Source organism: Streptomyces sp. YS415 (assembly GCF_023544665.1).
In the GTDB taxonomy this organism is placed as follows: Bacteria; Actinomycetota; Actinomycetes; order Streptomycetales; family Streptomycetaceae; genus Streptomyces.
Genome location: NZ_JAMJFL010000004.1, coordinates 226424 through 282959 on the forward strand (window position 1 = coordinate 226424; position 56536 = coordinate 282959).

Consider the following 56536-nt stretch of genomic DNA (forward strand, 5'->3'; position numbering starts at 1 on the left):
ATCGCGAGGTAGTCGACCGACAGGGCCAGGGAGAAGTAGTCCGGTACCACGCGGCGGAAGGCGAGGGCGAGCATCACCCCGGCCAGGCCCGCGTACATGGAGGAGACCACGAAGGCCGCCGAGCGGTAGCGGGCGACGTTCACGCCCATCACCGCGGCCGCGGTCTCGCTGTCGCGCAGCGCCACCAGGGCCCGGCCCGGCCGCCCGAGGCGCAGGCCGCGGGCGGTGAACCAGGTGAGCGTGAACAGCGCGAGCCCCAGGTACCACAGCCGTTCCTCGGCGCCGAACGGCACCCCCATCACCGTCAGGTCGGGGTCGGAGCCGGTGAAGGAGAAGCCGCCGACCTCCAGCGGCGGCACCGAGCTGCCGTTGAAGCCGCCGGTGACGGAGTCCGCGGTGAGCAGCACATGGTGGCCGAGGAAGACCAGGGCGAGGGTGGCCACGCCCAGGTAGATGCCGCGCACCCGGCCCGCCACGGGGCTGAACAGGCCGCCCGCGGCGCCGGCGAGCAGTACCGCGAGGACGACGGCGACGGCGGGCGGCAGTCCGGGGCCGGGCTCGCCGGCCAGCCAGACGTAGCCGTAGGCGCCGACGGCGAGGAAGAAGGCGTGGCCCAGGGAGAGCTGGCCCGCGGTACCGGCCAGCAGGCCGAGGCCCACGGCGCCGACGGCGGCGGCCATCGAGAACAGGCCGATGCGCAGCCAGAAGGCGTCCAGGTAGAAGGGCAGCACGCACAGCAGGACGACCAGCAGGACGGTCCAGACGCGGTAGCGGCGCAGCAGCTCAGACACGGGCCGCTCCCTTCGCGCCGAACAGCCCGTTGGGCCGCACCAGGAGGACGAGGATCATCACGGCGTACGGCGCGACATCGCCGAACCCTTCGCCGAGGACGTGCAGATCTGACTGGTAACCGGCGACCAGGGCCTCGGTCAGGCCGATCAGCATGCTGCCGGCGAGGGCGCCGGGCGGGGAGGCCATACCGCCGAGGATGGCGGCCGGGAAGGCCTTCAGGGCGATCTGCCCGGTCGTACGCTCCAGGCCGGGGGCCGGGAACGCGGCGAGGAACACCGCGGCCAGCGCGGCGAGGGCGCCCGCCAGGCACCAGGCGAGAGTACGCATCCGCACCAGGCGTACGCCCATCAGCGCCGCCGCTTCCATGTCCTCCGCCGAAGCCCGCAGCGCCAGGCCCCAGTTGGTGTACCGGAAGAGCGCGAAGACGCCGCCGATGACGACGCTGGAGACCACGATCGCGGCGAGCCGGCTGTCGGCCACCGTGATGGGGCCGAGGCCGCTGATCGAATCGCCCCAGGGGTCGCCGAGGGAGAGCAGGTCGCCGCCGATGCGGCGGGACAGGTCGGTCAGGATGACGATGTCGACGCCGATGGTGACGATCGTCTGCACGCTGGCGGAGTGCGCGTCCTGCCCGCCGACCTGGAGCAGGAACCGGTCCATGAGCCCGGCCACGCCCGCCGTGACCAGCACGGCCACCGCGAGGGCGCCGGCGAAGCCGAGGTCGTCGTGGAGTACGGCGGTGAGGTAGCCGCCGAGCAGAAGGAGGGAGCCGTGGGCGAAGTTGATGACGCCGGAGGCCTTGAAGATGATGACGAAGCCGAGGGCGACCAGGGCGTAGACGGAGCCCAGGGCGAGGCCGTTGAGGACGTTGTCCAGGAAGCCGGTCATGCCGCGTCCTCCCCGGTGGCCTCGGTGGCCTCGGTGCCGAGGTAGGCGCGCAGTACCTCGGGGTCACGGCGGACCTCGTCGGGGGTGCCGTGGGCGATGACCCGGCCGAAGTCGAGGACGGTGACCTCGTCGGCGAGCCGCATCACCATCCCCATGTCGTGCTCCACGAGCACCACGGACAGGCCGAGTTCGGCGCGCACGGCGCGGATCGTCTCGGCGGTACGGGCCCGTTCGGCGGCGTTCATGCCGGCCACGGGCTCGTCGAGCAGTAGCACACTGGGCTCCAGACAGAGGGCGCGGGCGAACTCCACGCGTTTGCGGTCGCCGTAGGACAGCAGTGCGACCGGGGAGTCGAAATGCGGTCCCAGACCGGTGAGTTCGGCGATCTCACGGGCTTTGGCCAGGTGTTCGCGTTGTTCGCGTACGGCACTGGGCAGGCGCAGGGCACTGGCGGTGAAGCCCGCGCGGGACAGGATGTGCCGGCCGAGCATCAGGTTGTCGGCGACGGTTCCTTCGGTGGTGACGATGTTCTGGAAGGTGCGGGCCACGCCCAGGGCGGCGATGCGGTGCGGGGCGAGGCGGGTCAGGTCGGTGTCGCCGAGGCTGACCGTGCCGGATGCGGGGCGGTACAGGCCCGACAGCACGTTGAAGCAGGTGGACTTGCCGGCGCCGTTGGGCCCGATGATGGCGTGCACGGTTCCCGGGGTGACCGTGAAGGACACGTCGTCCAGGGCGGTGAGTCCGGCGAACCGGACGGTGACGTCCCGTACGGCGAGCACGGGCGGTGCGGTGGTGCGGTCGTTCACGCGGCCCCCTGACCGTCGGCGGTCTCGCCCAGGTACAGCCTGCGTACGGCGTCGGTGCGGGCGAGTTCGTCGGCCGGCCCGGACAGCCGGATCTCGCCGACCTCCAGGACGTAGGCGCTGTCCGCGAGGGCGAGCGCCATACCGGCGTTCTGTTCGACCAGGAGCACGGCGGTGCCCTGGGTGTTGATCTCCTTCACGACGTCCGCGATCCGGGCCACCATCTGCGGGGCGAGTCCCAGGGAGGGCTCGTCGAGCAGGAGCAGGCGCGGGGCGGCCATGAGGGCGCGGCCGATGGCGAGCATCTGCTGCTCGCCGCCGGAGAGGAGCCCGGCGGCCTGCTGGGTGCGTTCGGCGAGCCGCGGGAACAGGGTGAACACGCGGTCCCGGGACTCGCGCACCAGGGCGGGGCTGCGGCGGCCGAGGCCGAGGCCGCCGGTGCGGAGGTTCTCGTCGACCGTGAGCCCGGCGAACACCCGCCTGCCCTCCGGGACCTGTACGACGCCGGCGCGCACCGCGGCGACCGGGTCGCGGCCGTCGAGTTCCGTGGCGCCGTAGCGGATGCGGCCGGCGGTGACCGCGCCGCGGTGCAGGCGCAGGGTGCCCGACACCGCCCGCAACAGGGTCGTCTTGCCCGCGCCGTTGGCGCCGAGCAGGGCGACGACGCCGCCGTGCGGGACGGTCAGCGACACGGAGCGAAGGGCGGACAGGGCACGGCCGTAGGTCACGTCGAGTGCTTCGACGTGCAGGGCCGGCTCCGCGTCCGGTGGTGCTTCGGGCATCACGGCTCCTCGGATCCGTGCCGGAACTGGCACGGGGCTTTCGGGGAAGGGGAGCTCACGACAGCACGGGCGCGGGCGCGCGGAACAGGCCTTCGGGCGTGCTCGCTGCGTGGTCCCAACCAGGGCGGTCAGGGGTTGTGCGGGTGCCCAGGGAGAAGGCGGTGGGGGTTCCGGGGCGGGGGGCCGGGTAGGCACGGCCGGTGAGAACGGATGAGGCGGCGCCGAGCGGATCGGCCGGCCGGTGCCGGCGGCCGCCCAAGGTCAACGGGCACCGGGCGCCGGCCGGCCGGCGCCTGTCCAACTGGCCGGGAAGGGTGCGCGGGAAGGGGTTCGGCCGGCGGGCGGAGGTCTTCTCCGGGTGCCGCACTCACCGGGCCAGGACAGAGATCAGCTCCGGCTACCGGATTCACCGGGCCGGAGCAGATGTCTTCTTTGGATGCGCGTCTCACCAGCCCGGAACGGAGGTCTCCTTCTGCTGGCGGAGTTACCGGGCCAGGGCAGCTGTGTGTCTGCTTGGGCGGGCCGGACTTGCCGGGCCGGGGCGGATCAGCTCGGGTTGCCCGATGCATCAGGCCGGGGCAGGCGTCTGCTTGGGCGGCCGGACTCACCGGGCCGGAAGGTCAGCTCCGGCTGCGGATTCACCGGGCCAGGGCAGAGATCAGCTCCGGCTGCGGATTCACCGGGCCCGCTGGCGGATTACCGGGCCCGGGCAGAAGTCTTCTTCGGATGCCCGTCTCACCAGGCCGGAGCAGACGTCCCCCTCAGCCGCCACACCCGGCCGGCCACGGAACAGGCGCCTCCCGGCTGCCGGACGCACAGGCCGGAGCGGACAACTTCTTCGGTCGCCAGACCTGCCGACCCCCGAGGAGACGCCTTGCGGCTGCTGGACCCACCACCCCGGGCAGACGTCCCCTCGGCCGCCAGACCAGCCGACCCCCGGAGATACACCTCCCGGCCGCTGGACTCACCGGTCCCGAACAGACGCCCCCTCAGCCGCCAGACCAGCCGGCCCCCGAGGAGACGCTCCCGGCCGCTGGACCGGCCCGGAGCAGACGTTCCCCTCGGAGTTCGGCTCAGCGGTCCGGAGCAAGCGGGTTCCTGTCGACGGACGTGGTTGGGGCGTGGTGCGGTCAGCGGAGGAGGCGGCGGGCCGTCAGGGCGAGGCTGATCTCCACCACGTCCAGGGGGCGGGCCAGGGAGCGGCCCGTGAGCTGTTCGCAGCGGCGCAGGCGGTTGAGGACGGTGTTGCGGTGGCAGTAGAGGCGTTCACCGGCGCGCTGGGCGGAGCCGTCGCAGGTCAGCCAGGCGGCCAGGGTGTCCAGCAGGACGTCCCGGTCGGCGGGCTCCAGGCGCAGTACCGGGCCGAGGACCTGGTCGGCGAGGGTCGCTCCGAGTTCGGGGCAGGAGACGACGAGGGCCTCGGGCAGGTGTTCCGTCAGCCGGACGGTGCCGCCCTGCTGCGGGCAGATGCTCAGCGCGAGATCGGCGAGGCGCCGGGCGTCCCCCACCGCGGCCAGGCCGTTGACCACGCTGCCGACGCCGGCCTTGCTGCCCGGGGCCAGCTCCAGGCCCTCCAGCGGGTCGTCGTCGCCCTCCGGATCCTCGTCGCCGACCAGGACGATGCCGTAGTCCACTTCCACTCCTGTGTGCCAGTGCACGCGCGTGCTAGGCGGGACGGCGGCGGCGCGGGCGCCCGAGAGGCCCGTGGGCCGTCCGCCGGCGACCGCGACGACCAGGTACCGGCCATGTTCCGGCAGGTCAAGGCCCTCGGCGGTCTCGGGCAGATCGGCGATGCGGCTGGTGCCGTCGAGGAGGGCGGCCGCGAGCAGCCGTACCCGGTTCTCGCGCCGCCAGGCCAGTTGCCGCTCGGCCTGCCGGTAGGCGTCCGCGACGAGGGTGCAGTGCTCGTCGACGAAGTTCCACATGTCGGTCGCGACATGCACGAGCAGCCGCACGTCCTCGGGTGCCGACCGGGAGGTCTCCTCCACCAGCCGCTGCCACACCAGGGACCCGCCCAGCCGGAACGCGTGCAGCAGGGCGTCCAGGGGCACGCCCTGCTCGGCCCGGCGCACGCCGATCTTCCACGAGCAGCGGCGGGCGGCGTCCCGGTTGCCGCGCGGGTCGAGCAGCGACAGCACACTGTGCCGCAGCGAGCGGTGCACCTCCTGCCAGGTGCCCGCGTAGTCGGTCTCCAGCGCCGTCCGGTAGGCGGTCTCCTGCTCCTGGATCAGACCCACCAGCCGTTCGGTGAGGTCCGGCAGCTCGTCGAGCAGGACGCGCGCGGCCCGGTGCAGGACACGCAACGCGTCGGCGTCGATCAATGACCGGCCGCGCCGCCCGATCCGCGGCTGCGGAACAGGCACCGGCCCGGTCCTGATCATCGCGCGTGTCCGTACGGCAGGATGCATCGCGGTCCTCCCACAAACCTCGGACTCCCGGCGCTGCGCCCGTGCCGGGAGACTCTGCGGTGTCCGGTCGCCCGCGTCGCCCGTACGGCGGCGGCGGCCGCCCGACTCGTCCTGCCGTGAAGGATGACATACCGTCCGGTCGGTCCCTAGGGTTGTGCACGTCTCTTTTTCCTCTCATCTCTCACAGATCCGCACGTCGGCCCTCACCGGCCTGTTGATCGATCATGCGGGCGAGCTCCATCCGGGACCGCACGCCGAGCGTGGCGAAGACGTTGCGCAGGTGGTAGTCGACCGTGCGGGTGCTCACCGCGAGCCGGAGCGCCACCTCCCGGTTGGTGGCGCCCTCGGCGACATGCCGGGCGATCCGCAGCTGCTGCGGCGTCAGCCGCGCCAGCCCGCCGCCGCCCGCTCCCTCGCAGCCGGCGGCCCCGTTGGCCCGCAGTTCCCCGCGCGTCTGCTCCGCCCAGGCCTGCGCCCCGCACCGCTCGAAGCCCACCAGCGCTCCCCCGAGCCGCAGCCGCGCCTCCCGCAACCGCCGTCGGCGCCGCAGCCATCTGCCGTGCAGCAATTCGGTTCTGGCCCGCTCGAAATCGCCACCTGTCCCGTCGTGCAGGGCCAGCGCCAGCAGATACAGCTCGTCGGCGTCGTCCCCGGGCGCCAGCAGCGCACGGCAGCGGGCGAGCTGAGCGGGCGCGTGCGGATCGGCGCCCAGCGCGGCCCACGTGGCGAAGTCCGCCACGACCGCCCGCGCGTCATCGGGCCGTCCGGCCAGCACCGCGGCCTCCACGAAACAGGGCACGGCGAGCATCCAGACGGCGAAGTGACCGCGCCGCACCCCGGGCAGCACCAGCGGCCCGAGCCGGTCGGCGGCATCGAGGGGGCGGCCGCAGCCCAGGTCGTTGCGGGCCACCGCCCACTCCGCCAGGGTCGCCGCCTGGACGAGGCCGTGCCGGCGGGCGGTGGCCAGCGCGGCCGTGGCATGGCCCGCGACGGTGGCCGTCTCGCCGACGATCGACGCGGCCAGCGCGAGCATGGCCTGGTGGTGCGCGGCCGTGTTGCGCCGCCCGGCCCGGTAGGCGGTCCGCACGCCTTCCTCCGCGTGGGCGCGCGCCTGGGCGTGCCGTCCGGCGCGCAGTTCGGCGTAGGCGAGGTATTCCAGGGCCCGGGCCCGCAGGGACGGGGAGTCCCGGGCCACGGCGAGGGCGCGGGCACCGGCCCGGCGGGCCGCGACGACGTCCCCGAGCAGCAGGGCGGCCGTCGCGGAGCGCAGTTGGTGCTCGGGCCGGTCGTCCTCGCGGTCGACCACGCGCCGCAGTGGTCCCACCGCCAGGTCGGGACGCAGCTCCAGCAGGGCCCTCATGCCCGCGCGGTAGTCCCCGAGGACCGAGCCGGCCGCGGCCGGCTCCCCCAGGGCCTGCAGACAGGCGGCCACGTCGCCTCCCACCCAGGCCGCGTCCGCGGCGGAGAGCCGCGCGGCCTCCGCCTGCTCCGGCTCCTCGGCCGCCAGCAAGGACGCGGCCAGCAGCAGGGTCTCCCGGGCGTCGTCGACCAGGCCGTCGGCCAACTGTGCCCTGCCAAGGGCGAGTTCGGTTCGTCCGCGCTCCGTCGCCCGCACGCTCGTGTCACCGATCATTCACGCGACGTTACTTGCGCGTAACGCAAGGCGGAAGCCGTCCGTAGATTCCGCTTTCTGCCCGGATCGGGGGTGTGACCTGCACTTCAGTGCGAGAGGGCTGATGAACGGACTGTGCCGCCGCCCAGAGTTTCCGGGCGGCGGCCGTGCGGGGGCACAAGGTCAGCCGGTGTGCGGGCAGTTGCCCCGGTACTCCTCGATGGTCAGGCTCGGCCGGGGCAGCGGGCAGAGGAACTGCTCGTAGCGGGTGTCGTTGTCGATGAACCGCTTGAGCCAGGAAATGCTGTACTTCGCGATCGTCGTGTTCGACGAGTTGGGCGTGAAGTGGGTGGCGTTGTTCAGCTCCAGGTAGGCGCGGTCCAGGCTGGAGGACAGGCTGTTGTAGAACGGCTCGGCGTGGCTGGAGACCGAGGCGACCGTGTCGCCGTCGGCGCCGACGATGAGGGTGGGTGTGGTCAGCTCGGGCCAGGTCTTGTCGACGTTCCACGGCGTCAGCGGGATCGCCGCCTGCAGTGAGGGACGGGACTTGGCGGCCTCCAGGCTGCCGCCGCCGCCCATGGAGTGGCCCATGACACCGAGCCGGGTGCTGTCGACGCGGGCGCGCACCGAGCTGCGCTGCGTCAGGTAGTCGAGCGCGGCGAGGAGCTGGCGGCCCCGGGAGTCGGGCTGGTCGACGGTGCTGTTGGTGTCGATGGTGAACACCACGAAGCCCTGCGAGGCGAGCCGCGGGCCCAGCCAGGCGATCGAGGACTCGTAGGCGGTGAAGCCCGGCGAGATCGCCACGGCGCCGAAGGTGCCGTCGCTGGTGCTGGTCGGGTAGTAGATCGTGCCGCCGCCGAAGCCGGTGACGCTGAGGGAGGAGACGGACGTCTGCGAGACGGAGTAAGGGCCGCGCGACGCCTCGATGCTGGAGGTGGTCGGCGCGGGGCCGCGCTCGTAGGGGTTGTCCGCCGCCTGGGCGCCCGGTGTGGCGAGGGTGCCGAGGCCGAGGACCGCGGCGAGTGCCGTGGCGGCCGCGGCGAGTCTTCCGGTCCTGCGGGGCTTGACGTGGGGGTGGACCTGCACGAGGGGTGGTCCTCTCTGTCGTGGCGGACGGCCGGCAGGGGAGTAGCCGGGGACCGCCGTTGGGCTGGCGGTGCCACTGTGGGCGCCCGGCCCGGCGCCGGGGACCGGCAAAGTCACCGGTCTCGTGCGCCCGGTTCCGGCCGTGCCGGGCGCGGGTCGGCTTGCTCGGGGCCCGGGCCGGTGTGAAACCCTCGATCGTCGACCGTGACGGCAGCGTGGAGAGGCGACGGTATGCGCATCGGACTGCTCGGCACCGGACCGTGGGCGCAGATGGCCCACGCCCCGGCGCTCGGTGAGCACACGGGAGTGGACTTCGTCGGGGTGTGGGGCCGCCGCCCGGACGCGGCGAAGGACCTGGCCGCCCGCCATGACATCCGGGCCTACGACGACGTCGACGCGCTGCTCGCCGACGTGGACGCGGTCGCCGTGGCCCTGCCGCCGGCCGTGCAGGCGGAGCTGGCGGTGCGGGCCGCGCGGGCGGCGTGTCACCTGCTGCTGGACAAGCCGCTGGCGACGACGGCCGAGCAGGGGCGGGCTGTGGTCGAGGCAGCCGGGGAGGCGGGGGTCGCGTCGGTGGTGTTCTTCACCACCCGGTTCCAGCCGGAGACCGAGGAGTGGATCACCCAACAGGCCGCGGCGCAGGGCTGGTTCACCGCGCACGCGCAGTGGCTGGGCGCGGTCTTCAGCGACGGCGACAGCCCGTTCGCCGACTCGCCGTGGCGTCGGGAGAAGGGCGCCCTGTGGGACGTGGGACCGCATGCCCTGTCCGTGCTGCTGCCGGTCCTGGGCAAGGTGCGGCAGGTGGCGGCGGCCGCGCAGGGGCCCGGGGACACCGTGCATCTGGTGCTCGCCCACGCCGGGGGCGCGTCGAGCACGCTGACGCTGAGCCTGACGGCGCCGTCGGCGGCCTCCGGTGCCGCGGTGGAACTGCGCGGCGAGGCCGGGGTGACGCGCCTTCCGGCGAGCACGCAAGGGGTGGTGCCGGCCTTCGTCCGGGCGACCGACGCCCTGCTGGCCTCCGCCCGCACGGGGCGCCCGCATCCGTGCGACGCGGCGTTCGGCCTGCGCGTGACCGAGATCCTCACGCAGGCCGACGCCCTGCTGAACCGCGGCGGATGAGACCGGCCGCTCACTCCTCGAACGGCTCCTCGCTCCACCGGAACCAGGCCCGGTCCCCCTCGATGTGCAGCAGGAACTCGGCCACGGGTCCGTCCGGCGAGAAGAGGGAGACGCGTCTTCGGATCTCGTCGTAGGCCGCCTCCCACTCCTCCACGTCCTCGTCGACCCGCTCCACCAGGGCGAGTTCGCGGGCGAAGAGGTCACGCACGGAGGCATAGCCGGGGCCGGGGGTGAAGCGGCCCGACAGCCAGGGGAAGTCGGCCTCGTCGATCGCGATCTCACCGACCGGCTCGTCACCGCTGCGGAGGTGCCACACCGCGCCGTCGAATCCCACCCGTGCCTCCGTACGCCGTCACTGTCAGTGCTGGATCAGCATGTCATCCGGCACTGACAGTCAGCCCTCCTGGGCGCTCGCGGAGGGGAGGTGGAAGTCGATCCGCTCGCGCACCACCGGGTGGCCGGCCTTGGCGAAGTTCGCGGCCATGGGGAAGTTCCCCTGGTCGGTGGCTCCGCTGATGAACTCGGCGCCCTGCTCGACCAGGAAGTGCGTGCACTCCACGAGCAGGTCGTAGGCGTAGCCGTGGCCGCGGTGTTCCGGCAGGACGCCGATGAAGCCGATGATGGGCGCGGTCTGGTTGCGGGCCGGGATGTGGATGCCCACGGGCTCGCCCTGCTGCGTGCGCGCGACCTGCCACCACTCGCGCGGCGAGGGGCACCAGCGGAAGAAGTCCAGTTCCTCCTGGGCGGCTTGATCGAGGCCGCCCTCCTTGATCGCCTTGAGGGCGTGGGCGTCCAGCGTCGCCGAGTGGATGCGGCGCAGCGCGTCGAAGAACACGGCGTCGTCGGGCTCGGGGGTGAAGACGAGCCGACCGGGCCGCTCGGGCAGCCCGCACTCCGGCGTCCACCGGTACATGTACCGCTCGACGAGGAGGTCGTAGCCGGCCGCGCGGGCGGCGGCGAAGGCGGTGTCGGCCGCGGGGCGCACGGCCGGGTTCTCCCGCCAGCCGGCGGGCAGGTTGAATTCCAGCTCGACCTGCCACGGGGCGGAGCGCAGGAGTTCGGCCCCCGCCTCCTCCTCGCCCTCGGCCACGTCGAACCAGTTGACGAGCATCGGCTCCGCGTCGTCGGGGCCGCCCCACCAGGCGCCGCGTGCGACGACCCGGCCGTCACGCAGGGCCACCCGCTTCCAGTCGGGCCGGTGCACGGTGGTGCGGTGTGCCTCGCTCGCGCCCAGCGGGTCGGGCAGGGCGTCGAAAAGGTGGGCGTCGCTCGCGTCGAGCGTACGGATGACCAGATCGGTCATGGGAATTCCTCCGGGAAACAGGCTGCGAAGAGCGCTCCCGGTCAGGTCACACGAAGCACGCCGGGACAGCGGTGAGGGGAGCGCTGGAGTAGGTGAACTGCACGGCACTCGCCTCCTTCCGTCGTCTCAAGGCGTGATGATCACACCGTAGGGGATCTTCCGCGGGCGCGTCCACACCTTTTCTGTGCGGGTGCGTCCCCGCCGTGACGGGAACCGGGCGCGATTAGGGTCTGCCGCATGACCGACAACTCCCTGCGCTCCGTCACCGTCGAACGGACCGCCACCGGCCGCTTCACCGCCGTCAACGCCCGCGGCGGCACGATCGAGTTCGGCACCGAGGACGCCGCCTTCACGCCGGTGGAGCTGCTGCTCGCCGCGATCGGCGGCTGCACCATGGCCGATGTCGACGTCGCCACCACCCGGCACGCCGAGCCCGACCGGTTCACGGTCACGGTGACCGGTCACAAGGTCAGCGACGACCAGGGCAACCGGATGACCGACCTGGAGGTCACCTTCTCCGTCGCCTTCCCCGTCGGCGAGGGCGGCGACCGCGCCCGCGCGATCCTCCCCCGGGCGGTGAAGTCCTCCCACGACCGGCTCTGCACGGTCAGCCGCACCATCGAGGCGGGTACGCCGGTCAGGGCCACGGTCGAGGACGCCTGAGCGGGAAAATCCCGTTGCGGTCGCCCGACCCGGCCCGGACCCTTGCCGCATGCCCTATGTTGTACGACCGGCCGGCCTCACCGACGCGCCCGCCATCACCGAGCTGCTGAACCAGGTCGACCTGATCGAGATCGGCCGCCCGGAGACCGACCTGCACACCGTCGAGGCGGATCTCCGGCACCCCGAGGCCGATCTCGCCCGGAACTCCTGGCTGGCCTTCCACGAGGGCCGGTTGGTGGCCTACGGGCTGCTGTGGGACGAGTCGGGGGGCGACCGCATCGACATCGACCACTATGTGCTGCCCGACCACCAGGAGGCCGGGCAGCAGCTGTTCGAGGCGATGGAGGCCAGGTCGCTGGCCAAGGCCCGGGAGAACGGGGCGGAGCGGGCCGTGGTCCACCTCCACCTCAACATCGAGCCCACCCTGGACACCGCGCTGATCGAGAAGCGCGGCTGGTCCGTCGTACGGCGCTACCACGTGCTGCGACGCCCGGTGGATCCCGTCGGGGACCCCGCCCCGCAGCCGCCGTCCGGCGTACGGCTGCGGGCCTGCGCCGACGAGGCGGACCGCCGACGCGTCCACGCCCTCTACCAGGCCACCTTCGCCTCGCACTTCGACTTCCACCCCCGCACCTACGAGCAGTGGCTGCACGACGTGGACGCAGAGGGGCTCGACTGGTCCCTGGTGTGGATCGCGAGCACCGAGACCCATGGCGACGCCGGTTTCCTGCTCGCCCGCGACGACCGTGAGGCCATGGGCTGGATCCGCAGCATCGGCGTCCTGCCCGAGGCCCGCACCCTCGGCCTCGGCGGCCTGCTCCTGCGGCACGCCTTCGCCGCGTTCGCCGCCCGCGGCCGGGACACGGTGGGCCTCGGTGTCGACACCGGCAACACCACGGGAGCGCCGGGTCTGTACGCCCGCCATGGCATGACGGTGCACTACGCGGTGGACACGTGGGAGGCGGTGCTGGCTCCTCAGCAGGCGCAGCTGACGTCTCAGTAGGAGCGGACGGGATAGTGCGGGTCCTCCCAGCGAGCGGGACCGGTGAGCCCCAGCAGCCGTACGCGGTGCTGGAGTTCGTCGGTTCCGTCCAGGGCTCGCAGGCGGTCCGGGGCGTACCGCACCAGCCAGGCGGTGAGTTCGGCGCGCAGCGCGTCCTCGTCGTCCCAAGTGCCCCAGGGCAGCGCGTCCCCCATCAGTTCGTACTCCCACTCCGCCACGGCCGCGGCCAAGTGCCGGTCGGCGACCGGGTGATCGAACGCCTCCCAGGTGTCGAGCCACGGGGTGAGCGTCCCGGAGGCCTCGGCGCACAGGGCGAGGAGTTGGTGCACGGGCACGGCGGGATCCGGGTCGTTGAGGCCGTGGGTCCACCAGGCGTCGAGGAACTCCCGCACCGCCGCGCTCTGCCGGGTGGGCCACTGCTGCCAGTGGCCGCGTGCGAAGGAGCGGCCGACCTCGTGCATGCCGAACAGCGCCTCGATCCGGCCGGCGACCAGCTCCCTGGCGAACTGCGGCAGGATGCGGCGCAGGACCGCCCCGTGGTCGGTGAAGTCGGTGGCGTCCCAGGTGCGGCGGAGCAGGTCCGGGTCGAGGTCCCCGCCGGGGGTCTTCAGGAGGGCGAGTTCGTCGTCGCTTCCCCAGTGGCAGACGCATTGCGTCTCGTCACTCCGGGCGGTCATGCCGCGGAACGTGCGGGTCACGTCGGCCAGGGCCCGGTCGAGTCGGAGCCGTGTGTCGTCGAAGGTCATGGTCGTCGCCAGCCTCAGGGGGACTCCGGTGGCTTCCGCCAGCCGAAGATCGCGACGTTACCCCTTAAGCGACCCTTAGTACAGGGTTAAAGGACCCGCCGGTTTCCGCCGGACTCTCGAATTCCGTGACGGCACCGATCATCCTGAGAGCGCTCTCAGGCGGCGTGCGCACCCCCCGCGCAGGCCGCCGCCCCCCACACGCACTCCGGGAGACCCCCACATGGCACCCCGTCACCAGCGTCCCCTCGGCCGCCGCAAGCTCCTCTTCGCGCTCGGCGGCGCAGTCGTCGCGGCCCCCGCCCTCGCCGCCATCGCCCCGCACGCGCTCGCGGGCCCCACCGCCGCCGGTCTGCCGCTGACGATCGTCAACGACAGCGGTTCCTTCTCCAACGCGAGCGTCCACGTCTACATCGTCGGCAACCAGGACGGCCGTCAGGTCCGCGTCACCCCCGACGGCACGCTCGCGCCGATCTCCCTCTCGGACAACGGGCCCGACGGCTTCACCGACTACGCGATCAGCCTCACCGGCAGCGGCGAGACGCGATTGTCGCTGCCCCCCATGTCCGGACGCATCTACGTGGCGCTCGGCCGGAAGCTCAAGCTCAAGGCCGTGGCCGACGGCAACGGCAACGCGGCGCTCCAGTACCCGGCGGGCTGGGTGACGTCGGATCCCAATTACGAAGTCCTGCACGACTGCGCCGAGTTCACCTACAACTCCGCGGGCATGTTCTGCAACACCACGATGGTCGACATGTTCAGCGTGCCGCTGAGCATCCGGCTGACCGGCGCGAAGGACCAGACGACGGGCACGCTGCGCCCCGGCGGGCGGGCGTCCGTCTTCGCGGCCGTACGGCAGAACGCCGATTTCGCGCGGCTCGTGGTGGACGACACGCGGGTGCTGGCGCCCGGGCACGGGCTGGACGCCGGACTGTTCCCGAAGGACTACCTCGCCCCGTACATCGACGAGGTGTGGAGCACCTACACCGGGCGCGATCTCCTCGTGACGACCAATGCCGGGGCGTTCACCGGGCGGGTGCGCGGTGACCGGCTCACCTTCGACGGGCCCGCCCAGGTGTCCTTCGCCCGGCCCTCGACGCGGGACGTGCTGTTCTGCGACGGCACCCTCGCCGCGCCCAACGACGGGACGACCGGCCCCGTCGCGGCGGTGCTGGGTGCCGGCTTCAACCGCTCGACCCTGCTGTCCCACCCCTCCCAGCCGACGGCCGACCCCGCCGCCTTCTACCGGGGCCCCCTCACCAACCACTACTCCGCGGCCCTGCACGCGGCCACCGAGGACGGCCGGGCCTACGGCTTCGCCTTCGACGACGTCGCCGACTTCGCGTCGTACATCCAGGACACGGCCCCCACCGGAATCCGGCTGACGCTCACACCGTTCGAGAGCTGAGGTCAGCGCCGCGCGGCTGTGCCCCCATAGCACGCCGGCCCCGTCACCGCGTCCTGTCCGGATCAACCGCTCCTCCGGATGCACGGCGCGCCAAGGCGTTGAATGGTGATAGCGGACCCCCTTGCGCGCGAGCGCCGGGAACCGCACCGAGTGATCCGGACCCGAGGAGCAGAACATGCCGACGTCACAGCCCGCGTCCGGGCCGTCCGAGGACCGCACCACCCCGGACGCCCTGCTCCACACCCGCACCGGCACCGAAGTGTCGCCGGAGGACCTGGTCCTTGCCTCGGGCAAGGACATCACCCCGCAGAACCTGGAATGGGCCAAGCGGAAGCTGGAGGCGGAGGGACCCGCCGCCCTCGACAAGATGCTCCCCTGACCGGACGCAGGTCCCCTCAGGGAAATTCTGACGGGTCCGGGCCCACCACCCGGACCCGCTGGACGGGTGTGCCTCTGGGCGCCCGTGACCCGTGCGCCAAGAATGTGCTCGCCCCGCGTCACGGGCCCCCGGCCGGACCGGGCCCGGCCCTCCAGCGTCGTCGACGGGCGTTGCCGCAGGTCGCCACGCGTGTCACGAGGGAGTGCGACGGGAACGCGCCCGTTCGTCCCGGCCGGTCGCCCCGTCGGGCCCGGCCGACCGGGGCTGCGCGCTCGCGGCACCGGGTCGCGCACCCATGGAGCCCTTGTCCCGTCGCCGCAGCGCCCTGGCTCGCCGGGGCCCGCCGGGGCCCGCCGGGGTTCCAACTGCCCGGCACTTGCGGCGTGTTCGCCGCCCGCCCTTTCGGAAACGGTCTTGCGGCTGCCAGACTCCCAAGGGTGCCCGACTTCGACATGCTCGTCCTCGGATCCGGTCCGGGCGGCCAGAAGGCCGCCATCGCCGCGGCCAAGCTGGGCCGCCGGGTGGCCGTCCTCGACCGCCCCGACATGGTCGGCGGGGTCTCCATCCACACCGGCACCATCCCCTCCAAGACCCTGCGCGAGGCGGTGCTGTACCTCACCGGTCTCACCCAGCGCGATCTGTACGGCCAGAGTTACCGCCTGAAGGAGGACATCACCGTCTCCGACCTGATCTCACGCACCCAGCACGTGGTGGGCCGCGAGGTCGACGTCATCCGCAGTCAGCTCTCCCGCAACCACGTCACCCTGTTCGCCGGCACGGGCCGGTTCGTCGACGACCACACCGTCGCCCTGCGCGAGGTCACCGGCCAGGAACGCCTGCTCAGCGCCGAGCACATCGTGATCGCCACCGGCACCCGGCCCGCCCGGCCCTCGAGCGTCGAGTTCGACGGGCGGACAATCATGGACTCGGACAACGTCCTCGCCCTGGAGCGGGTGCCGCGGTCGATGGTCATCGTCGGCGCGGGGGTCATCGGCATGGAGTACGCCTCCATGTTCGCCGCCCTCGGCAGCAAGATCACCGTGGTGGAGAAGCGCGCCGGGATGCTCGACATGTGCGACCTCGAGATCGTGGAGTCGCTCAAGTACCACCTGCGGGACCTGGCGGTGACGTTCCGGTTCGGTGAGACGGTCGCCGCGGTGGAGCGGCATTCCAGGGGCACGCTGACCGTCCTGGAGAGCGGCAAGAAGATTCCCGCCGACGCGGTGATGTACTCGGCGGGACGGCAGGGCCTCACCGACGACCTCGATCTCGACAAGGCCGGCCTCTCAGCCGATCCACGCGGCCGGATCACGGTCGACGAGCACTACCGCACCGAGGTGCCGCACATCTACGCCGTCGGCGACGTGATCGGCTTCCCGGCCCTCGCGGCGACCTCGATGGAGCAGGGCCGTACCGCCGCGTACCACGCCTTCGGTGAGCCGGTCGGCCGGATGCACCACCTGCAGCCGATCGGCATCTACACCATCCCGGAGATCAGCTTCGTCGGCCGTACCGAGGACCGGCTCACCGAGGACCGGGTGCCGTTCGAGGTGGGCATCTCCCGCTACCGCGAGCTGGCCCGCGGGCAGATCATCGGCGACTCGCACGGCATGCTGAAGCTGCTGGTCTCGCCCGAGGACCGCACACTGCTCGGCGTGCACTGCTTCGGGACCGGGGCGACCGAGCTCATCCACATCGGCCAGTCGGTGATGGGCTGCGGCGGCACCGTCGACTATCTGGTCGACGCGGTGTTCAACTACCCGACGCTCGCCGAGTCCTACAAGGTCGCCGCCCTGGACGCGACCAACCGGCTCCGGCAGGTCGACCGCATGGGGGACTGAACGCGGGGCGCCGGGCCCCGCGTCCGCCTGACGGGACCGTCCTTTCCCGTCAGGCGGTCCGGTCCTCCTCGTCCGGCAGGAGGGCGTCGTCCTCGACGATGTGCATGGCGGCCTCCTCGGCGCCCGCGGCCCCGCCGTCCACGCCCCGGTCGAAGGCGATCTCCTCCTTGGTGGCGTCGCCGCGGACCCCCTCGTCGGGGGCGACCAGCCGACCGGCCCGCTCGCCGCCCGCCTCGGGGTCGACGGGCTCGCCCTCGCCGCCGGGCGTGTCGCCCATGCCGTCACCGACCGGCGGGGCCACGTCGGGCACCTCCCGGGCGAGCCGGTCGTCGAGGCTCTCGCCCTCGTGCTGCTCGGCCGCGGTGGTGCCGTGCTCGGTGACGCCGAGGGGCTTCTCCGGCGGCGAGTAGCCCTCGTCGAGGGTGTCGTCGTAGGTCCGCTCGTCCACCGCGTTCTGCAGGTCCAGAGGGGCGGCGTCCTCCTGCTCCTCGTTGCTGCCGGTGGGCTGGTAGGCGTCGTCCGCCATCGGCTCGGCGGTGCTGCGGTCGGTGCCCATGCGTACCTCCTGAATTCCCTCGTGCGCGCTGGTTCCTCTCCAGTGCTGTCCAGTCCGCGTTTCCCGTTCCGCGCGAGCCAACCCCCGGGCGTGTCCTGGGCGATCGGCGGGGGCGGCTATCATCACTGATCACGTGCACACGGTGTGATCGTCTGCCGGCGCTGCGGCTGCACGAGCGCCACCGCTTTCTGGTTTTCACCGCCCCGGGGCCGAGGTCGTTCTCGTCCGGCCGGGACGGGTGCACCCCCCACACCCCCCATACGCCGTCCGGGCCCGTCGCTGTCCCGGCGGCGTGCACGACGGAAAGCAGTACAGGCCATGAGCAACGACAGGGGCAGAGGACTCCAGCCAGGGGCCCTCGGGACGTTCGACACGGTGGTGATGGCGGTCGCGGGCAGTGCTCCGGCGTACTCGCTCGCCGCGACCACCGCGGTCCTGGTCGGTGCGGTGGGGACGGCCGGCCCGGCCGCGCTGCTGTACTGCGCGATACCCATGCTCGGCATCGCGCTGGCGTTCAGCTATCTGGGGCGCATCGATGTGAACGCGGGCGCCAGTTACTCGTGGGTCGGCCGAACTCTCCATCCGTTCCTGGGGTTTCTCAGCGGCTGGGCGCTGGTGGTGTCGGCGACCATCTTCATGGTGGCCGGATCGCTGCCCGCCGGGTCGATGACGCTCGCCCTGTTCGACGCCGAACTCGCCGCGAACACCGCGCTGTCCACGGTGGTGGGCGCGGGCTGGTTCCTGCTCATGCTGCTGGTGGTGCTGGGCGGCGCCCGGCTCACCGTCCGCGCGCAGCTCATCATGTCCGGCGTCGAACTCGCCCTGCTCGCCCTGTTCGCGGTGCTTGCCGTCCTCCACACCGGCAACGCCCGTGCCTTCGACTGGTCCTGGCTCGGCCTCGGCCACTTCGACGGCGTGTCGGGCTTCGCCTCGGGCGCGCTGATCGCCGCGTTCTACTACTGGGGCTGGGACGTCACCAGCAATCTCAGCGAGGAGACCCGCAACAGCCGTCGTACGGCCGGATTCGCGGGGCTGATCGGGCTCGGTGTGGTCTTCCTGCTGTTCGAGGTGTTCACGATCGCGGTGAACGTCATCCTCTCCGCGGACCGGATCCGGGCCGACGAGGCCAACGTGCTGGCCGTCCTCGGCGAGGAGATCTGGCCGGGCTGGGGCGGCCGGCTGCTGATCGTGGCGGTGATGCTCTCCACGGTCGCCACCCTGGAGACCACGCTCATCCAGGTCACCCGCTCCCTGTTCGCGATGGGCCGCGACCGCACGATGCCCGCCGCGCTGGGCAGAGTGCACCCCACATGGAACACGCCGTGGGTGGCCGTCGCCGTGGTGGGCGCGGTGGCGCTGGCGATGTTCGTCGCCTCCAACGCCCTCGGCTCGGTCGGCGAGATCCTCTCCGACGCCATCTCGGCGATCGGTCTGCAGATCGCCGTCTACTACGGCCTGACCGGCATCGCGGTGGTGGTCGCATACCGCAAGATGCTGCTGAAGTCCCCCGCCAACTTCCTCTTCGGCGGGCTGTGGCCGCTGTTCGGCGCCCTGTTCATGTTCTGGGTGTTCCTGGAGTCCCTCGCCGAACTGTCCGCCGCCGCCATCGCGATCGGCATCGGCGGACTGGCGGCCGGACTGGTCCCGATGGTCTGGTACTGGCGCCGGGGCAGCGACTACTACCGGCCCGCGAAGCTCGACGCCTCCCGCACGGTCGCGTCCGACTACGTTCCCGCCGGCCGTCCGCCCGAGCACGACCGCGTCCACGAGGGTTTCCCCACCGACTTCTGAGGGACCCGCGATGGCGCGAGACCGGCTCACCTTCGACTTCGACCCCGCCTGCGGGGACGCGCCCCTGACCGCCGCCCGCCAGGACATCGTCATCGGACGCTGGCAGGGGCTGCGCGACCTGCTGCGGAGCACCGGACCCGACTGGCTCTCCCGCGGCCACCGGGTGCGCACGCTGGCGCAGGCCTGCGCGGACAGTTCGGCGATGGAGTCCTGGCTGGCGGCCGAGCCGGACAGCGCCGACGCGCTGGTGCTGCGGGCGGCCACCGAGACGGCCCGGGCGTTCAGCGTGGCCATCGCCGCGGGCCGGGGCGTCCCGATCGACCAGCACCGCATCGACCTGGCTGTACAGGCGTGTTTGCGGGCCGCCGAGGCGTACCCCGAGGACCCAACGCCCTGGATCTCACTGATCTCGGTGGCCCGTCTGTACCCCTCCGGGGTGCGGCGGCAGGACCTGGCACGCTGGTGGGACGAGTTGCACCGGCGCGATCCCTACAGCATGGAGGGGCACCTCCAGGTGCTGCACTACTACTCGGCGCGCTGGCACGGCACGCACGGCCTGATGTACGACTTCGCGCGCGACGCCGCCGGTGCCGCCCCGCCGGGCTGCCCGCTGCCGGTGCTGGTCCAGTACGCCCGCGTCGAGGAGTACCGCCACGCCCTGGACACCGCCCACGGCCAGTCCGCCGCGATGGGCCTGGGCCAGCACTGGGACCACGACGGCGCGGTCGGCGACGTACGGCGCACCTGGCAGCGCTGGATCATGGGCCGCCGCGACCCGGCGGCGGTCGCCCCCGGCGAACTGCGTGACCTGCACTGTCTCGCCCATGCCGCCTGTCTGGCCGGGCTGCCCGACATCGGCGGCGCGCTGCTGCGGATGGCGGGACGGCGGGCGCTGCGCACCCCGTGGTCGTACACCGGTGACCCGGTCAGGCAACTCACCAAGTGGCACGGGAGTCCTGCCTGAACCTCGCGCACGGAGGCTGTGCGCGGGTCACAGGGCCTTGCGCCGGATCAGTACCCCGAGCACCAGCAGTCCCGGCACCAACGGCAGCCATACGGTCAGCAGCCGGTATCCGAGGACGGCCGAGGCGGCCCCGGCCGCGGGCGCTCCGGCCGCGGTGAGGGCGAGCGCGAGGGCGGCGTCGAGGGAGCCGAGGCCCCCGGGCGTGGGCAGCAGGGCGGCCGCGCTGCTGGCGGCGAGATAGAGCAGCGCCACGCGCAGCGGCGGCTGCCCCAGGTCGACGGCCTGGGTGACGGAGATCAGCACCACGCAGTGCAGTCCGGCGAAGGCGAGCGAGCCGCCCCACAGCGCCGCCGCCCGCTGGGGCCGGGCGTGCACGGCCCTGATGTCGGCGAGGGCCGTGCCGAGCAGGCGCCGGCAGCGGCGGCGCAGCGGCCCGGCCAGCAGCGCGGCGACGCCGAGGACGCCGGCCGCGGCGCCGAGAACGGGCGGGGAGACCTCGGGGGCGCGCAGCACGCCCGGGCAGGCCACGGCGAGCGAGGCGATCAGGACGGCCCGGACGATCACTCCGGCGGCGCCCTTGACGGCCACGCCGGTCGCCGCACGGCCCGCCGGCAGCCCGCAGCGCATGAGGAAACGCAGGTTGACCGCGCCGGCGCCGAGTCCGGCGGGCAGCACGTGATTGGCGGCCGAGGCGGCGAACTGCGCGGCGACGAGCCGCCCCGGGGGCAGCCGCTCGGGCACGGCGCCCTGCTGGGCGAGGGCGGCGCACAGCCAGGTGCCGATCGCGGCGGTCCCGGCCACCAGCAGCCAGCCCTGGTCGGCGACGGCGAGCCGCACCGCTCCGGTCTCCAGGACCGGCCAGTGCCGCCGGGCGAGCCAGATCGCGGCGACGAGGACGGTGAGGCTGAGCGCGGTGTGCCCGTAGGCGGCCCGTCTGCGGGTGGGGGCGGCGGGCAGGGGCTCGGGGGTCATACGGTGCCGCCCGCGCTCGGCAGGGGCGCGATCCGGACGTCCATGCCGTCGAGCCGGTGCAGCTGCCAGCCGCGGGCGTAGGAGGGCGGTCGGCCGCCGGGCACGCTGAGGACGGCGACCGGTTCCCGGCGTGCGGCGGCCAGGATCTGCGCGGTGGTGGTGTTGGCGTTGTTGCCGCGGATCGCGCCCGACGCGCAGCCGGCGTAGTAGGCGAGCGGGATCGCCTCGTGCCCGGTGAGCAGGCAGGGCGGGCGCACGCCGAGGTCATGCAGCCTGTCGGCGGCTGAGGCCCAGGCGCGGCGGTCGGCGGCGGTGCGGTCGGCGGTGCGGTCCAGGACGACGTACTGCACGGCGAGATGCCCGGCGAGGCCCGCGGCGACCAGGGACGCGGCGACCGGCCGCCATCGCCAGCCCGGGGCGGTGACCAGGTGCAGCAGGGCGTCGGCGACCGGGACGGCCAGCAGGGCGTACGCGGGCAGCAGGAAGCGGGGAGCCGCGTAGCCGATGAGGAACAGGTACGGCAGGGCGGCGGTGGCGGCGCAGGCGAGCGGGATCAGGGTGCGTGCGGTGCGCCGGGCCCGTACGGCGATCACCAGCCCGACGGCGGCGAGCAGCGGCAGCAGGAACCACCAGACGCTGATCACCGGGTGGGGCAGGGGGCCGGTGCACGGCCGGCACAGGGCACGTCCGACCAGCCCGCGCATCTGGTCGTCGACGGCAAAGTACCAGCCCAGGCCGCCCTGGACCCGGGAGGCCTCGGCCAGCCGCTCGCGCAGCCCGCCGTAGGACGTGTACGCCTCGACCACCCAGGGGAGGGCACCGGCCAGCAGGCCCGCGGCGGTGACGAGGCCGAGCCGCCAGTGCCGTAGGGCCGCGGCGGCGGCCAGCAGCGGGAGGCAGACCCAGACGGCGTCGGTCGGGCGCATCACCGCCATGAGCGCGGCGCCGGCCGCCACGCCCCACAGGGCCCGCCGGTCGGGGCGGTCCGCGCTGCGGGCGCGCAGGAAGCAGCCGACGGCGAGGAGGGCACCGAAGGCGACCCAGAGGTTGGGCATGGCCTGGGGAGCGTAGAAGAGGGTCACCCACAGGGAGGCGAACAGGGCGCCGCCGGCGGCCAGGACGCGGGCCGGGAACAGCCCTCGCCAGGCGCGCAGGGCGAGGAAGAGGACGGCCCCCGAGAGCAGGGCGAGATACACCCTCAGCAGGCCGGTGGAGGACGACCAGGAGGCGACCGGGGCCACGAGGAGGGAGACGCCGCGGGCGCGCGGGGCGCTGAAGAAGGCGGCCGGGGCCTGGTCGCCGACCTGGCTGACATAGACCGCCTCGTCCCAGCCCAGGCCCATGGTCGGCGACACGAGGAGGAGTTGGGCGGCGGTGAAGGCGCCGGACACGGCCGCGAGCAGGACGGTGCCGCCGCTCCGCCGGGATCTGCCGGACACGGCCGCCGTCGCGCGTCGCCCCCTGCCGACGAGCATGGCGTTGCTGCCCTGGGCCATCGTCCACCCCTTACCGCTACGCGTCGTAGGACTGCTACGACCCCCCAGCCCGGCGGGCCGGTGCCGACAGCCGGGGAAACGGAGAAAACAGGGACAAACTAACGCTGTGGCGATCGGAGCGCAGCGCTGAGATCGGCCAGGTGCGCAATCCCGCCCCGCCCGCTTCTCACACCCCATGGCACACCCCCTTCCTCCCTCACCATGGCTACTGCCCCGTCGGGCGCGAGTCATCGGCGGCGGGCGGCGCCCGGTGGAGGGTGGATGGCACACTCCTCGCGTGCCGCAGACATTCGACGACCTCCTCGCCCGGGCCCGCTCGCTGACGTCCTCCGGCCGCCGCGCGATCCTCGGCATCGCGGGCAGTCCCGGCGCGGGCAAGACCACGCTCGCCGAGCACCTGGTACGGCGGCTGAACGGTTGCGGGGCTCCCTGGGCCGTCCACGTCCCCATGGACGGCTTCCACCTCGCCGACGCCGAGCTGGACCGGCTGGGTCTGCGCGACCGCAAAGGCGCACCGGACACCTTCGACGCGGCGGGATACGCGGCGCTGCTGCGGCGCCTGCGCGAGGAGGCGGACGAGGACGTGGTGTACGCCCCCGGCTTCGAGCGGGTCCTGGAGCAGCCGGTCGCGGGCATGATCCCGGTACCGCCCACGGCCCGCCTGGTGGTGACCGAGGGCAACTACCTGCTGCTGGGGACGGGCGCCTGGGCCCGGGTACGCCCCCAGTTGGACGAGGTGTGGTTCTGCGACCAGGACGAGGACGAACGGCTGCTCCGCCTGATCGCCCGCCACGAGGAGTTCGGCAAGAGCCACGAGGAAGCGGTGGCCTGGGTGCTGCGGACGGACCAGCGCAACGCCGCATTGGTGGCGGGGACGCGGGGGCGGGCGGATCTGGTGGTGCCCGCCGGGGCGGTGCCGGGGGTGGAGGCGGGGGCCTGAGGCGCCCATTTCGGGAGGGTGTCATGCGTCCCAAACTTCACGCCGAAACGTCTCATATACCGACATTTCGACCCCCCAGACCCTCGTGTGAGCCAAACTGCAACACAACCGATGGCCGCGCTGGGTACATACTGGGGAGCAATGACAAAGCATGCTGCTCCGAAGCGTCATCTGCCCACCAGCCCTTTCAAGGCCCCGGTGGCACCGGCTCCCAAGCACTTCGCCGTGGGTGACCAGGTCACCCACGACGTCTACGGCCTCGGCCGGGTGATCGGCATCGAGGACGGAATCGCGGCCCTCGTGGATTTCGGCTCCGCGCAAATGCGGATCTTGAGCCCGTACTCCAAGATGACCAAGCTCTAGGACCGCCGTGCCCGTGCACGGCATGCCAGGCCCCTTTGGGGGCCTGTACCGAAAGAGAGACCTCTCATCGACCTGACCTCGCTGTTCTCCTCGCTGGAAGGGCAGACTCGCAGCTCCACCGCGGCACTGCCCCCTCCCACGACCAATCCCTTCCAGTCCCCGGACTTCGGGGAGGACGAGACCGCGCAGCTCTCGGATGCCCAGGCACCCGAACCGGGCAGGCGCGGCGCGGGGACCGAGGCAGCCTGAGCTCCACCGGTTCTCCCGCACCACGAGGCAGCCCCAGGCCCTTAGGTCTGGGGCTTCTCACATGGCGCCGAGTACGGGAGACCGCTCGCCGGGCTGAACCGCGACCGGCTGCGTGCCGTATCCCTCCACGGACGCGGTGACGGACCCGGTGACGAGAGCTGAGGCACAGTAGGCGGATGACGGCACGCCAGCTCCTGGAGACCCGCCCCGCGGCCCCTGACGTGCCGCGACCGGCCCGCCGGCCCTGGCTCCTGCCGCTCCTGGTGGCCGTCCTGCTCGCCCAGATGGCGGTGGCCATGGTGACGACGGCCGTGCGGCAGACGCCGACCATCGACGAACCGGTCTACGTGGGCACCGCCGCCGTCTACCTCCATGAGCACAGCCTGCGCCTCAACCCGGAACATCCCCCGCTGGGCAAACTGGTCGTGGCGGCCGGGGTGGCGCTCGCCGATCCGCACTACGACGTCTCCTTCGAGGGCGACCAGGGCGAGGTCGGGCGGCATCTGCTGTACGAGTCGGGCAACGACCCCTGGCGGTTGATGCTGTTCGCGCGCCTGCCGGTGATCGTGCTGACGCTGCTGTTCGGGCTGGTGGTGTTCGCCTTCGCGCGGGAACTGGCCGGTCCGGTGGCCGCGTTGACCGCCCTGGCCCTGTACTGCTTCTCCCCCGACCTCATCGCGCACGGCTCGCTGGCGACGCTGGACGTGCCGGCGGCGGGCTTCCTGCTGACGTCGGCGTGGCTGCTGTGGCGGGCGCGCCTGCGGCCCCGGCGGTACCTCCCCCTCGCCGGCGTGGCGCTCGGGGCGGCGCTGGCCACGAAGATGAGCGCGCTGCCCGCGGTGCCGGTGCTGATGGCTCTCGCGGCGGTGTCGGCGGGGTGCGCGGCATCGGGGCTCCGGCGGCGGGTGGCGCTCGGTCGGGCCGTCGCGGGCGCGGGAGTGGTGCTGCTGGCCGCGGTGGCCGTCGTATGGGCCACGTACCTGATGGTCGATCCGCGGCTGCGCTGGGCGCCGGAGCAGGCCGTGCCCGCGGTGCACGGGCCCCGGGGCCTGGTCGTCGAGCTGCTGCCGTTCCCGGAGGCGTACCGGGACGGGATGCGGATCCAGTTCGCCTTCGAGAACCAGCGATGGCAGGGGTTCCTGTTCGGGCGGCTCTACACCGGCTCGCTCTGGTACTACCTGCCGGCCGCGCTGCTGGTGAAGACACCGCTCGGGATGCTGGCGCTGTGGGTCGCGGGCGCTGCGGCGGTCCTCGCGGTACGGCGCTGGCGGCCCGCCGCCCCGTACCTGCTCGTGCCCACGGCGGTGCTGCTGGCCGCGGCCATGCAGGGCTCGCGCGACTTCGGGACGCGATACGCCGTGTTCGTGCCGATGTTCCTTGCCGTGGCGGCCGGTTGCGTGCCGGCCCTGGGCAGCGGCCGGGTGCGGGTGCGCGCGGCGGTCGTCACGGTGATCGCGGTGGCGTTCGTGGCGGTCAGCTCGCTGCGGACGTTCCCCTACTATCTGCCGTACTCCAACGAGGCGTTCGGCGGGCCGGCGAAGACCCGTCTGCGGCTGCACGACGCCGCCGTGGACTGGGGGCAGGACCTGGGGCGGCTGGCGGACCGGCTGCGCGAACGGTACCGGGGCGAGCGGATCTGGCTCGTCTACAAGGGCAGCGGGGTGCCGTCCTTCTACGGCATCGAGGCCACCGATCCGCGGACGGTGCCCCCTCGGGAGGTCCGCGGGCTGCTGGTCGTGTCCAACACGTCGGTGGCCAAGGCGACCGGCAGGCTGGCCGAGTTGATCGACAGCAGTCGTCCGATCGACACGGTCGGCCATTCGATCACCATCTATCGCCGGTGAGCGTGCCGATCGTTCCGGCCTGCCCCGCGCGCCGGTCGCGGCGCATGCGCTTTCTGTTCTCTCCTTGCAGGCTCTCAACCTCCTGGTCAGCACCGCGTGTGGGCTATGTTGAGGCACTGTGGAAGACAAAGGAGGCGCACCGGTGCCATCGCCGCAGCAGGCACGCGCACAGGCATCCGCGATCACCTCGGGAAAAACCGCCGCAGAGGTGGAGGCGTCCCCGACTTCCCAGCTCCGAGCGCTCTTCGACGGCCCTCATCTGTCCCCGGGGCAGCGGCGCATCGCCCAGTACCTGATCGAGAACATCACCGAGGCCGCATTCCTGTCGATCACCGATCTCGCCGAGCGGGTCGGGGTCAGCCAGCCCTCGGTCACCCGCTTCGCCGGCGCGGTCGGCTTCAGCGGTTACCCGGCACTGCGGGAGAAGCTCCAGTCGATCGCGCTCGGCGCCCTGGCCGGGGGCGCGGCGGAGGAGAACAGCAGCAACGAACTCCAGGCGGCCGTCGACGCCGAGATCGACAACCTGGAGAACCTGCGGCGCGACTTCGGCAACCCCGACCAGGTCATCCAGGTCGGCCGCGAGCTGTCCCGCTCGACCCCGCTGACCCTGCTGGGCCTGCGCATCTCGGCGTCGCTCGCCGAGTACTTCGCCTACGCGGCGCGCCGCATCCACCCCGACGTCCGGCTGGTGACCCGGGGCGGCAGCGTCGCCTACGACGCGCTGCTGCAGTCGCGCGAGGCGGGCGGCACCTGGGTTCTGGCGTTCTCGATGCCGCGGCACGCGCAGGAGACGCTCACGGCCGTGCGGGTGGCGCGCAGCGCCGGGCTCCGGGTCGCCCTCGTCACCGATCTGGCGCTCGGGCCGGTGGCCGACGCGGCCGACGTCGTCTTCGCCACCGGCACCGGATCACGGCTGGTCTTCGACTCCTACGCCGCGCCGGGCGTCATGGCCGCGGCGCTGCTCCAGGCCATGACCGACGCCGACCCCGAGCGCACCCAGGCCCGGCTCGAGGACTACGAGCAGATCTCCGACCAGCACCAGTTCTTCCTCCGGGACTGACCGGGCCGGCCGCCCACCGGCCCCTTCCCGCACCCTCGCCAAACCGTGCCACAGGGGCAGCATCCGCCTCTTTTCGAGCATGAATGTTTTCATACGTCTTGCAAACCGGTCGGCATATATAAATACTGCTCCACGCCGCACCGCCCGCGGCAAGCCGATGGTCCGCTTCGCGCACGTCTCCCCATCCGCCGTGTGCACGCCGTCGGCCCCGCGGGCTCCGCGACGGGCACCCGCAGCCGCCGTCTCCTACCCGCGTCGGCGCCCAGGGTGCTCGGCCGGGCGGTCCCGGTCATCCCCTAGGCCGGGGCCGCCCCGACCTCGTCGGACCACCCTCACGACGCCGCACACCGGAAGCGATCACCATGACCCTGATGACCACGCGGATCACGTCGGACTGGCCCTGCCAGGTCAAGGCCCCCGGCACCTACGACTGGGAGCGCTCGGCCGCCAAGTGGCTGCGCGAACTGGTGCCGGCCCGCTACGCCAGCTACCCCGCGCTGATCCGCCACCCCGTGCTCCTCGCCCGCCATGCCCAGCTCCAGGTCCAGCAGGAGATCCGGGTCGCCCGCACCGCGCTGCAGACCGCGCGCGCCGACCTTCCCGGCCTCGGCATGCCGGAGTCGGTCATCGAGCACACGATCAAGCTGTACGCGGCGGAAGTCATGCAGCTGCAGCACATCGCGCGCAGCGTCCGGGCGGTCTCCCAGGCCCTGGCGGAGCGCCGCTGACGCCCGTCCCCGGTCAGTCGTCGTGGCGGTGCCGCCAGTACCAGACGGCGCCCACGGCGAAGGCCAGCAGGAACAGGACGGGCAGCACCAGGCCCGGGATGCGGGAGCCGTTCATCGGGAGGGCCTTCGGGTCGGAGCGGGCCGGGCGCCGGGTGCGCGGGGCCCGCTGCCCATGCTGACGCCCGCCGCCCTGCTCGCCGCGCCGTTTTCCGTACCCCTTGCCCGGCGTTCGAGGGGGCCGACCGCAGCGCGTCAGGTGCCGAACGCCGCCGTGCGGGACTCCAGTGCGAGGCGGGTGCCGTCGCCTCGGACCCGCGCCGACCATGAAGCCGAGTGTTACGGGACAGCCTCCCCCGGAGTCAGCCACCCCTCCCCCACGAAACGATCGGAACGCTCAATTCAGCCAGAGTTATTGAGCGTTTGATCGATGTCGTGCTAGAAACCGCCGTCATGACGACTCGTTGGTCACGTCGCGGCTTTCTGACCGCGAGCACCGCTACCGCTCTCGCCCTCACGCTCTCCGCTCCGGCCCACGCCGCCGCCGAGGCCGACGAGTTCGCGACCCTGCGGGCCAAGTGGCGCACGCTGCTGCTCGGAGAGGGCTTCAGCCCCACCGCCGAGCCCTTCAAGAGCCGGCTCGCGGAACTGGGCAGCACCGCGAGCCAGTTGCAGACCACCATGGCACCGGCCTCCGGCTCGCTGTGGCCGGATCTGGTCTACGCGGACCCCGAACCCGACACCGACCAGGAGTCCTACGGCTACTCGGGCAACCTCAACGCCAGCTACAACCGGCTCCTCACGCTCGCCCAGGCGTACTGCCAGCCCGGCACCGGGCTGACCGGCAGCACCTCGCTCAGGACCGCCGTGCTGACCGGCCTCGACCACCTCCACACCGAGGTCTACAACGCGAGCCAGACCCGCTACGGCAACTGGTACAGCTGGCAGATCGGCGCCCCGCAGGCGCTGCTGGACGTCTGCGTCCTGATGTACGACTCGCTCACCGCCACGCGGCTCGCCCAGTACTGCGCGGCGGTCGACCACTTCGTTCCCGACTCGGCGGTCGCGAACTACACCGGGACGAGCACCGGCGCCAACCGGGTCGACCTGTGCCGGGTACTTGCACTGCGCGGCATCGTCGGGGGCAGCGCCGCCAAGGTGGCGCTCGCCCGGGACTCCCTGTCCCCCGTCTTCCCCTATGTCACCAGCGGGGACGGGCTGTACACCGACGGATCGTTCATCCAGCACACCACCGTGCCCTACACCGGCTCCTACGGCTCGGTCCTGCTCGGCGGGCTCGGGATGCTGTTCGCGCTGCTGCACGGGTCGAGCTGGGCCGTCACCGATGCCAAGCGGCAGATCATATTCGACGCCGTGGAGAACGCCTGGGCGCCCTTCCTCTACAACGGCCTGGTGATGGACTCCGTGTCCGGCCGGGCCATCAGCCGGGGTGTCGCCGCGTCCGACAGCAAGCGCATCCAGCAGGACGATCACCTGCGCGGCCATCCGATCCTCGCGTCGATCGTGCTGCTCGGACAGGGCGCGAGCGCCACGGAGAACACACGATGGCGAGGGCTGGTGAAGGGCTGGCTCCAGCGGGACTACTACAGCCCGCCGATGAGCAACCCCTCCCTCGGCCTGACGAACCTGGCCCGCCTGAAGTCCGTCCTGGACGACACCACGATCACCCCGCTCGCCGAACCGACCGGCCACCGGCTCTTCCCCCACATGGCCCGGGCCACCCACCGCCGACCCGGCTGGGCGGCCTCGCTCAGCATGGCGGACCGCAGGATCACCCACTACGAGACCGGCAACGGCGAGAACCTGCGCGGCTGGCACACCGGATCCGGCATGCTCTCCTGGTGGGGCGACACCTTCGCCAACGGCCAGTACAGCGACGCCTTCTGGCCCACCGTCGACCCCTACCGGCTGCCCGGCACCACCGCCTCGCGCAAGGTGCTCGCCGACGCGGCGGGCGGCGACTGGGGCGCCTCGCTGCCCGACGTGCACTGGGTGGGCGGCGCCACCGACGGGCAGCGGGCGGCGATCGGGCAGTACCTCAAGGGGCTGCAGTCGACGCTGCTGGCGAAGAAGTCGTGGTTCTTCCTCGACGACACCGTGGTCTGCCTGGGCGCCGGCATCCGCTGCACCGACGGCACCGCCGTGGAGACCACCGTCGAGAACCGCAACCTCGGCCCCACCGGCAACACGCCCTTCACCGTGGACGGCACCACCAAGCCGCTCGCCCACCCCTGGTCGGAAACGCTCACCGGCGCCCGCTGGGCGCACATCGGCGGCCACGGCGGATACGTCTTCCCGGGCGGGGCGACCGTCAAGGCACTGCGTGAGGCGCGCGACGGCCGCTGGAGCGACATCAACAAGGGCGGCTCCACGGCCGTGATCAACCGCAAGTACCTGACGATGTACGTCGACCACGGCACCGATCCGACGGCCGGCGGCTACGCCTATCTGCTCATGCCGGGCGCCACGGCGGCGCAGACCCAGGCACGCGCCGCCGCCACCGGCTGGCTCACGGTCCTCGCCAACACCAACGACCAGCAGGGCGTGGCCGTTCCCTCACTCGGCTTCACCGGCGTCAACTTCTGGTTCGGCGGCACCGTGGGGAATCTGGTCGCGAGCGACCCGTGCTGCGTGATGATCAATGAGCGCGGTGACGGCACCGCGGTGATCTGCGTCAGCGATCCGATGCGGATGCGGACGGGCCTGACCCTCACCTGGAACCGCGCGGTCGCCTCGGTGACGTCCAAGCCGGCCACCGTGGCCTCGGCGACGACCGGCACCTCCCTGCGGCTCACCTTCGGCGACCTGAGCGGCACCGGGGGCGCCACCCAGCGGATCACCGTCAGGCTCGCCTGAACATCGTGTGCAGGGACGCCTTCATCGCCCCGACGAAGGCGTCCCTGCGCTCGTCGCTCAGCGCGTCCAGCGACAGATACGGGTTGAGGTCCTCCAGCTCCACCAGCAGCAGTTCCCCGCCCGGGGCCCGGCAGGCGTCGACGCGCTGGATGCCGTGGCCGATGCCGTTCCAGTCGATGAAGCGACGGGCGAACTCCAGGTCGGCGCCGGTGGCCTCGTACGGCTGGAGCTCCCAGCGCCGCTCCGGGTCCGGGGCGTACAGGGCGTACTGGAAGGCGTGGTCGACGAAGTAGAAGGAGACCTCGTAGGAGAAGTCGACGCACGGCTGGACGAGGACGCTGCCGTCGGCCAGCTCCCGGGCCCGCCCCGCGGGGACGATCTCCAGGCCGATCGAGTCCGCGCCGAGCTTGGGCTTGACGACGTACCGCTCGGCAGCCGGCAGCCGGTCCAGGTCTTGCGGGCGGTCCACGGTCGGGATGACCGGGAAGCCCTCGGCGGTCAGGTCGAGCAGGTACTGCTTGCCCGCCATGTCGCCCCGCCCGGTCAGCTCGTTGTAGACGAGCGCCCCGGTGTCGGCCGCGTGCGCGCGGAACGCCCCGTATGCCTCCGGGTACTCCAGGACCGGCCCGCTGTTGCGCACCACCACGGCGTCGAAGCCGTCCATCAACGCGACCGCCTCGCGCGGATGGCACAGCGCGAGGTCGAAGTCCTCGCGCAGCCGGGAGGTGAGGAAGATGTCCTCGTCGCAGTACCGGCGGCCGCGGGCCGGATAGGCCAGGTCGGTGACGTACAGCAGACGGCGGCGGGCGGACGGCATGAGGGCTCCTAGGGGCGGACGGGAGCCGATCGTAAGCACGCCGCCGCGCCCCGAACAAATGTCGGGTTACGGCGTCACAGTCCGGCCGCCCACAGCTCCCGCCTGCCGATTCCCTCCAGGCCCCGGCGTACGGTGCGCCGGGGCCCCGGGGCAATCGGCGTGTACGAGGGGACGGCGAGGACGCGGCAGCCGGCGGCCTCGGCGGCGGCGACGCCCGTGGGCGAGTCCTCCACGGCGAGACAGGCGGCCGGGTCGACGCCCAGGGCGCGGGCGGCGGCGAGGTAGGGGTCGGCGGCCGGCTTGGTGCGCGGCGTCTCGCCCTCGGCGACGGTGGTGCGGAACCGGTCGGCGCCGAGCGTCTTCAGTACGGCGTCCACCACCGGGCGCGAGGACGCCGAGACCAGCGCCGCCGGAATGTCCAGCTCCTGGAGCAGGTCGAGGAGGGCGAGGGCGCCGGGCAGTGCGGTGGTCTCGCGCTGGACGGCGGCCAGGAAGCGGGCCTCGAGTTCCTCGGTCAGGGTGTGCGGGTCCTCGGGGCGCAGCAGGGCCGCGGTGTCGGCGGCCGAGCGGCCGAGGGCCTGGAACAGGTCGTCCGGCTCGATCGCCGGCGCGGCCTCGCGGACCGTGCGCAGCCACAGCGACTCGGTGTCCACGAGTGTGCCGTCCATGTCCAGGAGCACGGCGTGCGGGGCGGCCGCGAAGGGCGCCCCGTCCAGTGTCCAGTGCCGGTCGGGGTGGCGGCCCAGGGCGGCGAACGCCTGCGCGGCGACGTCGGCGTGGCGCAGCGCCCGGGCAGGGGTGCCGATGCCGGGGCCCGCGGCGGCCAGCCACGCCGTGCGCTCCACGGCCGTACGGCCGCCGTGGCCGCCCGCGTCGACGTGGCCGTGGTCGGTGACGACCAGGACGGTCCAGCGCTCGTCGGCGTACGACGGGCGGGAGCGGACGGCGTCCAGCAGGCGGCCCAGACGGGCGTCGGCTTGGCGGATCGCGGCTTCGTACGCTTCGCCGCAGCCCAGGATGTGCGCGGTCTCGTCGGGTGCGCCGAGGTAGACGAAGGAGGCGACCGGATCGTCGGCGGAATCGGAGGTGTCGGCGAGGACGTGTACCGCCGCCTCGGTGACCTGTTCGTCGCAGCGCTCCCAGGCCTCGGCGGTGTCGGCGGTCGGGGAGACGTACACGGACCGGGAGGGGGCGGCGAACAGGGGGCCGCCGGTACGGGACTGCAGCAGGGGCTCCCAGCCGGCGGCGACGAAGGTGCGCAGACCGTCCTGGACGACGAGCCGGGTGGTGAAGTCGGGGAAGACGTCGAGGCGGTGGCCGGTGAAGTCATTGCTCCACACGCCGTGCCGGGCCACCGTGACGCCGGTGACGACGGTCGCCCAGCACGGGCCGGACATGGTGGGCGTCTCCTCGTCCACCTCGATCGGGGCGAGGAAGCCCTCGGCGGCCAGCGCGTCGAGGTGCGGGGTGGCGAGCCGGTGCAGGGTGTCGAGGCGTACACCGTCGATGCCTACGACCAGGACGCGGTGGGCGGCGCCGGGCATGGAAATCCTTTCTGGCGGCTGGTGTTCAGGCCGAACGGATCAGCTCGTCGGGGGCTACCTCATAGGCCAGGGGCAGGCCCTGGGCGTAGCGGGCGACCTCGTCGACGGCCCAGTCGGTCATCCGGCCGAGTTCGTTGCCGAGGGAGCCGGCGATGTGCGGGGTGAGCAGGACGTTGGGCAGCGTGTACAGCGGTGAGTCGGCGGGTGGTACGTCCGGTTCGGTGACGTCCAGGACGGCGTGGACGCGGCCGGTGACCAGATGGGCGAGGAGCGCGTCGGTGTCCACGAGGTTGCCGCGGGCGGTGTTGACGAGGGTGGCGCCGTCCTTGAGCAGGGCGATGCGGCGCGCGTCGAACATGTGGTGCGTCTCGGGGAGCTGGGGGGCGTGGATCGACACCACGTCACCGCGCCGGGCCAGTTCGTCGAGACCGACGGGCTCGACGCCGAGGGCACGGGCCTCGTGAGCGTCGACGTACGGGTCGTAGAGCAGGACGTCGAGGTCGAAGGGGCGCAGCAGTTCGATGACGCGGCGGCCGATGCGGGAGGCGCCGACGATGCCGACCGTGCGGTGGTAGTTGCCGTGGCCGCTGTAGTACGGCAGCAGGTCGGGGCGGGCGCGGGTGTCGGTGTAGACGCGGGCGACGTCGAGGACGCGTTTGCCGGCGAAGAGGATGGCGGCGAGGGTGAACTCGGCGACGGGCAGCGCGTTGGCGGCCGCCGCGGAGGAGACGGTGATGCCGCGCTGCCAGACGGCGTCGGTGACGTGGTGCTTGACCGAGCCGGCGGCGTGCACGACCGCGCGCAGCCGGGGCATCAGGTCCAGCGCGTCCTCGGTGAGCAGAGGGGCGCCCCAGTGGGTGAAGAGGACTTCCGTGGCGGCGAGTTGCCGGGGGTCGGCGGTGGTGAGGTCGGTGACGGCAGTGGTCGTGTCGACGTGCGCCACCGCGTGCAGGCGGGTGAGGGCGGTCCCGTCGAGGAGCTGGCGGTGGATGCCAGCGCCCATGGCCAGGACGGTGTGGGGGCGGGGGGTGCTGTTCAGCGGGGTGCCTTCCGGTGCGGGCATCGTCACTTCACCGCGCCGGCGGTCAGCCCGGAGCGCCAGAAGCGCTGGAGGCAGACGAAGGCGACGATCAGCGGGACGACGGCGACGAGGGAGCCGGTGATGACGAGCGAGTAGAACTCGGGCTGCTGCTGGGTGACGCTGTTCCACATGAACAGTCCGAGGTTGACCGGGTAGAGCTGTTCGTCGTTGAGCATCACCAGGGCGCCGAAGAAGTTGTTCCAGCTGGCGGTGAACGAGAACAGGAAGATGGTCATGAACGCCGGCGCCAGCATGGGCAGTCCGATCCGGGCGAACATGCGCACTTCGCCGGCGCCGTCGACGCGGGCGGCCTCCAGGACCTCGCCGGGGACATAGCCCTCGGAGAAGACCCGGGCCAGGTAGACGCCGAACGGGTTGACCAGGGCGGGCAGCAGCAACGCCCAGTAGGTGTTGACGACGCCGGCCTTGGTGGCCAGCAGGTACATCGGCAGCTGGATGACCGTGGTGGGGACGAGGACGCCGCCGAGGACCAGGGCGAAGAGCTTCTCCTTGCCGCGGAAGTCGTACTTGTCGAAGGCGTAGCCGGTGGCGACGCAGATGAAGGTGGAGACGGCGGAGCCGACGACGGAGTAGAGGATGCTGTTGCCGAACCAGCGCAGGTAGATGCCGTCGTTGAAGGTGAAGACGCGTTCGAGGTTGGCGAAGAGGTTGAAGTCGCCGAAGGCGAAGCCGGAGGTGGCGAACAGGTCGCGGTGGTTCTTGGTGGCGGCGAAGAGAAGCCAGCTGATGGGCATCAGGGTGTAGAACGCGGCGACGATCAGCACGCCGTTGACGACGCCCTTGGAGAGCAGGGCTCCGGAAGAGCGCCGGCGGCGGGCGGCTGCCGTGCTCTTGACCGCGGCCGGGGGCTGGGTGGTGGGTGCGGTGTCCTGGGTGAGCGTGCTCATTGCGCGGCCTTCCACCGGTTGCCGATCCGGGTGACGAGATAGGACAGGGCGACGCCGAGGGCGGCGAGCAGCAGGGAAGCCGCGGCGGCCAGGCCGTAGTCGTGCTGCACGAAACCGGCCTTCCAGATGTACAGGGTCGGGGACCACTCGGTGTCGATGGAGGGGGCCCCGCGCTGGTTGAGAAGCTTGGGTTCGGTGAAGATCTGGATCGCGCCGACGCAGGTGAACAGCACGGTCATCACGACCGCGGACGCGATCATCGGCACCTTGATCTGGAGGGCGGTGCGCAGGGCACCGGCTCCGTCCACGACGGCCGCCTCGATCACTTCACGCGGAACGGCCTGGAGGGCGGCGTAGAAGATGACCATGTTGTAGCCGGTCCACTGCCAGGCGGTCAGATTGACCAGCGAGCTGAGCACATGGTCGTTGCGGTAGAAGTCCCAGGAACCGCCGAGCGCGCCGATCCAGTCGAGCACCGGGCTCAGACCGGGCGTGTACAGGTAGATCCAGATGATCGAGGCGATCAGTCCGGGGATCGCGTGCGGCAGGAACAGGGCGAGCTGGAAGAACCGTTTGGCGCGGGCGAGCGCGGAGTCCACCAGCAGCGCCAGCGCGAGGGAGCCGCCGATCATGACCGGGATGTACAGGGCGCAGTAGAGCGCGATGTGCGCGAAGGAGGCGCGGAAGCCGGCGTCGGACAGGGCCTTGGTGTAGTTGCCCAGCCCCGCGAACACCCGCTCGGTGCCGCCGAAGCCGAGTCCGGAGGAGCGCTCCTGGAACAGGCTCATCCACACCGCGTAGGCGATGGGGGCCGCCATGACCACGGCGAACAGCACGAAGAACGGGACGATGAACAGGGCGGCGGCGCGACGCTGACTGCGCCGGAGCCGGCGGGAGGCCGGGGTCCGGGGCGCCGGCGCGCGCACGGTCACGGGGGGCGCGGCTGGGGCGGAGGGTGCTGCCACAGGGGCTCCTTGGCGGGGGTGGGCGGCGGGTTGGGCGGCCGGGGGCGACGGAGGTGACCGGCCGCGGGATTCGGCGGCGGAGGTGGCTCGGTCGCGAGGCCGGCCGTCGGGGCGGAACAGGCGGGGTGGTCCGGTCGTGCGCGTCGCGTGGCGCGGAGACTTCCGGGGCCGCCGGAGGGCCGGGGGCGCGGGCCGCCGGGACAGTGGTGTCCCGGCGGTGCCGTCGTCGGCTGGTGGCCGTGGGACTACTTCGCGAGCTTCAGGCCGCGTTCGGAGATACCGGACTCGGCCTTCTGCTGGCCGGCCTTGACGCCCGCGGTGAAGTCGGACTTGGCGGTCTCGTCCTGGACGGCGGTGTAGACGTCCATCTGGTTCGGGCCCCAGGTCCAGCCGGGCACGATGGTCTCGGCCTGCTCGGAGGCGAGGGCGTAGAGGTCCTGGCCGTTCAGGTAGTCGGTGTCGAACTTCGCCGCCGCCACCTCCCGCATCTCGGGGTTGGCCGGCAGGGCGCTGCTGGGCGACTCCAGGTCGGCGAGGCGGGCCTCGACGCCGGCCTTGTCGGTGGTGAGCCAGGTGATGAACTCGGCGGCGGCCGCGGCGTTGTCGCTGCCCTTGAGAACGCCGTAGGAGGTGCCGCCGTAGTTGCCGGTGGCTGCGGTGCCCCAGTTGGGCAGCGGGGCGACGGCCCACTTTCCGGCGAGGTCGGGCATCGCGGTCCGCATGCCGCCCGCGGACCAGGAGGCGCCGAGGAAGGAGAGGGTCTTGCCGGAGGTGCGGGCCTTGGTCTCCTCGGGGCTGTAGCCGGTGTAGGACTGCACGAGGTCGTCCTCGATCAGGCCGTCCCAGTAGGCGGCGACCTTGGTGGTGGCGGCGTCGTCCACGGCCGGCTTCCAGGCGTCGCCCTCGACGGAGAACCACTTCGCGCCCGCCTGCCAGGACAGGGCCGCCAGCAGGGCGGGGTCGTTCTTCGGCATGGAGGCGAGGCGGACGCTCTTGTCCTGCTTCTTGACCTTCTCGGCCGCGGCCTCGAACTCGTCCCAGGTCGTGGGGACGTCGATGCCGAACTTCTTGAACAGGTCGGTGCGGTAGTAGTAGAGCTGCGGGGCCGCGTCGTAGGGGACGGTCCAGGTCTTGCCGCCGAAGGTCACCAGGTCCTGGATGCCCTGCGGGAACTTCGTCTTGACCGTTTCGCCCGCGTACTCGGTCAGGTCGATCAGATTGCCCTGGCTGGCGAACTCGGGAACCATCTGGTACTCGATGTTGGCCACGTCGGGCGCGTTGCCCGCCTTCACGGCGTTGGCGAGCTTGCTGTAGCCCTCGGTGCCGCTCGGTATCTCGGTGAGCTCGACCTTGATGTCCTTGTGCGTCTTGTTGAACGCGTCGACGGTCGACTTGGCCCCGAGTGTCCAGGTCCAGTAGGTGAGGGTGACCGGCTTGCCGTCGGCGGCGGTGTCGGTCGAGTCGCCGTCGCCGCCGCAGGCGGTGGCGAGCAGACCGAGAGCGGCGACGGCGGCGAGTGCGGCGGTGCTGCGGAACGAACGGGTAGTGCGCGTCATGGCACGTCTCCTACGAGACCTCGTACGGAAAGAGGCGGTCGCAGGACATCTTTTGGGTCAGGACGATCGCCGTCAAGAGCGTTCGACCAAGACAATCAAAACGATCGCGCAACGAACGTAACGCTCACTGAGTGATCGCTTCGCCGCCGCAGGACGAGCGGACCCGCAGCACCGGGAGCAGATCGAGGTGCTGGCCGGGGCCGGGCTGCTGCCCGTTCCGGCGTTCGGCGAGCCGCTGGAGCAGCAGCTTGGCGGCCAGTTCCCCGACCGAGCGCTTGGGCGGGGCGATCGCGGTGAGCGGCACGTCGGACATGCCGGCGACCTCGTCGTCGTAGGCGATGAGGGCCAGGTCGTCAGGGACCCGCACCCCGGCGGCCTGCAGCCGCGGCACCAGCACGATCGCGTCCTCGTCGCTGTGCACCAGGGCTGCGGTGACGCCCCGCTTGTGCACGGCGTCGACGAGGTGGTCGACGCTCGCCTCGTAGTCGCCGTGCTCGCGCACCGCGGGGGCGTCGATGTCGACGTCGAGCCCCAGCGCCTGCACGGCGGCCCGGAATCCGGCGGTGATCTGCACCGCGTGCGGGCCCTCCTGGAGCACTGCGGTGATCTTCCGGTGGCCGAGGGCGGCGAAGTGGCCGACGGCCACGGCGGCGCCGTGGGCGCGGTCGGTGCGGACCCGGTCCAGGACGGCGGCGGGGTTGCCGGGCGGGGCCGAGCGTTCGACCAGCACGGCCGGGACGTCGTGCTCCAGCAGCCACTTCTCCTGGCCGTCCTCGGGCACGCCGCCGAACCAGCTGGGTGCGACGAGCAGCCCCTCCGCTCCCCCGGCGATGAGGTGTTCGGCCTGGACGGAGTCCTCCGCGTCGACGTACCCGGAGACCCCGAGGACCAGCCGTCCGCCCTGGGCCGCGACGGCCTCCCGGGCGCCGTGGACGATGTCGGCGAAGATGTAGTTCGTGGTCGGCACGATCATTCCGATCACCGCGCCCCCGGTACCCGCGGGGCGCTCGCGGGGTTCGACGGCCGCGTCCTCCGGCCACACCACCGCGCCGTGCAATCGGTGCACCCGGCCCTGCGCGGCCAGCGCCTCCACGTCCCGTCTCAACGTGACCGCGGAGACGCCGAGTTCGGCGGCGAGATCGGCGACCCGGATGCTGCGCCGTTCGCGGACGAGCTCGAGCACCCGCTCATGACGCTGGTCGACATGGAGTCGCATGGGGTTCCCCCTGGTGGGTGACAGGATCCGGGCAGCGGCATGATCCCGGAGCGCCTTACTCTACGCCCACCATCGTATCGATCGTTTGCGATCAAACGATCACGAAGGGGAGTCCGGCTGATGCGGTTCGCGCGGTTGGAGGTGCAGGTGGGCCCCTTGGCGCAGGAGGGTGCGCTGGACGAGGTGGTGGGGCACCGCGCGGGGGGTGCGGCCGAGGCGGACGGCGAGGGCGGCGCAGGCACCGGCGGCCTGGCCGGTCGCCATCGCGATCGGCATGACGCGGTAGGACGAGTGGGCCACGTGGGAGCCGGAGATGCAGCGGCCGGCGACCAGCAGGCGTTCGGTGTCCCGGGGCAGCAGACAGCGCAGGGGGATGTCGTAGAAGCTGCCGCGCGGGACGCGCTTGAGGACGGTGCCGCTGCCCCGCGGGTTGTGGATGTCCACGGGGTAGGCGCCGTGCGCGACGGCGTCGGGGAAGGACCGTGCCGCGAGGATGTCGTGGCCGGTGAGGTGGTAGTCGCCGAGGATGCGGCGGGTCTCGCGTACACCGATCTGGACGCCGCTCTGCGCGATGTAGGAGTCCTCGAAGCCGGGCACGCGCTGCCGCAGGAACCGGTCGATCTGGGCCAGTTGGCGGCGGGCCTGGAACTCGGCGCGGCTGAGGTCCCACACGTCGGTGCCGAGCGCCCGGGTGACCCGGGTGCTGTTGACGCTGACCTCGTTGGGGTGCGGGGTGCCGAAGAAGAGCATGTCCTCGCGGGGCAGGCGCAGTTCACCGGCCTCGGTGGCCTCCCGCACCAGGTCCCACAGCCCGTGCACGCCCCGCCACTGGTCGGGATGGTCCTGGACGTACTCGGCGAACCGCGGCTGGAGGAAGTCGACGACGCGGAACATGAGCGTCATCGGCTGGACGAGCCCGTCCTCCGGTCGTCCTATCTCGTACGGCGCCCCGCAGGCGGCGGCGATGTCGCCGTCCCCGGTGCCGTCGATGACGATCCCGGCGTCGATCACGACCGGGCCCGACTTGGTCTCGAAGACCACCCGCCAGCCGTCGTCGAGGGGCAGTGCGGTGGAGGCGAAGGAGTGGAAGAGCATCCGCACGCCCGCCTCGTCGAGCAGGTCGAGGAGGACGAGTTTGTAGGTCTCCGGGTCGAAGGGGACGGTGTAGCCGGTCTCGGGGGACGGCGGCACGCAGCCGCCGCGCGCGGTGAGCCGGTCCAGCAGCACCCACAGGAAGCCCGCCACCACGGCCTCGCCCTCGCCGTGGTCGGTGGGCAGCAGCCGGCCGAGCCGGCCGGTGTCGTCGAAGACGGCCTGTTTCTGCTCGTTGTGGAAGGACATCAGCGGCATGACCAGGGCCACGGTGGCATTGCCGCCGAGGAAGCCGTAGCGCTCGACGAGGACGACGTCGGCACCGGCCTCGGCCGCCGCGTACGCCGCCGCGGTGCCGGCCGGTCCGCCGCCGACGACCAGCACGTCCGTCCGGCCGCCGTGGCGTGCCGGACGGGGCGGGAGGGTGACGGTCCGGTTGGGCTCGGGCGGGGTGAGGATCGGCATCGGGGCTCCCGTCGGGGGCGGTCAGGCCGGTCGCGCCTGCGGGCCGGCCAGGCTCAGATGGGCGTGTTCGGCGTGCTGTGCGCCGCCCGTGCCGCCGTCGAGGCTGTCCAGCAGGGTCCCGCAGCGCACGCAGGTCTCCCGGGCCAGCGCCTGCAGGCCGTGCACCCGGTTCCTCAGGTCGTCCTGGCGCAGCGGGAACTCGTCCCAGAGCCGGTCCACCTCCGCCAGCAGCAGTCCGGCCTGCTCCCTCGCGACGCCCACCAGGGCGGGGGCGCCGGTCCGGCGGGCGAAGTCGAAGACCTTCCCGGAGTACGGCAGCGGCAGCACGGGCAGCCCGGTGAGCGCGGCGAAGATCACGACGTGCAGGCGCATGCCGACGACGATGTCCAGGTGGCTCATGAAGCCGAGGATCTCGCCCGGGCTGTAGGAGTTGTTGAGGATGCGTCCCCGGTCCGGGGCGCTCATCCGGGACAGCACCCCGTGGGCGTGCCGTACGTCCTGGCGTTCCATCGGGACGAAGACGATGTGCGCCTCCAGGCGCCGGGCCAGGAAGTCGGCGACGTCGGCGAGCAGGGCGTGGTAGTCGGCCTCGTCGAGCTTCTCTGCCGCTCTGCCGGGTTCCCGGACGGACATCCCGACCAGCCGGGCGTCCAAGGGCAGCCCTTCGTGGCGCATCATCTGCTCGGTGAAGGGCTCCGGCGGCAGGAGCAGTGCCGGGTCGGCGGTGACGGTGAGGTCGCGCTCGATGCCGACCTCCTCCAGGACCAGGCGGGACTCCTCGTCGCGGACCACGACGTCGGTCATCTCCGGAAGGACGGCGCGGACGGCCTCCCGGTCGTCGGCGTCGCGCAGGGGGCCGGCGCCGACGGCGTAGGCGAAGGTGGGCACCCCGCGTTCGTGTGCCGCCCGCACCAGGCGCAGATAGCGGCGCGCCTCGCCGTCGTAGAGGATGCCGCCGCCGCCGAGGACCAGCAGGTCCAGGCTGCCGAGGGTGTCGAGCACGGGCTTTTGCGGGACGCCCTCCCAGTCCACGACCTCATCGGCCTGCGGCTGGTGGAGGCGGGTGTGTTCGGCGTTGCGGCTGAAGACGACGAGCCGGGCGTCCGGGCGGTGGGCGCGCAGACAGCTCATGATGCACTTGAGGATCGCCTCGTCGCCGGTGTTGCAGCCGCCGTAGCTTCCGAGCAGGCCGATCCGCAGATCCGACGGAGCAGTCGGCTGAAGCTGGTCGTGGGTCATCCGGAGCTCCTGTACGACGGAGGTGCGGGACCCGGGGCCGCGCCCATGGCTGCGGCTGGGTCCGGTGGTCGAAGCACGCCCTGGGGGCGTCGGGCCCGGGTTGCCCGGGCGTTGCGGGGAGAAACCTGAGGGCGGGCCTGGCCGACAGCGGTGCGGCCTTAGGGACAGTATGGGTGGCATTGTGCCGCGTGGCCTTCCCGCGGCGGCGGATTCCCGGCGGGTACCCGCCTCGCGGTGACGATGCCGGTCTGATCCCTTGGATCGAGTGCGGAGTGGTGGATCACCCTGGCGGCGGTACGGGTGTGTCGTCCGGGTCGGTTCGGGTCCGCGCCGCCTCTTCGTCCAGGAGCCGGGCCGCGTGCTCGACGTGGGGCGGCAGCCGTCTGCGCCGGGCGAGGGCCGCGGGCAGCCGGGCGATCACCTCGCGCAGGGCGTGGCGGGCGCCGGGTCGGCCGGCCAGGGCGTCGGCCGCCAGGCGGGTGGTGCTGCGCAGGGCGACCCGGAGGGGGCGGCGCAGCCACCGGGTGAGCACCTCGTTGCGGCGGGCCAGATGGCTGCGGCCGTGGCGGGACGACGGCTCGGGGTGGTGGTGGGCGGTCAGGGTGGGCACGTAGGTGACACCCCAGCCGGCGGCGGTGAGGTCGTAGGCGAGCAGGGTCTCCTCGCCGTTGAAGAAGAGCAGGGGGTGGAAGCCGCCGACGGCGAGGAAGGCGTCCTTGCGCACCACGCCGGCGCAGGCGAGGAAGCCCAGCACCGGCTGCCCGGGCAGGTCGGCTTGCGCGGGCAGCGGTGAGGCCGCGAGGAGGGTGTTGAGGGGGTCCTCGGTGTGGTCCGGGCCGACGAGGGTGCGGGCGGTGACCAGGCCGAGCCGGGGGTGGGTGTCGAGCAGGTCGGCGGCCTGCCGCAGGGCGCCGGGCGCCCACCAGGAGTCGTCGTCGCTGAACGCGACGTAGGGCGTGTCCGCGTGCCGGGCGGCGAGGTTGCGGCCGAGGGCGCCGGTGTTGCGGTGGGGTTCGACCAGCCGGGTGGTGGCCGGGTGGCGGCGTACGGCGGCGGTCGTGGCGGCGTCGGAGCCGTTGTCGACGACGATCACGGGCGGCCGTTCGGGGAGTGCGGACAGCGCGTCGAGCGTGCGCAGCACGCTGCGGGGCCGGTCGCGGGTGATCACCGCGACCGTGACCCGCCCGTCGGGGGCGTCAGCCGCGGGAGGCGGGGGCGGTGGCACGGACGTCATCTCCCTCGCGGGCGGCGGCGTGCAGCAGGGTCAGCGCGGCGGTGGTGACCTCGGAGGTGGTGATCCGCAGCAGTTGGGGGTCGGGCGCGTCGCCGTGCGGATCGCCGGGCGGGCCCGGTTTCCACAGGGCGATGTGGCGGGCGAGGGGCGGCGGGCCCCACAGGTCGGGTGCCACCGGTCCGAAGAGCGTCACCGTCGGCGTGCCGTGGGCCACGGCCAGGTGGGCGAGTCCGGTGTCGCCGCTGACGACGAGCGCGGCCCGGGCGACGAGCGCGGACAGTTCGCCGTAGGGCAGGCCGCCGCTCAGTACGTCGTGCGGGGGCAGGCCGGCGCCGCGGGCGACGTCGGCGACCAGGTCGTCCTCGGCGGGCCCGCCGGTGACGACCACGCGGTGGCCGGCGGCGCACAGGCGCTGTGCCACTTCGGCGTACCGCTCGTGCGGCCAGCGGCGTGCGGCGGCCTCCGCGCCCGGGTGGACGACGACGGCTCCTGGCGCCGGGGAGGGGGTGCCGGGCGCGGGCAGCCGCAGGTCACCGGGGTCGGCGGTGATGCCGTAGGAGGCCAGGAAGCGGCACCACCGTTGGCGTTCGTGCTCGTCGGGCCGCCATATGGGGGGCCGGGTGGGGTCGGCGTGGGCCAGGAGTCTGCGGGGGGTGAGGGCGGCCAGCGCGTCGCGGCTGGCCGAGCCGTTGCCGTGCAGGTCGATGGCGATGTCCGGGGGCGGCCCGGCCCAGTGCTCGAGCGACGGCACGGCCCGGCCCGGTGCCTCGGCGGGCAGGACGTCGTCGACGGCACCGGTGGCCAGCGCGGCCTCGCGGAGCGCCGGCGGCAGCGCCAGGACGACGCGGTGGCCGCCGAAGGCCCGCCGTATCCCGCGCAGGGCGGGCACGGCGGCGAGCAGATCGCCGAGCCCCAGCGCCCGCAGCACCAGCAGGCGCGGCCGGGGTGACGTACCCCCGGCACGTCCTGCGGGCGCCTCAGGAGGGGCCACCTTCTGCGCATCCCCCGACCGGCGCGTACCCGCAGTGGCCGACGGCTCCGCGCCGCCGTCGGGTGCGCTCGGCGTCTCGCTCGGCGGGGGCCCGGACGGCTGCGTCACCGTCGCCTCCGCGCCGGCGTCGTGGTGGAGGGCGTCAGGGCCGCCCGTTCGGCGATGCCGGTGGTGGAGCGGCCGTCGAGGTAGGGGAACAGGACGACCTGTCCGCCCCAGCTCTCCACCAGCGGGGTCTCCGGCAGCGGGGTGCGGGCGTAGTCGCCGCCCTTGGCCCAGATGTGCGGGCGCAGCTCGGCGAGGAGGCGTTCGGGGGTGTCCTCGTCGAAGACGGCGACGGCGTCCACGCACTCCAGGGCCCGCAGCACCCGGACCCGGTCGGCGACCGGGACGAAGGGGCGTCCTCCGCCCTTGCGCCGGCGCACGGACGCGTCCGAGTTGACGCACACCACCAGGCAGTCCCCGGTGCGCCGGGCGGCCTGCAGCAGGGCGACGTGCCCGGCGTGCAGGAGGTCGAAGCAGCCGCCGGCGGCCACCACGGTGCCGCCCGCGGCCCGTACCCGGGCGGCGGTGCGCAGCGCGTCGTCCGTCGGTTCCGTCTCGGCGGGGCCGGCAGCGGGGTCCGGGGTGACGCTGACGGATCCGGCGCCGCCCTCGGCGACGTACCGGGTGGCGGCGTGCACGGCTCCCCGTACGGCCGTCTCGACGATCTCGCCGTCCGCGAGGAGTCCGGCGGCGGTCGCCGCGAACCGGTCCCCCGCACCGCACGCGTCGCCCTCCGCGGTGACCGGCGAGGGCACCAGCAGGGGTGTTCCGCCGTGCGAGAGCAGGGCGCCGCGACCGCCCAGCGTGACGGCCACCGAGGCGGCGCGCCACAGGTTCACGAGCCGGTCGGCGTCCTGGGCGGCAGCGTGCAGTTCGCCGCCCGGGCGGGCCTCGCCGTCGCGGCGGGCGAAGGCCTGCGCCTCGCTCGACGAGGGGGTCGCCAGCCGTACGCCCGGCACGGGCTGACGCCCGCGCGGGTGCGGGTCCCAGACGACGGGGACCCGCGCGGCCGCGTCGGCGAGCGGGTCGCGCAGGGCGTCGGCGGTGCCGCGGCCGTAGTCGGCGACGAGGACGGCCGACGCCTCGGCGACGGCCTGACATGCCTGCCGGGTGCTCTCGAGGGTCCGGCCGTCGCCGTCGTCCAGGCGCAGCAGCGGCCGGTCGTCGGCGAGGACGCGGGTCTTGCTCGACAGGGATCCGGTGAGCGGGAGTTCCACGAGGTGGACCCGGCCCGCCAGCAGCCGGCGCAGGGTGGCGCTGGCCGGGTCGTCGCCCAGCGCGGTGACCAGGGTGACCGGCCGGCCGTCGGCGGCGGCCAGGCAGGCGGCGAGTGCCGCTCCCCCGGGCCGGGTGGCGCGCCGGGTGTCGCTGACGACGGGCACGGGCGCGTCGGGGGCCAGGCGCTCGACCCGGCCGCAGATGTCGTGGTCGAGCAGGGCGTCCCCGACGACCAGCAGGGCGGCCCGGGTGCTCATGTGACCTCCCCCGCCGCGTCCTGGGTGACGAACGCCCAGGGTTCCTCGGGCCGGGGCGCTCCCACGATCCGGTCGAAGGCCTCGCAGAGCATGTGGACGGCGACCAGGTGCAGTTCCTGGACGGTGGCCGATGTCGCCGCGGCCACGCACAGGGTGTCGTCGGCGGCGTCGGCGAGGGGGTTGGGGGCGGGGCCGGTGAGCGCCCACACGGTCATGCCGTGGCGGTGGGCCTCGCTCGCCGCGACGAGGAGGTTCTCGCTGGCGCCACTGGTGGACAGCAGCATCAGCACGTCCCCGGAGCGGCCGTGCGCCGCCACCTGCCGGGCGAAGATCTCCTGGACGCCGTAGTCGTTGGCGATGGCGGTGGTGGAGGAGGTGTCGGCGTGCAGGGCGAGCGCGGAGAACGGCGGCCGGTCGTCGCGGTAGCGGCCGACCAGTTCGGCGGTCAGGTGCTGGGCCTGGGCGGCGCTGCCGCCGTTGCCGGCGACGAGCAGCCGGGAGCCCGCGCCGAGGCGGGCGGCCAGGTCGGTGCCCCAGCGTTCGAGGCGCGGGCCGCCGTAGTCGCGGAACCCTTCGAGGGCCCTCATCAGGGCGTCGCAGTGCGTGACGTCGGTGGCGAGTGTCATCGGACGGCTCCCGAGAGCGAGGGGACGGAGGAGACGGCGCTGTAGGCCCGGGTCACCCCGTCGGCGACGTGGTCCCAGGTGAAGTGGTCCAGCACCCGGCGCCGGCCCTGTTCGCCGTAGCGGGCGAGCAGGTCCGGGGCGTCCAGGAGGCGGCGGATCGTGCCGCTGAGGTCGTGGTCGCCGTCGGGCGGGACCAGGACGCCGGTGACGCCGTGCATGACGGTGTCGAGCTGGCCGCCGACGGCCGTGGCGAGGACAGGCGCGCGGCAGGCCATCGCCTCGACGGGCACGATGCCGAACGGTTCGTAGTGGGGCAGGGACAGCACCAGGTCCGCGCTGGACATCAGCTGGGGCATCCGGGCGGGGCTGACCCCGCCGAGCAGGGTGACCCGGTCGTCCACGCCGTGCTCCTCGGCGATGGCGCGCAGCCGTTCGGCCTCCGGCTCGGCGGCCATCAGGGCGGGTTCGGGGCCGCCCGCGATGAGGAGTTCGGCGTCGGGGACACCGGCCAGGGCGCGGATGGCGCGGTCGAAGCCCTTGCGGGGCACGAGCCGGCCGACGGCGAGCAGCCTCCGGGGTGCGGCGGCGGACCGCCGGGCGTCGGCGACCGGCGCGAACCGGTCGGGGTCGACTCCGCAGGGCACCACCGTGATCCGGTCCCGGGGCAGGCCCATGGCGACCAGTTCGGCCACCTCGTCCTGGCAGGTGGCGAGGATCAGGTCGGCCGCGCGGCCGACGGCCGTCTCGATCGCGACGCGTTCGGGCGGGCTGGTGTCGGCGGCGCCCTGGTGGCGCCGCTTCACGGTGCCCAGCGCGTGGTAGGTCTGCACGACGGGCACGCCGAGGCCCTTCGCCCCGGCCAGCGCGGCCCAGCCCGACATCCAGAAGTGGGCGTGCACGACGTCGGGTGGTTCGGCCGCCCACCGGTCGGCCAGGAACTCGCCGAACGCCGGTATGCAGGGCGGCAGTTCGTCCTTGGGGACCGGGGCGGGCGGTCCGGCGGGCACATGGACAACGCGGTACCCGTCGGGTGCGGTGACCTGCTCCGCGAGCCGGGGGTCGTCCCGGCGGGTGTAGACCACGACGTCGTATCCCCGGCGGGCCAGCCGGCCGGCGAGCTGTGCCACGTACACGTTCTGGCCGCCCGCGTCGGGGCCGCCGAGGGCGGCCAGGGGGCTCGCGTGCTCGGACACCATGGCGACCCGGCGGGCCGGAGGGTAGCTGGCACTCATCGGGTGACCTCCTTGATCAGGCGTTCCCAGTCGTCCCGGAAACGCCGCTCTCCGTAGCGGGCCTGTGCCGCAGACCTGGCGGCCTCCCCTGTCAGGCGGGCGTCCACGGGATCCGCGAGGAAGCCGCGCAGGGCGTCCCGCAGGACGTCGAGCCGGTTGGACACCACCCCGGCGCCCTCGGGGACGGCCTCGCGCACCTCGGTGGTGTCCAGGGCCACGACGGGCATCCCCAGGAACATCGCCTCGAGCAGGGACAGTCCGAGGGACGTCCAGCGGACGGGGTGGAGGTACATGCGGCAGCGCGCCATCTGCCGGTGCAGCGCGCTCTGCGGCAGGTCGCGGCTGCGCAGGAGTTCCGGTGGCAGACCGAGGTGGTCGGCGAGCCCTTCGCTGCGCATGCCGAACACGTCGAGCGGCACCGCGTGGGCGAACTCCGGCAGCAGGTCGGTTCCGGTGGTACGGCCGCGCCGGACGGGTTCGTTGACGACGACCGCGGCACGCGGCTCCTCGCCGGTCCACAGGTGCCCGGGGTCGATGATCCCGTGCTCGATCACGGTGCTGGGCGCCTTGCCGTTGTCCCACATCAGGCGGTTGAAATGGGTGACGTGGACGAGGGGGATGTCGCTGCGGCCGGCCAGGGGGTGGCGGGTGTCCACGGCCGACTCGTGCGGGCTGTTGTGCTCGACGTAGACGGCGGGGACGTCGATGCCGGGCCGGCGGCCGGTCCAGCGCCGGGCGAGATCGAGTTCGTGCGGGCGTTGCAGCACCATCAGGTCGATGTCGGCCTCGCGCAGTTCCTCGGGGCTCAATTCCCGCACCGTGGGCGGCCATTGCCAGGTGCGAGCCCGGCCCAGCCCGTCGGGTCCGCGGTCGGGGGTGACCGGGACCAGGAAGGTGTACGGGCCCTGCACGAACGCCGTCAGCCAGGATCCGTGCACATGCCAGACGAGGATGTTCATTGGCTCTCCTCAAGGAGTTTGTGCACCGCGGCCACCACGTCCTGGCCCGTCACCTCGTCCAGGCAGGGGTGGCCCGGTACGGGGCACCGGCGGGCCCTGCTGTCGGCGCACGGCGCCCGCTGGTCGCCGAGGAGGACGCAGGGCACCCCGTACGGCGCCCACCGCTCGGCCGGGACGACCGGCGCGAACAGGGAGACGACCGGGGTGCCGACGGCCGCGGCCAGATGGGCGGGGCCGGTGTTGCCGCAGATGACGGCGTCGGCGATGCGCAGGACACCGGCGAGGGTCCGCGGGTCGGTCCTGCCGCCCAGGTCCACGGCCGTGTCCCCGCTGACCTTGCGGGTCAGGCCCACTTCGTCGGGGCCGCCGGTGACGACGACCCGGTGGCCCGCCTCGCCGAGGAGTTCGACGGCCTCGGCGCAGCGGTCGGGGTTCCAGGCGCGGGCGGGGGCGCTGGCGCCGGGGTGGACGACGACGTAGGGGCCGTTGCCGGTGAGCGCGATGGTGTCGGGTGTGGGGACGACGCGCAGCCGGCCGTCGTCGCCGGGGGGCAGGAGCCAGCCCATGGCGGCGGCGGTGTCGAGGGCGGCCTCGGCCTCGTGGCGGCCGGGCAGCCGCTGGTGCCGGACGTCGAGGAGGCGGCCGGGGTGGTCGACGCTGTCGGCGCCGATGCGTGGCACCCCGGCCAGCCGCAGCAGCAGGGCCGTGGGCAGGGGGCTCTGGTGGAAGGAGGTGAGGACGAGCGCGGTGTCGAACGCCTCCTTGCGAAGACGCCTGATCAGGCCCTCGGTGTCGGCCGCCGCCACGGTGGGCGGGTCGAAGCCCTCCCAGGGGGCTTCCCACACCATGACGTCGGTGACGCCGGGCAGGAGGCGGGCGGCGGGTTCGCCGCGCGGGCCGCACAGCATGGTCACCTCGGAGCTGTGCGCCGCGACCGCACGGACCGCCGGTCCGGCGAGCAGGACGTCGCCGAAGCTGTCGAGCCGGACGACCAGGGCCTTCACGGGCGATCACCGGGCCCTTCGCCGAGCAGCCGGCGGACGGCGGTGAGCAGGTCGGGGGCGGTGCTGGGGGCGGTCGCGGTCTCCTGCGGCCGGGTGGCGGCGTTGGGCACCAGCACGGCCCGGGCGCCCGCGGCGTGCGCGGCCAGGACGTCGGCGCCGATGTCGCCGATCACCACGCAGTCGGCGGGGGCCACCCGCAGGCGCCGGGCCGCTTCGACGACGAGTCCGGGCCGGGGCTTGCGGCAGTCGCAGCCGGCGTCGGGCGCGTGCGGGCAGTACACCCAGGTGTCGAGGCCGCCGAGGAGGGCGTCGGCGCGGTCGTTGACGCGGTGGACGTCGGCGTCGGTGAGCAGGCCGCGGCCGACGCCGGACTGGTTGCTGACCACGCCGGTCGCGATGCCCGCGGCGCGCAGCAGGTCCAGGGCCTGCCGGGCGCCGGGCAGCGGGCGCACCAGGTCGGGGTCGCCGTTGTAGGGGACGTCCTCGACAAGGGTGCCGTCGCGGTCGAAGAGGACGGCGGCCGGGCGGTTGGGGTCGGAGGGCCGGGTGTTCACGGGCTGCTCCTGAGGGCGGTGGCCCGGCGGTGGCGTACCAGCCCGTGCAGCCAGTACCGCACCGCGAGCGGCGGGATGACCACGCTGGTGGAGATCATGGTGGTGATCTCCCGTGCCGTGCACGGTCCGGGCCGGATGCGGGCGAGCGCGAACTCGGCGGTGCCCAGCGCCCACAGTGCCCCGGCGATCCGCGCGGCGCGCCGCCGGCCGGCCAGGGCGAGCACGGGGGCGGTGAGCGCCAGGGAGGTGACCAGGGCGTGCCGGGGCAGGCGTCCGCGGGGGGCCTCGGCGCGGGACCACCAGTCGGGGCCGTGCAGCCGGGTCATCAGGGCGTCGTCGGCGTTGCCTCGCTGGGCCCGGACCGACGCCCAGGCGTTCTCGGGGCGTACCGGGTGGCGGGTGGTGCGTTCGCCCCGGTGCAGCGTCCAGCCGGCGTCGCGCACGCGCAGGGCCAGGTCGGCGTCCTCGCGGAAGGCGCGGCCGAACCGCTCGTCGAAGCCGCCGACCTCGAGGAGGGCCGCGGTGCGGTAGGCCATGTCCGCCGTGGCCCAGGCCGCGTTCTCCAGTCCGGCCGTGCCGCGTTCCCAGTCGGTGGGCCGGCGGTCGTCGGGCAGGGGCACGTGGAGCCGTCCCTGGATGCCGCCGGTACCGGCGTCGGCCGCGGCGAGGTCGTCGGCGAGGCGGCGGGACCAGTCGGGCAGGACCTGGACGTCGTCGTCGAGGAAGACCGTCCACGGGGTGCGGACGGTCCGCCATCCGGCGTTGCGGGCGGCGGCCGGACCGCGGCCGCCGGTGCGCAGGGTCCGGACCCGGCTCCACAGCACCCCGGCCGCTTCCAGCGGCAGCTCGCCGACGGGGGCGGGCCGGTCGTCGACCAGGACGACCTCCTCGGGCGGGTGGTCACCGGCCGCGGCGAGCGCGCGCAGACAGTCGGCCAGGCAGGGGCGGCCGATCGTCGGGATGACGACGGAGTAGGCGGGTTCGCCGCTCATGCGAACACCTCCTTGCGGCGGATCGCGAACGGGCCGAGGGCGAGCAGGTCCACGGGTGCGGAGCCGAAGCACTCCAGGGCGTCCCGCGGGTCGTCGACCATGGGCCGGCCCGCCGTGTTGAGGCTGGTGTTGACGACGACGGGCAGGCCGGTACGGCGCTCGAATCCGTCGATCATGCGGGCCACGAGTGGTTCGTCCCGCCGGTCCACGGTCTGGATGCGGGCGGTTCCGTCGACGTGGACGACGGCCGGGATGCGGTCGCGCCAGGCGGCGGCGACCTCGTGCACGAACAGCATGTGCGGGCTGGGCAGCGGCCCGTCGAACAGCTCCGCGGCCCGTTCCGCGAGCACCATCGGGGCGACCGGGCGGAACTCCTCGCGCCCCTTGACGGCGTTGAGGCGTTCCAGGTTGCCGGGGCGGCCGGGGTGGGCGAGCAGGGAGCGATGGCCGAGGGCGCGCGGGCCGTACTCGCTGCGGCCCTGGAACCAGGCCACGACGGCATCCTCGGCGAGCGCGGCGGCGACGGTCTCGGCGATGTCCTCGGGCTCCGCGTAGGGCACGGCCGCGCTCTCCAGCCAGGCCCGCAGTTCGGCGTCGCTCCAGCCGCGGCCGAGGGCCGCGGTGGGCATGGGCTCCACGGTCTCCTTCTGGGAGGCGACATGGAGCGCGGCGCCGAGCGCGGTGCCCGCGTCACCGGCGGCGGGCTGCACCCAGATGTGCCGGAAGGGTGTCTCCCGGTACAGGCGGGTGTTGGCGACGCAGTTGAGCGCGACACCGCCGGCCATGGTCAGGACGTCCTCGCCGGTACGGTCGTGCAGCCACCGGGCGAGGCCGAGCATGACCTCCTCCAGGCAGGCCTGGGCGCTGGCGGCGATGTCGGCGTGGTCCTGCGTCCAGCCGCTGCCCTTCGCCCGCGCCGGAACCAATTCCTCCCAGGGCACGGGGCGGGCCCGGAATCCGCCCTCGCCGTCCAGGTGGACGTAGGTGCGCAGCCGGTCCAGGAAGCGGGGCTCGCCGTAGGAGGCCAGGGCCATCACCTTGAACTCGTCGCTGCTGCGCAGGAAGCCCAGGTGCTGGGTGAGGTCCTCGTAGAACAGGCCCATCGAGTCGGGCAGGGACTGGGAGCCGAGGATCGTCAGCTCGCGGTTGGCGTAGCGGCCGGCCAGGTGGGAGCCGCATTCGCCACGGCCGTCCAGCACCAGGACGGCGCTGTCGGGGTACGGCGCCGCCTGTCCGGCGGAGGCCGCGTGGGCGACGTGGTGGGCGACGAAGCGGACCTTGCCGGGGTCGAGTCCGGGCAGCGCCTCGGCGAGGAACTCGGGGGCGCGGCGCGCGTACTCCTGGCGCAGCGCGTCCCAGGGGTCGTGCAGGCCCAGCTGGTCCGCCGGGCGGGCGAGTTCCGGGTCGTAGGAGTAGGCGACCGCGTCCAGGTCCGCCGGGCTCAGGCCGGCCTGGTCCAGGCACCAGCGGGCGGACAGTTCGGGCAGTTCCCAGGCGGAGAAGGGGACGGGCCGCTTGCCGTGCTTGCGCCGGCTGAAGCGTTCCTCCTCCGCGGCTGCCACGATCCGGCCGTCCACGACGAGAGCGGCGGCGGGGTCGTGGAAGAGGGCGTTGATTCCCAGGACACGCATGCGATGCCTCCGAGCGGCGTACGGGAGCGGACGGTCCTGCGCTAGCGGACCGGGTCGCCGGCCGGCTGCGCCGCGGCGAAGTGGGCGATGGTCTGCTTGATGCCCTCCTCCCACGGCACGCGGGGCGACCAGCCCAGCAGTTCGCGCGCGAGGGTCGTGTCGGGGCGGCGGCGCTGCGGGTCGTCGGTGGGGCGGTCGACGTACACGATCCGGGAGGAGGATCCGGTCAGCTCGACCACCCGGTCGGCGATCTCGCGGACCGTCACCTCGTCGCTGCCGCCGATGTTGACGGGCCGCACCGAATGGCTCGCGGCGACCAGCAGGATTCCGTCCACGGTGTCGTCGACGTAGCACAGGGATCGCGTCTGCCGGCCGTCACCGGCCACCGTCAGCGGTTCACCGGCCAGGGCCTGGGTGACGAAGGTGGGCACGGCACGCCCGTCGTGCGCGCGCATCCGGGGCCCGTACGTGTTGAAGAGGCGCACGATGCCCGCGTCGGTGCCCTTGGTGCGCGCATGGGCGGTGACCAGCGCCTCGGAAAACCGCTTGGACTCGTCGTACACGCTGCGCGGGCCGACGGGGTTGACGTTGCCCCAGTAGTCCTCGCGCTGCGGATGGGCCAGCGGATCGCCGTACACCTCGGAGGTGGAGGCGAGCAGGAAGCGGGCGCGGTCGCGCTCCGCCACGGCCAGCATGTTGCGGGTGCCCAGGCTGCCGACGTCGAGCGTCTCCAGGGGCAGCCGGAGGTAGTCGGCCGGGGAGGCGGGGCAGGCGAAGTGCAGGACGAGGTCGTACGGGCCGGACAGCAGCCGGGGGGCGTCCGGGGCGGAGACGTCGCACTCGACGAAGCGGAATCCGCGCCGATCCGCCAGATGGGCGATGTTCTCGCGCGTCCCGGAGCAGAGGTTGTCGGCGCAGTCGACTTCGACCTGTGAATTCAGCAGGCGTTCGCACAGGTGGCTGCCGAGGAAGCCGGCACCGCCGGTCACCAGGGCGCGCCGCCATGCACACGACGAGATTTCAGTCATGGAGTGTCCTTCGTCCGCACGCGACGGCGGGGGCGGTCGGCCCGGCACACACCGTTCGGCGCGGTAGAGGAGTCGCGGAGAGCCGTCCCAGTGCTGCGGAGGGCTGTTCCGGGCTGTTATAGGGAGGCAGTTGTTTTCATACGTTGATTCCTACTTTGTACCGGTACCCGGGGGAGCGCGACTCCTGTGTGAGCCCTCCGCGCGCGGGCACTCGGAGCCCGCGGCGCGTCCGACCGGGCCGCCGTCACAGGCAGGAGGTGAAGGACATGGGTCACGGTGGAAACGTGATCGAGGAGCTGATGACCGATCACGGAGAGGTCGAGGAGCTCTTCGGCAAGATCGAGGCGCTGCCCCCCGGGGACAAGAACCGCAAGGCGTACGCGGACCAGGTCACGATGGAGCTGGTGCGGCACTCGGTTGCCGAGGAGGCCTACCTCTACCCGGCCGTGCGCGAACACCTCGCGGGCGGGGACGCCCTGGCCGACCAGGAGCTCGAGGACCACGCCAAGGCCGAACAGATCATGAAGGACCTGGAGAGCTGCGACCCCGGCGACCACGAGTTCGACCGGCTGATCGGCATGCTCATGACCGAGATCCGCGCCCACATCGCGGACGAGGAGCAGAACCTCTTCCCGCAGCTGCGCGCGACCTGCCCCGCCGAGGCCCTGGACAAGCTCGGCGACAAGGTGCGCCAGGCGAAGAAGACGGCCCCCACCCGCCCGCACCCCTCCGCTCCGGACAAGCCGCCCGCCAACAAGCTGCTGGCGCCCGGTGTCGGAATGGTCGACCGGCTGCGCGACGCGCTGACCGGACGTGGCAAGACGGACTGACTCCCTGCGCGCGGCAGGCTGCCCGGCGGCCGCGCGACCGCTGCGCGGGCCCGTACCCCTCTGGGTGACGGGCCCGCGCAGCGTGCTGTGAGCAACCGCACTCGAACCCCCGATACCGCCCCCCACCTGCGCATACAGCAGTCGGTGAGAGGGCCGGCGGGGCCCGGGCCCGTCGTCTCCGGGACCTCGTCTGTCACGATGGTCCGCGCCGTGACCTCTTCGGTGGAACAAGCCGTGCAACGCAGCCGGTGACTCCGTTCCCCTGGTCCTCCCCCGACCCCTGGTTCGAGTACCGCACTGTGTCTGCTTCCCCCGCCCTGCCCTCCCCTGCGCCGAAATCCTCGCGCTCCCCGTGGCGATCGCTGCGCTACCGCGCCATGCGCTGGTGGTCCGTCGCCAACTTCCTGTCCAACGCCGGCACCTGGATGCAGCTGACGGTGCAGAATCTGCTCGTCCTGCAGATCACCGGTTCCGCCGCGGCCACGGGCCTTTCGATGTCCGTCCAGGCCGCGCCCGCCCTGTTCATGAGCCTGCTGGGCGGCAGGGCGGTGGACCGCTGGCCGCTGAAGCTGACGGCCTCCGTGAGCCAGGCGCTGCTCGGCGCGGTCGCCTTCACCACCGCGGTCCTGGTGGCGCTGGACCGGCTCGACATGACCACGCTGATGGTGCTGGCCGCCGTGACCGGCATGATCGCCACGGTGGACGGACCGGCCTGCGCCCTGCTGGGCAACGACCTCGTGCCGGTGGAGGACGTCCCCTCCGCCATCGGCGTCGGCGCGCTGGTGCACAACGCGGGCCGGCTCGTGGGCACCGCCCTGGCCGGCGTGACCGTCGCCTTCCTCGGCACGGCCGCCGCGTACGCCGCGAACGGTCTGTCGTTCCTCTTCGTGGCCACGGTCATCCCGTTCCTGCGCCCGGCGCCCGGCGCGGTACGCCACGCCGACCGGGCCCCGGCCCCCGCACCCGACGGGCGGGGCGAGACGGCCGGATCCGACCTGACCGTGCGCCAGGGCCTGCTCTTCTTCGCCCGCCGGCCCCGCCTGGTCGCCCTCGCCGCCGTCACCGGGCTCAGCTCGGTCTTCGGCCGCAACTACGGCCTCACCCTGGCCGTGCTCGTCACCGGTCCGCTCGCGGGCGGCGCCGGCGCCTTCGGCACGGTCTCCACGGTCCTCGCCGTCGGCGGCATCCTCGGCGCGGTGCTCGGGGCCCGGCTGCGCCGGCCCTCGGTGCGGCTGGTCGGCACCCTGGCCGCCGCGGGCGGTCTGCTCCAGGTGGCGGCGGGCCTGTCCCCGTCACTCGTGGTCCTGCTGATCCTCGTCCTGCCGATGGCCGTCGTGGAGTCCGTCTCCGACACCGCCGGAACCGCCGTCCTCCAGACCGACCCGCCCGCCCACCTGCGCGGACGCGTGCTCGGCGTCTGGGGCAGCATCGGTACGGTGTGGGGCCTCGGCGGGCCGCCCGCCCTCGGGCTGCTCATGGAACTGGCCGGAGCGCGCGGGGCGCTGGTGGCGGGCGGCCTGGTCATCGCGGCCACGATCGGCGCGGGCCTCCTGCGGCGCACCCGCCGACTTCCGGCCCCGACGATCCTCCCGGCCAAGCCGGGCGACCTCCGAGCCCAGGAAGCACAGGAAGCCCTGGGCACGGCCGCCTGAACCCGACCCCGGCCGGGTGCCGGCGCCGACCGGCCGGGGAACGTGCGGGCCCAGGCCGCCTCGGCACCGCGGCCCGAACCCGGCCACAACCCGGGCGCCGACGCCGCCAACCCCCTTCCGGCCGAGCCGGAAGACCTACGCGCTCAGGACGCCCCCGGCACCGCCGCCCCGACCCGGTCGGCACTCGCACCGGCGCCCCGCTCGCGCACCGGCAGGTGGTACACGTGGAAGGCCCGGCCGATCACCGGCTGGGCCACGTTGCGGACCTTGACCCCGCCGCTGGTCATGCCGTGCTCGGTGCCCATGTGGGCGTGTCCGTGCACCGCCAGGTCGGCGCCGGCCGTGTCGATCGCCTCGGCCAGCAGATAGCTGCCGAGGAAGGGAAAGATCTCCGGCGGCTCCCCGGCCAGCGTGTCCGGGACCGGCGAGAAATGGGTGAGAGCGATGCGCACGTCGCACTCCCGCTGATCGAGGTCCTCCAGGGACCGGCGCAGGGCGTCGGCGCAGCGGCGCGAGTACCGCACGAACTCCTTCATGATCGGCTCGCCGAACTCCCCGGCGCACCGGCCGACGAACCCGCCCCCGAACCCCTTCGTGCCGGCCACGCCGATCCGCGCGCCGTCCACGCCCACCACCGTCGACTCGCCCTCCAGGACGTGCGCGCCCGCGGCCCGGAGCACGGCGCTGACCTCCTCGGGGTGGTCGTCGTGGTGGTCGTGGTTGCCGAGCACCG

General features: G+C 73.2%; 49 protein-coding genes and 1 pseudogene (2 of these 50 cut by a window edge). 16 read left to right on the forward strand and 34 right to left on the reverse strand.

The genetic code is table 11. The features are described 5' to 3' along the window. The 7 genes and pseudogenes from M8H82_RS07355 to M8H82_RS07385 all read right to left on the reverse strand — a co-directional run. A protein-coding gene (locus tag M8H82_RS07355) for a branched-chain amino acid ABC transporter permease (RefSeq protein ID WP_250071655.1) crosses the window boundary here: on the reverse strand, positions 1 to 791 show its 5' portion. 340 nt of this gene lie to the left of the window's left edge; 791 of the gene's 1131 nt are visible here — the first part of the coding sequence; the start codon lies at positions 789 to 791; the stop codon falls past the left edge of the window. Beyond that, positions 784 to 1680, reverse strand: a complete 897-nt coding sequence (locus M8H82_RS07360; RefSeq protein WP_250071656.1) for a branched-chain amino acid ABC transporter permease — start codon at positions 1678 to 1680, stop codon at positions 784 to 786. Before M8H82_RS07360 ends, M8H82_RS07355 begins: the two co-directional genes overlap by 8 nt. Beyond that, entirely contained in the window at positions 1677 to 2486 is an 810-nt protein-coding gene (locus M8H82_RS07365) for an ABC transporter ATP-binding protein (protein ID WP_250071657.1), read from the reverse strand. The genes M8H82_RS07360 and M8H82_RS07365 overlap by 4 nt, the downstream gene beginning before the upstream one ends. Then, on the reverse strand, positions 2483 to 3265 hold the full coding sequence (locus M8H82_RS07370) for an ABC transporter ATP-binding protein (protein ID WP_250071658.1): 783 nt from the start codon (positions 3263 to 3265) through the stop codon (positions 2483 to 2485). The genes M8H82_RS07365 and M8H82_RS07370 overlap by 4 nt, the downstream gene beginning before the upstream one ends. 1130 nt (positions 3266 to 4395) lie before the next feature. Further along, a complete protein-coding gene (locus tag M8H82_RS07375) occupies positions 4396 to 5673 on the reverse strand; it encodes a CdaR family transcriptional regulator (RefSeq protein ID WP_250071659.1) in 1278 nt (425 codons plus the stop codon). A 181-nt stretch (positions 5674 to 5854) separates the two neighbouring features. Then, positions 5855 to 7276 (reverse strand): annotated as a pseudogene (locus tag M8H82_RS07380) (LuxR C-terminal-related transcriptional regulator); the annotation flags it as partial. Between the two features lie 192 nt (positions 7277 to 7468). Continuing rightward, positions 7469 to 8371, reverse strand: coding sequence for an alpha/beta hydrolase (locus M8H82_RS07385; RefSeq protein ID WP_250071660.1), 903 nt, complete (start codon positions 8369 to 8371; stop codon positions 7469 to 7471). A gap of 231 nt (positions 8372 to 8602) precedes the next feature. Here M8H82_RS07385 and M8H82_RS07390 point away from each other — a divergent pair, with 231 nt between their 5' ends. Further along, the gene (locus M8H82_RS07390) at positions 8603 to 9490 is read left to right on the forward strand and encodes a Gfo/Idh/MocA family protein (protein WP_250071661.1); all 888 of its coding nucleotides are present in this window, start codon (positions 8603 to 8605) and stop codon (positions 9488 to 9490) included. A 10-nt stretch (positions 9491 to 9500) separates the two neighbouring features. On the opposite strand, the gene M8H82_RS07395 is transcribed toward M8H82_RS07390, so the two are convergent. Continuing rightward, positions 9501 to 9824 carry a hypothetical protein gene (locus M8H82_RS07395; protein WP_250071662.1) on the reverse strand — a complete coding sequence of 108 codons (324 nt, stop codon included), beginning with the start codon at positions 9822 to 9824 and terminating at the stop codon, positions 9501 to 9503. 60 nt (positions 9825 to 9884) lie between these two features. After that, positions 9885 to 10793 carry a GNAT family N-acetyltransferase gene (locus M8H82_RS07400; RefSeq protein ID WP_250071663.1) on the reverse strand — a complete coding sequence of 303 codons (909 nt, stop codon included), beginning with the start codon at positions 10791 to 10793 and terminating at the stop codon, positions 9885 to 9887. A 237-nt stretch (positions 10794 to 11030) separates the two neighbouring features. On the opposite strand from M8H82_RS07400, the gene M8H82_RS07405 reads away from it, so the two are divergent. Together M8H82_RS07405 and M8H82_RS07410 are read left to right on the forward strand one after the other, a co-directional pair. Beyond that, positions 11031 to 11456, forward strand: a complete 426-nt coding sequence (locus tag M8H82_RS07405; protein WP_250071664.1) for an OsmC family protein — start codon at positions 11031 to 11033, stop codon at positions 11454 to 11456. 49 nt (positions 11457 to 11505) lie between these two features. Next, positions 11506 to 12459 (forward strand): GNAT family N-acetyltransferase, encoded by a 954-nt coding sequence (locus M8H82_RS07410; RefSeq protein WP_250071665.1) that lies wholly within the window; start codon positions 11506 to 11508, stop codon positions 12457 to 12459. On the opposite strand, the gene M8H82_RS07415 is transcribed toward M8H82_RS07410, so the two are convergent. After that, the gene (locus tag M8H82_RS07415) at positions 12453 to 13205 is read right to left on the reverse strand and encodes a hypothetical protein (protein ID WP_250071666.1); all 753 of its coding nucleotides are present in this window, start codon (positions 13203 to 13205) and stop codon (positions 12453 to 12455) included. The two genes, M8H82_RS07410 and M8H82_RS07415, sit on opposite strands and share 7 nt — an antisense overlap. 220 nt (positions 13206 to 13425) lie before the next feature. Between M8H82_RS07415 and M8H82_RS07420 the strand changes: the two genes are divergently transcribed. From M8H82_RS07420 to sthA, 3 genes are all read left to right on the forward strand, one after another. After that, positions 13426 to 14610, forward strand: coding sequence for a glycoside hydrolase family 64 protein (locus M8H82_RS07420; protein WP_250071667.1), 1185 nt, complete (start codon positions 13426 to 13428; stop codon positions 14608 to 14610). Between the two features lie 175 nt (positions 14611 to 14785). After that, positions 14786 to 14989 carry a hypothetical protein gene (locus M8H82_RS07425; protein ID WP_250071668.1) on the forward strand — a complete coding sequence of 68 codons (204 nt, stop codon included), beginning with the start codon at positions 14786 to 14788 and terminating at the stop codon, positions 14987 to 14989. A 437-nt stretch (positions 14990 to 15426) separates the two neighbouring features. Beyond that, positions 15427 to 16830 carry a Si-specific NAD(P)(+) transhydrogenase gene (gene sthA, locus M8H82_RS07430; RefSeq protein WP_250071669.1) on the forward strand — a complete coding sequence of 468 codons (1404 nt, stop codon included), beginning with the start codon at positions 15427 to 15429 and terminating at the stop codon, positions 16828 to 16830. A 49-nt stretch (positions 16831 to 16879) separates the two neighbouring features. On the opposite strand, the gene M8H82_RS07435 is transcribed toward sthA, so the two are convergent. After that, positions 16880 to 17386, reverse strand: coding sequence for a DUF5709 domain-containing protein (locus tag M8H82_RS07435; RefSeq protein WP_250071670.1), 507 nt, complete (start codon positions 17384 to 17386; stop codon positions 16880 to 16882). Between the two features lie 318 nt (positions 17387 to 17704). Between M8H82_RS07435 and M8H82_RS07440 the strand changes: the two genes are divergently transcribed. Continuing rightward, entirely contained in the window at positions 17705 to 19177 is a 1473-nt protein-coding gene (locus M8H82_RS07440) for an APC family permease (protein ID WP_250071671.1), read from the forward strand. A 10-nt stretch (positions 19178 to 19187) separates the two neighbouring features. After that, positions 19188 to 20141: a hypothetical protein gene (locus M8H82_RS07445; protein WP_250071672.1), complete on the forward strand. Its 954-nt coding sequence runs from the start codon at positions 19188 to 19190 to the stop codon at positions 20139 to 20141. 27 nt (positions 20142 to 20168) lie between these two features. Here the strand turns inward: M8H82_RS07445 and M8H82_RS07450 are convergent, their stop codons facing one another. After that, on the reverse strand, positions 20169 to 21113 hold the full coding sequence (locus M8H82_RS07450) for a lysylphosphatidylglycerol synthase domain-containing protein (RefSeq protein WP_250071673.1): 945 nt from the start codon (positions 21111 to 21113) through the stop codon (positions 20169 to 20171). Beyond that, the gene (locus M8H82_RS07455) at positions 21110 to 22609 is read right to left on the reverse strand and encodes a hypothetical protein (RefSeq protein ID WP_250071674.1); all 1500 of its coding nucleotides are present in this window, start codon (positions 22607 to 22609) and stop codon (positions 21110 to 21112) included. Before M8H82_RS07455 ends, M8H82_RS07450 begins: the two co-directional genes overlap by 4 nt. 277 nt (positions 22610 to 22886) lie before the next feature. On the opposite strand from M8H82_RS07455, the gene M8H82_RS07460 reads away from it, so the two are divergent. From M8H82_RS07460 to M8H82_RS07485, 6 genes are all read left to right on the forward strand, one after another. Then, positions 22887 to 23549 (forward strand): nucleoside/nucleotide kinase family protein, encoded by a 663-nt coding sequence (locus tag M8H82_RS07460; protein ID WP_250071675.1) that lies wholly within the window; start codon positions 22887 to 22889, stop codon positions 23547 to 23549. A 141-nt stretch (positions 23550 to 23690) separates the two neighbouring features. After that, positions 23691 to 23912, forward strand: a complete 222-nt coding sequence (locus tag M8H82_RS07465) for a CarD family transcriptional regulator (RefSeq protein ID WP_250071676.1) — start codon at positions 23691 to 23693, stop codon at positions 23910 to 23912. 425 nt (positions 23913 to 24337) lie between these two features. Beyond that, positions 24338 to 26005, forward strand: a complete 1668-nt coding sequence (locus M8H82_RS07470; RefSeq protein WP_250071677.1) for a phospholipid carrier-dependent glycosyltransferase — start codon at positions 24338 to 24340, stop codon at positions 26003 to 26005. 142 nt (positions 26006 to 26147) lie between these two features. Further along, positions 26148 to 27065 (forward strand): MurR/RpiR family transcriptional regulator, encoded by a 918-nt coding sequence (locus tag M8H82_RS07475; RefSeq protein ID WP_250071678.1) that lies wholly within the window; start codon positions 26148 to 26150, stop codon positions 27063 to 27065. Positions 27066 to 27427: 362 nt separating this feature from the next. Beyond that, complete coding sequence (locus M8H82_RS07480; RefSeq protein WP_250071679.1) at positions 27428 to 27793, forward strand: hypothetical protein; 366 nt, start codon at positions 27428 to 27430, stop codon at positions 27791 to 27793. Positions 27794 to 28243: 450 nt separating this feature from the next. Beyond that, positions 28244 to 30667, forward strand: a complete 2424-nt coding sequence (locus M8H82_RS07485; RefSeq protein WP_250071680.1) for a polysaccharide lyase 8 family protein — start codon at positions 28244 to 28246, stop codon at positions 30665 to 30667. On the opposite strand, the gene M8H82_RS07490 is transcribed toward M8H82_RS07485, so the two are convergent. From M8H82_RS07490 to M8H82_RS07590, 20 genes are all read right to left on the reverse strand, one after another. After that, entirely contained in the window at positions 30654 to 31484 is an 831-nt protein-coding gene (locus M8H82_RS07490) for a hypothetical protein (protein ID WP_250071681.1), read from the reverse strand. The genes M8H82_RS07485 and M8H82_RS07490 overlap by 14 nt on opposite strands. A 74-nt stretch (positions 31485 to 31558) precedes the next feature. Next, positions 31559 to 33028, reverse strand: a complete 1470-nt coding sequence (locus M8H82_RS07495) for an HAD-IA family hydrolase (protein ID WP_250071682.1) — start codon at positions 33026 to 33028, stop codon at positions 31559 to 31561. 25 nt (positions 33029 to 33053) lie between these two features. Next, positions 33054 to 34091, reverse strand: a complete 1038-nt coding sequence (locus M8H82_RS07500; RefSeq protein ID WP_250071683.1) for a hydroxyacid dehydrogenase — start codon at positions 34089 to 34091, stop codon at positions 33054 to 33056. A 2-nt stretch (positions 34092 to 34093) separates the two neighbouring features. Next, positions 34094 to 35017 (reverse strand): carbohydrate ABC transporter permease, encoded by a 924-nt coding sequence (locus M8H82_RS07505; RefSeq protein WP_250071684.1) that lies wholly within the window; start codon positions 35015 to 35017, stop codon positions 34094 to 34096. Beyond that, the gene (locus tag M8H82_RS07510) at positions 35014 to 35982 is read right to left on the reverse strand and encodes a carbohydrate ABC transporter permease (RefSeq protein ID WP_250071685.1); all 969 of its coding nucleotides are present in this window, start codon (positions 35980 to 35982) and stop codon (positions 35014 to 35016) included. Before M8H82_RS07510 ends, M8H82_RS07505 begins: the two co-directional genes overlap by 4 nt. 245 nt (positions 35983 to 36227) lie before the next feature. Continuing rightward, the gene (locus M8H82_RS07515) at positions 36228 to 37538 is read right to left on the reverse strand and encodes an ABC transporter substrate-binding protein (RefSeq protein WP_250071686.1); all 1311 of its coding nucleotides are present in this window, start codon (positions 37536 to 37538) and stop codon (positions 36228 to 36230) included. 124 nt (positions 37539 to 37662) lie between these two features. Beyond that, a complete protein-coding gene (locus tag M8H82_RS07520) occupies positions 37663 to 38754 on the reverse strand; it encodes a substrate-binding domain-containing protein (protein WP_250071687.1) in 1092 nt (363 codons plus the stop codon). 99 nt (positions 38755 to 38853) lie between these two features. Then, complete coding sequence (locus tag M8H82_RS07525; RefSeq protein ID WP_250071688.1) at positions 38854 to 40311, reverse strand: FAD-dependent oxidoreductase; 1458 nt, start codon at positions 40309 to 40311, stop codon at positions 38854 to 38856. 21 nt (positions 40312 to 40332) lie between these two features. After that, entirely contained in the window at positions 40333 to 41550 is a 1218-nt protein-coding gene (locus tag M8H82_RS07530) for a polysaccharide pyruvyl transferase family protein (RefSeq protein WP_250071689.1), read from the reverse strand. A 280-nt stretch (positions 41551 to 41830) separates the two neighbouring features. Then, on the reverse strand, positions 41831 to 42784 hold the full coding sequence (locus M8H82_RS07535; protein ID WP_250071690.1) for a glycosyltransferase family 2 protein: 954 nt from the start codon (positions 42782 to 42784) through the stop codon (positions 41831 to 41833). After that, complete coding sequence (locus M8H82_RS07540) at positions 42747 to 43718, reverse strand: glycosyltransferase family 9 protein (protein WP_284048646.1); 972 nt, start codon at positions 43716 to 43718, stop codon at positions 42747 to 42749. The genes M8H82_RS07535 and M8H82_RS07540 overlap by 38 nt, the downstream gene beginning before the upstream one ends. A gap of 161 nt (positions 43719 to 43879) precedes the next feature. Further along, complete coding sequence (locus tag M8H82_RS07545) at positions 43880 to 45295, reverse strand: PfkB family carbohydrate kinase (RefSeq protein ID WP_250071691.1); 1416 nt, start codon at positions 45293 to 45295, stop codon at positions 43880 to 43882. Continuing rightward, positions 45292 to 45921, reverse strand: coding sequence for an SIS domain-containing protein (locus tag M8H82_RS07550; RefSeq protein ID WP_250071692.1), 630 nt, complete (start codon positions 45919 to 45921; stop codon positions 45292 to 45294). Before M8H82_RS07550 ends, M8H82_RS07545 begins: the two co-directional genes overlap by 4 nt. After that, a complete protein-coding gene (locus tag M8H82_RS07555) occupies positions 45918 to 47153 on the reverse strand; it encodes a glycosyltransferase (RefSeq protein WP_250071763.1) in 1236 nt (411 codons plus the stop codon). Before M8H82_RS07555 ends, M8H82_RS07550 begins: the two co-directional genes overlap by 4 nt. Next, the gene (locus M8H82_RS36415) at positions 47150 to 48112 is read right to left on the reverse strand and encodes a glycosyltransferase (RefSeq protein ID WP_284048611.1); all 963 of its coding nucleotides are present in this window, start codon (positions 48110 to 48112) and stop codon (positions 47150 to 47152) included. Before M8H82_RS36415 ends, M8H82_RS07555 begins: the two co-directional genes overlap by 4 nt. Continuing rightward, the gene (locus M8H82_RS07570) at positions 48109 to 49116 is read right to left on the reverse strand and encodes a glycosyltransferase family 9 protein (protein WP_250071693.1); all 1008 of its coding nucleotides are present in this window, start codon (positions 49114 to 49116) and stop codon (positions 48109 to 48111) included. The genes M8H82_RS36415 and M8H82_RS07570 overlap by 4 nt, the downstream gene beginning before the upstream one ends. Then, positions 49113 to 49670: an HAD family hydrolase gene (locus M8H82_RS07575; protein WP_250071694.1), complete on the reverse strand. Its 558-nt coding sequence runs from the start codon at positions 49668 to 49670 to the stop codon at positions 49113 to 49115. The genes M8H82_RS07570 and M8H82_RS07575 overlap by 4 nt, the downstream gene beginning before the upstream one ends. Next, positions 49667 to 50662 carry a glycosyltransferase family 2 protein gene (locus M8H82_RS07580; RefSeq protein WP_250071695.1) on the reverse strand — a complete coding sequence of 332 codons (996 nt, stop codon included), beginning with the start codon at positions 50660 to 50662 and terminating at the stop codon, positions 49667 to 49669. The genes M8H82_RS07575 and M8H82_RS07580 overlap by 4 nt, the downstream gene beginning before the upstream one ends. After that, the gene (locus M8H82_RS07585; protein WP_250071696.1) at positions 50659 to 52293 is read right to left on the reverse strand and encodes a carbamoyltransferase C-terminal domain-containing protein; all 1635 of its coding nucleotides are present in this window, start codon (positions 52291 to 52293) and stop codon (positions 50659 to 50661) included. The genes M8H82_RS07580 and M8H82_RS07585 overlap by 4 nt, the downstream gene beginning before the upstream one ends. A gap of 41 nt (positions 52294 to 52334) precedes the next feature. Next, positions 52335 to 53321, reverse strand: coding sequence for an NAD-dependent epimerase/dehydratase family protein (locus tag M8H82_RS07590; RefSeq protein WP_250071697.1), 987 nt, complete (start codon positions 53319 to 53321; stop codon positions 52335 to 52337). A gap of 266 nt (positions 53322 to 53587) precedes the next feature. Here M8H82_RS07590 and M8H82_RS07595 point away from each other — a divergent pair, with 266 nt between their 5' ends. Continuing rightward, positions 53588 to 54151: a hemerythrin domain-containing protein gene (locus M8H82_RS07595; RefSeq protein WP_250071698.1), complete on the forward strand. Its 564-nt coding sequence runs from the start codon at positions 53588 to 53590 to the stop codon at positions 54149 to 54151. A 377-nt stretch (positions 54152 to 54528) separates the two neighbouring features. Continuing rightward, positions 54529 to 55803, forward strand: coding sequence for an MFS transporter (locus M8H82_RS07600; RefSeq protein ID WP_250071699.1), 1275 nt, complete (start codon positions 54529 to 54531; stop codon positions 55801 to 55803). A gap of 143 nt (positions 55804 to 55946) precedes the next feature. On the opposite strand, the gene M8H82_RS07605 is transcribed toward M8H82_RS07600, so the two are convergent. Beyond that, positions 55947 to 56536 carry the 3' portion of a metallophosphoesterase gene (locus M8H82_RS07605; protein ID WP_250071700.1) on the reverse strand. It continues 193 nt past the right edge of the window, so only the last 590 of its 783 coding nucleotides appear in the window; the start codon falls outside the window, past its right edge — the gene reads right to left on this strand; it ends in the stop codon at positions 55947 to 55949.

Excerpts from the sequence above, each read along its gene's own strand:
- M8H82_RS07420 (WP_250071667.1), top strand. The coding sequence starts at position 13,426 with ATGGCACCCCGTCACCAGCGTCCCCTCGGCCGCCGCAAGCTCCTCTTC.
- M8H82_RS07390 (WP_250071661.1), top strand. The coding sequence starts at position 8,603 with ATGCGCATCGGACTGCTCGGCACCGGACCGTGGGCGCAGATGGCCCAC.
- M8H82_RS07595 (WP_250071698.1), top strand. The coding sequence starts at position 53,588 with ATGGGTCACGGTGGAAACGTGATCGAGGAGCTGATGACCGATCACGGA.
- M8H82_RS07360 (WP_250071656.1), bottom strand. The coding sequence starts at position 1,680 with ATGACCGGCTTCCTGGACAACGTCCTCAACGGCCTCGCCCTGGGCTCC.
- M8H82_RS07450 (WP_250071673.1), bottom strand. The coding sequence starts at position 21,113 with ATGACCCCCGAGCCCCTGCCCGCCGCCCCCACCCGCAGACGGGCCGCC.
- M8H82_RS07515 (WP_250071686.1), bottom strand. The coding sequence starts at position 37,538 with ATGACGCGCACTACCCGTTCGTTCCGCAGCACCGCCGCACTCGCCGCC.
- M8H82_RS07545 (WP_250071691.1), bottom strand. The coding sequence starts at position 45,295 with ATGAGCACCCGGGCCGCCCTGCTGGTCGTCGGGGACGCCCTGCTCGAC.
- M8H82_RS07555 (WP_250071763.1), bottom strand. The coding sequence starts at position 47,153 with ATGAGTGCCAGCTACCCTCCGGCCCGCCGGGTCGCCATGGTGTCCGAG.
- M8H82_RS07500 (WP_250071683.1), bottom strand. The coding sequence starts at position 34,091 with ATGCCCGCACCGGAAGGCACCCCGCTGAACAGCACCCCCCGCCCCCAC.
- M8H82_RS07440 (WP_250071671.1), top strand. The coding sequence starts at position 17,705 with ATGAGCAACGACAGGGGCAGAGGACTCCAGCCAGGGGCCCTCGGGACG.
- M8H82_RS07485 (WP_250071680.1), top strand. The coding sequence starts at position 28,244 with ATGACGACTCGTTGGTCACGTCGCGGCTTTCTGACCGCGAGCACCGCT.
- M8H82_RS07550 (WP_250071692.1), bottom strand. The coding sequence starts at position 45,921 with ATGACACTCGCCACCGACGTCACGCACTGCGACGCCCTGATGAGGGCC.
- M8H82_RS07590 (WP_250071697.1), bottom strand. The coding sequence starts at position 53,321 with ATGACTGAAATCTCGTCGTGTGCATGGCGGCGCGCCCTGGTGACCGGC.
- M8H82_RS07400 (WP_250071663.1), bottom strand. The coding sequence starts at position 10,793 with ATGACCGATCTGGTCATCCGTACGCTCGACGCGAGCGACGCCCACCTT.
- M8H82_RS07530 (WP_250071689.1), bottom strand. The coding sequence starts at position 41,550 with ATGACCCACGACCAGCTTCAGCCGACTGCTCCGTCGGATCTGCGGATC.
- M8H82_RS07490 (WP_250071681.1), bottom strand. The coding sequence starts at position 31,484 with ATGCCGTCCGCCCGCCGCCGTCTGCTGTACGTCACCGACCTGGCCTAT.
- M8H82_RS07415 (WP_250071666.1), bottom strand. The coding sequence starts at position 13,205 with ATGACCTTCGACGACACACGGCTCCGACTCGACCGGGCCCTGGCCGAC.
- M8H82_RS07535 (WP_250071690.1), bottom strand. The coding sequence starts at position 42,784 with ATGACGTCCGTGCCACCGCCCCCGCCTCCCGCGGCTGACGCCCCCGAC.
- M8H82_RS07465 (WP_250071676.1), top strand. The coding sequence starts at position 23,691 with ATGACAAAGCATGCTGCTCCGAAGCGTCATCTGCCCACCAGCCCTTTC.
- M8H82_RS07525 (WP_250071688.1), bottom strand. The coding sequence starts at position 40,311 with ATGCCGATCCTCACCCCGCCCGAGCCCAACCGGACCGTCACCCTCCCG.
- M8H82_RS07455 (WP_250071674.1), bottom strand. The coding sequence starts at position 22,609 with ATGGCCCAGGGCAGCAACGCCATGCTCGTCGGCAGGGGGCGACGCGCG.
- M8H82_RS07585 (WP_250071696.1), bottom strand. The coding sequence starts at position 52,293 with ATGCGTGTCCTGGGAATCAACGCCCTCTTCCACGACCCCGCCGCCGCT.
- M8H82_RS07520 (WP_250071687.1), bottom strand. The coding sequence starts at position 38,754 with ATGCGACTCCATGTCGACCAGCGTCATGAGCGGGTGCTCGAGCTCGTC.
- M8H82_RS36415 (WP_284048611.1), bottom strand. The coding sequence starts at position 48,112 with ATGAACATCCTCGTCTGGCATGTGCACGGATCCTGGCTGACGGCGTTC.
- M8H82_RS07505 (WP_250071684.1), bottom strand. The coding sequence starts at position 35,017 with ATGAGCACGCTCACCCAGGACACCGCACCCACCACCCAGCCCCCGGCC.
- M8H82_RS07375 (WP_250071659.1), bottom strand. The coding sequence starts at position 5,673 with ATGCATCCTGCCGTACGGACACGCGCGATGATCAGGACCGGGCCGGTG.
- M8H82_RS07405 (WP_250071664.1), top strand. The coding sequence starts at position 11,031 with ATGACCGACAACTCCCTGCGCTCCGTCACCGTCGAACGGACCGCCACC.
- M8H82_RS07495 (WP_250071682.1), bottom strand. The coding sequence starts at position 33,028 with ATGCCCGGCGCCGCCCACCGCGTCCTGGTCGTAGGCATCGACGGTGTA.
- M8H82_RS07370 (WP_250071658.1), bottom strand. The coding sequence starts at position 3,265 with ATGCCCGAAGCACCACCGGACGCGGAGCCGGCCCTGCACGTCGAAGCA.
- M8H82_RS07435 (WP_250071670.1), bottom strand. The coding sequence starts at position 17,386 with ATGGGCACCGACCGCAGCACCGCCGAGCCGATGGCGGACGACGCCTAC.
- M8H82_RS07445 (WP_250071672.1), top strand. The coding sequence starts at position 19,188 with ATGGCGCGAGACCGGCTCACCTTCGACTTCGACCCCGCCTGCGGGGAC.
- M8H82_RS07480 (WP_250071679.1), top strand. The coding sequence starts at position 27,428 with ATGACCCTGATGACCACGCGGATCACGTCGGACTGGCCCTGCCAGGTC.
- M8H82_RS07410 (WP_250071665.1), top strand. The coding sequence starts at position 11,506 with ATGCCCTATGTTGTACGACCGGCCGGCCTCACCGACGCGCCCGCCATC.
- M8H82_RS07580 (WP_250071695.1), bottom strand. The coding sequence starts at position 50,662 with ATGAGCGGCGAACCCGCCTACTCCGTCGTCATCCCGACGATCGGCCGC.
- M8H82_RS07470 (WP_250071677.1), top strand. The coding sequence starts at position 24,338 with ATGACGGCACGCCAGCTCCTGGAGACCCGCCCCGCGGCCCCTGACGTG.
- M8H82_RS07600 (WP_250071699.1), top strand. The coding sequence starts at position 54,529 with ATGCGCTGGTGGTCCGTCGCCAACTTCCTGTCCAACGCCGGCACCTGG.
- M8H82_RS07425 (WP_250071668.1), top strand. The coding sequence starts at position 14,786 with ATGCCGACGTCACAGCCCGCGTCCGGGCCGTCCGAGGACCGCACCACC.